Annotated in this window: 48 protein-coding genes and 2 pseudogenes (2 of these 50 cut by a window edge); 27 read left to right on the forward strand and 23 right to left on the reverse strand. The window is 40.6% G+C overall.

Going from position 1 to position 57,671, the window contains the following annotated elements; all coding sequences use genetic code 11:
• Positions 1–114 carry the 5' end (the start) of a YbaN family protein gene (locus O1D97_RS02955; RefSeq protein WP_269122677.1) on the reverse strand. 255 nt of this gene lie to the left of the window's left edge, so 114 of the gene's 369 nt are visible here — the first part of the coding sequence; the start codon lies at positions 112–114; its stop codon lies beyond the left edge, outside the window.
• 121 nt (positions 115–235) lie between these two features.
• Entirely contained in the window at positions 236–886 is a 651-nt protein-coding gene (gene rnt / locus O1D97_RS02960) for a ribonuclease T (RefSeq protein WP_269122977.1), read from the reverse strand.
• 128 nt (positions 887–1,014) lie between these two features.
• Between rnt and O1D97_RS02965 the strand changes: the two genes are divergently transcribed.
• From O1D97_RS02965 to O1D97_RS02990, 6 genes are all read left to right on the forward strand, one after another.
• On the forward strand, positions 1,015–1,887 hold the full coding sequence (locus O1D97_RS02965) for a flagellar protein MotY (protein WP_269122679.1): 873 nt from the start codon (positions 1,015–1,017) through the stop codon (positions 1,885–1,887).
• Positions 1,888–2,053: 166 nt separating this feature from the next.
• The gene (locus O1D97_RS02970) at positions 2,054–3,295 is read left to right on the forward strand and encodes an argininosuccinate synthase (protein WP_269122681.1); all 1,242 of its coding nucleotides are present in this window, start codon (positions 2,054–2,056) and stop codon (positions 3,293–3,295) included.
• Between the two features lie 188 nt (positions 3,296–3,483).
• Entirely contained in the window at positions 3,484–4,374 is an 891-nt protein-coding gene (locus O1D97_RS02975; protein WP_269122683.1) for a ribokinase, read from the forward strand.
• 35 nt (positions 4,375–4,409) lie between these two features.
• A complete protein-coding gene (locus tag O1D97_RS02980; RefSeq protein WP_269122685.1) occupies positions 4,410–5,351 on the forward strand; it encodes a nucleoside hydrolase in 942 nt (313 codons plus the stop codon).
• 150 nt (positions 5,352–5,501) lie between these two features.
• The gene (locus O1D97_RS02985) at positions 5,502–6,410 is read left to right on the forward strand and encodes a dienelactone hydrolase family protein (RefSeq protein ID WP_269122687.1); all 909 of its coding nucleotides are present in this window, start codon (positions 5,502–5,504) and stop codon (positions 6,408–6,410) included.
• 25 nt (positions 6,411–6,435) lie between these two features.
• On the forward strand, positions 6,436–6,978 hold the full coding sequence (locus O1D97_RS02990) for a GNAT family N-acetyltransferase (protein WP_269122688.1): 543 nt from the start codon (positions 6,436–6,438) through the stop codon (positions 6,976–6,978).
• Between the two features lie 19 nt (positions 6,979–6,997).
• On the opposite strand, the gene O1D97_RS02995 is transcribed toward O1D97_RS02990, so the two are convergent.
• The 4 genes from O1D97_RS02995 to O1D97_RS03010 form a co-directional block, all read right to left on the reverse strand.
• Positions 6,998–7,327, reverse strand: a complete 330-nt coding sequence (locus O1D97_RS02995; RefSeq protein ID WP_269122690.1) for a hypothetical protein — start codon at positions 7,325–7,327, stop codon at positions 6,998–7,000.
• 233 nt (positions 7,328–7,560) lie between these two features.
• On the reverse strand, positions 7,561–8,076 hold the full coding sequence (locus O1D97_RS03000) for a hypothetical protein (RefSeq protein ID WP_269122692.1): 516 nt from the start codon (positions 8,074–8,076) through the stop codon (positions 7,561–7,563).
• A gap of 83 nt (positions 8,077–8,159) precedes the next feature.
• Positions 8,160–9,926, reverse strand: coding sequence for a sodium:solute symporter family protein (locus O1D97_RS03005; protein WP_269122694.1), 1,767 nt, complete (start codon positions 9,924–9,926; stop codon positions 8,160–8,162).
• A 6-nt stretch (positions 9,927–9,932) separates the two neighbouring features.
• Positions 9,933–10,193 carry a DUF4212 domain-containing protein gene (locus tag O1D97_RS03010; protein WP_269122696.1) on the reverse strand — a complete coding sequence of 87 codons (261 nt, stop codon included), beginning with the start codon at positions 10,191–10,193 and terminating at the stop codon, positions 9,933–9,935.
• Between the two features lie 108 nt (positions 10,194–10,301).
• Here O1D97_RS03010 and gloA2 point away from each other — a divergent pair.
• Positions 10,302–10,684, forward strand: a pseudogene (gene gloA2 / locus O1D97_RS03015) (SMU1112c/YaeR family gloxylase I-like metalloprotein).
• A 25-nt stretch (positions 10,685–10,709) separates the two neighbouring features.
• On the opposite strand, the gene O1D97_RS03020 reads toward gloA2, so the two are convergent.
• On the reverse strand, positions 10,710–12,023 hold the full coding sequence (locus O1D97_RS03020) for a malonyl-CoA decarboxylase (RefSeq protein WP_269122698.1): 1,314 nt from the start codon (positions 12,021–12,023) through the stop codon (positions 10,710–10,712).
• 328 nt (positions 12,024–12,351) lie between these two features.
• On the opposite strand from O1D97_RS03020, the gene O1D97_RS03025 reads away from it, so the two are divergent.
• Together O1D97_RS03025 and O1D97_RS03030 are read left to right on the forward strand one after the other, a co-directional pair.
• Positions 12,352–13,563: an MFS transporter gene (locus O1D97_RS03025; RefSeq protein WP_269122700.1), complete on the forward strand. Its 1,212-nt coding sequence runs from the start codon at positions 12,352–12,354 to the stop codon at positions 13,561–13,563.
• 66 nt (positions 13,564–13,629) lie between these two features.
• Positions 13,630–14,598 carry a transposase gene (locus O1D97_RS03030; protein ID WP_269122702.1) on the forward strand — a complete coding sequence of 323 codons (969 nt, stop codon included), beginning with the start codon at positions 13,630–13,632 and terminating at the stop codon, positions 14,596–14,598.
• A gap of 421 nt (positions 14,599–15,019) precedes the next feature.
• Here the strand turns inward: O1D97_RS03030 and nth are convergent, their stop codons facing one another.
• The 8 genes from nth to metG all read right to left on the reverse strand — a co-directional run bounded on the left by nth (position 15,020) and on the right by metG (position 24,171).
• Positions 15,020–15,655 carry an endonuclease III gene (nth, locus tag O1D97_RS03035; protein WP_269122704.1) on the reverse strand — a complete coding sequence of 212 codons (636 nt, stop codon included), beginning with the start codon at positions 15,653–15,655 and terminating at the stop codon, positions 15,020–15,022.
• A gap of 101 nt (positions 15,656–15,756) precedes the next feature.
• Positions 15,757–16,512: an electron transport complex subunit E gene (locus O1D97_RS03040; protein ID WP_269122706.1), complete on the reverse strand. Its 756-nt coding sequence runs from the start codon at positions 16,510–16,512 to the stop codon at positions 15,757–15,759.
• A 31-nt stretch (positions 16,513–16,543) separates the two neighbouring features.
• Positions 16,544–17,158, reverse strand: coding sequence for an electron transport complex subunit RsxG (gene rsxG / locus O1D97_RS03045; protein WP_269122708.1), 615 nt, complete (start codon positions 17,156–17,158; stop codon positions 16,544–16,546).
• Positions 17,158–18,216 (reverse strand): electron transport complex subunit RsxD, encoded by a 1,059-nt coding sequence (rsxD, locus tag O1D97_RS03050; RefSeq protein ID WP_269122710.1) that lies wholly within the window; start codon positions 18,214–18,216, stop codon positions 17,158–17,160. The genes rsxG and rsxD overlap by 1 nt, the downstream gene beginning before the upstream one ends.
• Positions 18,217–20,655: an electron transport complex subunit RsxC gene (gene rsxC, locus O1D97_RS03055; RefSeq protein ID WP_269122712.1), complete on the reverse strand. Its 2,439-nt coding sequence runs from the start codon at positions 20,653–20,655 to the stop codon at positions 18,217–18,219.
• A gap of 1 nt (position 20,656) precedes the next feature.
• Positions 20,657–21,259 (reverse strand): electron transport complex subunit RsxB, encoded by a 603-nt coding sequence (rsxB, locus tag O1D97_RS03060; RefSeq protein ID WP_269122714.1) that lies wholly within the window; start codon positions 21,257–21,259, stop codon positions 20,657–20,659.
• Positions 21,260–21,267: 8 nt separating this feature from the next.
• Entirely contained in the window at positions 21,268–21,849 is a 582-nt protein-coding gene (gene rsxA / locus O1D97_RS03065; RefSeq protein WP_269122716.1) for an electron transport complex subunit RsxA, read from the reverse strand.
• A 267-nt stretch (positions 21,850–22,116) separates the two neighbouring features.
• The gene (metG, locus tag O1D97_RS03070; protein WP_269122718.1) at positions 22,117–24,171 is read right to left on the reverse strand and encodes a methionine--tRNA ligase; all 2,055 of its coding nucleotides are present in this window, start codon (positions 24,169–24,171) and stop codon (positions 22,117–22,119) included.
• A 321-nt stretch (positions 24,172–24,492) separates the two neighbouring features.
• Here metG and apbC point away from each other — a divergent pair, with 321 nt between their 5' ends.
• From apbC to O1D97_RS03160, 18 genes and pseudogenes are all read left to right on the forward strand, one after another.
• Positions 24,493–25,569: an iron-sulfur cluster carrier protein ApbC gene (gene apbC, locus O1D97_RS03075; RefSeq protein WP_269122720.1), complete on the forward strand. Its 1,077-nt coding sequence runs from the start codon at positions 24,493–24,495 to the stop codon at positions 25,567–25,569.
• Positions 25,570–25,578: 9 nt separating this feature from the next.
• Positions 25,579–26,172, forward strand: a complete 594-nt coding sequence (dcd, locus tag O1D97_RS03080; RefSeq protein ID WP_269122722.1) for a dCTP deaminase — start codon at positions 25,579–25,581, stop codon at positions 26,170–26,172.
• Between the two features lie 161 nt (positions 26,173–26,333).
• On the forward strand, positions 26,334–26,636 hold the full coding sequence (locus tag O1D97_RS03085) for a hypothetical protein (protein WP_269122724.1): 303 nt from the start codon (positions 26,334–26,336) through the stop codon (positions 26,634–26,636).
• Positions 26,637–27,118: 482 nt separating this feature from the next.
• Positions 27,119–29,641 (forward strand): calcium-binding protein, encoded by a 2,523-nt coding sequence (locus O1D97_RS03090; protein WP_269122726.1) that lies wholly within the window; start codon positions 27,119–27,121, stop codon positions 29,639–29,641.
• Positions 29,642–30,066: 425 nt separating this feature from the next.
• Complete coding sequence (locus tag O1D97_RS03095) at positions 30,067–30,756, forward strand: hypothetical protein (protein WP_269122727.1); 690 nt, start codon at positions 30,067–30,069, stop codon at positions 30,754–30,756.
• Between the two features lie 139 nt (positions 30,757–30,895).
• A complete protein-coding gene (locus O1D97_RS03100; RefSeq protein WP_269122728.1) occupies positions 30,896–32,068 on the forward strand; it encodes a GTP-binding protein in 1,173 nt (390 codons plus the stop codon).
• 222 nt (positions 32,069–32,290) lie between these two features.
• Positions 32,291–34,089: pseudogene (locus O1D97_RS03105) on the forward strand (acyl-CoA dehydrogenase C-terminal domain-containing protein).
• Positions 34,090–34,198: 109 nt separating this feature from the next.
• On the forward strand, positions 34,199–34,513 hold the full coding sequence (locus O1D97_RS03110) for an SCP2 sterol-binding domain-containing protein (RefSeq protein WP_269122730.1): 315 nt from the start codon (positions 34,199–34,201) through the stop codon (positions 34,511–34,513).
• Between the two features lie 123 nt (positions 34,514–34,636).
• A complete protein-coding gene (locus O1D97_RS03115; protein WP_269122731.1) occupies positions 34,637–36,307 on the forward strand; it encodes an AMP-binding protein in 1,671 nt (556 codons plus the stop codon).
• A gap of 135 nt (positions 36,308–36,442) precedes the next feature.
• Positions 36,443–37,201, forward strand: a complete 759-nt coding sequence (locus tag O1D97_RS03120) for an enoyl-CoA hydratase-related protein (protein ID WP_269122732.1) — start codon at positions 36,443–36,445, stop codon at positions 37,199–37,201.
• Positions 37,202–37,480: 279 nt separating this feature from the next.
• Positions 37,481–38,233, forward strand: a complete 753-nt coding sequence (locus tag O1D97_RS03125; RefSeq protein WP_269122979.1) for an electron transfer flavoprotein subunit beta/FixA family protein — start codon at positions 37,481–37,483, stop codon at positions 38,231–38,233.
• Entirely contained in the window at positions 38,230–39,159 is a 930-nt protein-coding gene (locus tag O1D97_RS03130; RefSeq protein ID WP_269122734.1) for an electron transfer flavoprotein subunit alpha/FixB family protein, read from the forward strand. Before O1D97_RS03125 ends, O1D97_RS03130 begins: the two co-directional genes overlap by 4 nt.
• A gap of 90 nt (positions 39,160–39,249) precedes the next feature.
• The gene (gene fadB / locus O1D97_RS03135; RefSeq protein WP_269122736.1) at positions 39,250–41,406 is read left to right on the forward strand and encodes a fatty acid oxidation complex subunit alpha FadB; all 2,157 of its coding nucleotides are present in this window, start codon (positions 39,250–39,252) and stop codon (positions 41,404–41,406) included.
• Between the two features lie 32 nt (positions 41,407–41,438).
• Positions 41,439–42,614: an acetyl-CoA C-acyltransferase FadA gene (fadA, locus tag O1D97_RS03140; protein ID WP_269122737.1), complete on the forward strand. Its 1,176-nt coding sequence runs from the start codon at positions 41,439–41,441 to the stop codon at positions 42,612–42,614.
• Positions 42,615–42,821: 207 nt separating this feature from the next.
• A complete protein-coding gene (locus tag O1D97_RS03145; protein WP_269122738.1) occupies positions 42,822–43,400 on the forward strand; it encodes a GNAT family N-acetyltransferase in 579 nt (192 codons plus the stop codon).
• A gap of 284 nt (positions 43,401–43,684) precedes the next feature.
• Positions 43,685–44,581 (forward strand): HAD-IIB family hydrolase, encoded by an 897-nt coding sequence (locus tag O1D97_RS03150; RefSeq protein WP_269122739.1) that lies wholly within the window; start codon positions 43,685–43,687, stop codon positions 44,579–44,581.
• A gap of 91 nt (positions 44,582–44,672) precedes the next feature.
• The gene (locus O1D97_RS03155; protein ID WP_269122741.1) at positions 44,673–45,914 is read left to right on the forward strand and encodes a glycosyltransferase family protein; all 1,242 of its coding nucleotides are present in this window, start codon (positions 44,673–44,675) and stop codon (positions 45,912–45,914) included.
• 14 nt (positions 45,915–45,928) lie between these two features.
• A complete protein-coding gene (locus O1D97_RS03160; RefSeq protein WP_269122743.1) occupies positions 45,929–47,683 on the forward strand; it encodes an alpha-amylase family glycosyl hydrolase in 1,755 nt (584 codons plus the stop codon).
• Between the two features lie 97 nt (positions 47,684–47,780).
• On the opposite strand, the gene O1D97_RS03165 is transcribed toward O1D97_RS03160, so the two are convergent.
• From O1D97_RS03165 to O1D97_RS03200, 8 genes are all read right to left on the reverse strand, one after another.
• Entirely contained in the window at positions 47,781–48,437 is a 657-nt protein-coding gene (locus tag O1D97_RS03165; protein WP_269122745.1) for a DsbA family oxidoreductase, read from the reverse strand.
• Positions 48,438–48,626: 189 nt separating this feature from the next.
• Positions 48,627–49,865, reverse strand: a complete 1,239-nt coding sequence (locus O1D97_RS03170) for a multidrug effflux MFS transporter (protein WP_269122747.1) — start codon at positions 49,863–49,865, stop codon at positions 48,627–48,629.
• Positions 49,866–49,921: 56 nt separating this feature from the next.
• The gene (locus tag O1D97_RS03175; RefSeq protein WP_269122981.1) at positions 49,922–50,536 is read right to left on the reverse strand and encodes an ATP-binding response regulator; all 615 of its coding nucleotides are present in this window, start codon (positions 50,534–50,536) and stop codon (positions 49,922–49,924) included.
• Positions 50,436–53,369 carry a sensor histidine kinase gene (locus O1D97_RS03180; RefSeq protein WP_269122749.1) on the reverse strand — a complete coding sequence of 978 codons (2,934 nt, stop codon included), beginning with the start codon at positions 53,367–53,369 and terminating at the stop codon, positions 50,436–50,438. Before O1D97_RS03180 ends, O1D97_RS03175 begins: the two co-directional genes overlap by 101 nt.
• Before the next feature lie 183 nt (positions 53,370–53,552).
• Positions 53,553–55,232, reverse strand: a complete 1,680-nt coding sequence (locus tag O1D97_RS03185; protein ID WP_269122751.1) for an aminotransferase class V-fold PLP-dependent enzyme — start codon at positions 55,230–55,232, stop codon at positions 53,553–53,555.
• A 22-nt stretch (positions 55,233–55,254) separates the two neighbouring features.
• A complete protein-coding gene (locus O1D97_RS03190; RefSeq protein WP_269122753.1) occupies positions 55,255–55,725 on the reverse strand; it encodes an Lrp/AsnC family transcriptional regulator in 471 nt (156 codons plus the stop codon).
• Positions 55,726–55,955: 230 nt separating this feature from the next.
• Positions 55,956–56,765, reverse strand: a complete 810-nt coding sequence (locus tag O1D97_RS03195) for a flagellin N-terminal helical domain-containing protein (RefSeq protein ID WP_269122755.1) — start codon at positions 56,763–56,765, stop codon at positions 55,956–55,958.
• Positions 56,766–56,924: 159 nt separating this feature from the next.
• On the reverse strand, positions 56,925–57,671 hold the final stretch of the coding sequence (locus O1D97_RS03200) for an efflux RND transporter permease subunit (RefSeq protein ID WP_269122757.1). The gene runs 2,406 nt beyond the window's last position; the window shows 747 of its 3,153 coding nt (coding positions 2,407–3,153); the start codon falls outside the window, past its right edge; the stop codon is at positions 56,925–56,927.

Genomic DNA, 57,671 nt, shown 5'->3' on the forward strand with positions numbered 1-57,671 from the left:
AGCGGACAGCAAAACAAAAGGCGTCGTTGGGAGTAAAGGTAAGAAAATGCCAATGACCCCAGCAACCAGAGAAACCCAACCTAAGCCTATATACGCTATGCGTTTAATGTGCATGCCTCGTATTCCGTTAAATGTAGACTATACGTTAGGTGATTAGGTAAAAATTGGCAAATAGTAAAGGCGCTAAAAGAAGCTTTTAACGCCTTTGTTGTGTAAAAAAAGCGTAATCTCTGTTTTACATAAAAGAGGCCATGCTCTCTTCCATGTTTGGGTCTGCTAAGGCCCAGCCGCCCATTTGTTTCCATCTGTTTACGATTTCACAGAAGAGTTCTGCCGTTTTCTCGGTATCGTATTTGGCAGAATGCGCTTCCGCATTACTGAATTCAATTCCAGCGACTTCACAGGCTTTCGCTAAAACGGTTTGACCGAAAGCAAGACCCGCTAAACTGGCGGTGTCAAAGCTGGAGAAAGGGTGGAATGGGTTACGTTTGATTTCGCACCTCGTGATCGCTGCATTTAAAAAACCATGGTCAAAAGAGGCATTATGACCCACTAAAATAGCCCGCTTACATTCAACGGATTTTAGTTCTTTGCGAACCTTACTAAACAGCTGACCTAACATTTCTTGTTCGTTCATGTCATTTCTGTCTGGGGCAAATGGATCAATTCCAGTAAACTCTAGTGCTGATTTTTCTAAATTAGCACCTTCAAATGGTTTCACTAAAAACTCAACGGTTTCATGGATATAGAGTTCACCATTTTCATCCATTCGGAGTATGCTGGCGGCAATTTCTAGTAGCGCATCTGTTTTAGAATTAAAGCCTGCGGTTTCTATGTCGATAACGACAGGTAGAAAGCCACGAAAACGATCTTTTATTTCATGCATAGTAAAAGTCTGTTGGTTTGACAAAAGAGAATCCTTATTCTGCCATTTGCTCGATTTATATGGCTAGATAGGATGAGGATGATAACATATTAGTTATAGCTTGAACGAGACTCTAAATGGGAAATGCAATGCAACATAAAATTAACGTCTTAATAACCGCTGTTATTTTCTGTGTAGCAAGCCCTTCACATGCTTTAACGCGCTATCAATCAGGCTTTGAAAATGCAGAGTGGTTATTATCAGGCGATATTTTTTCATGTAGCTTAACGCATCCTGTTCCTAATTATGGTGAAGGCCATTTTATAAAAGAAGCGGGCGAACCCATGAAATTTATATTGGAACCAACGAATGAAAAAATGGGGCCTGGAAATGTTTATATTATTTCCCAAGCTCCAAGTTGGGCTCCAGGCTCTAACCCGGAAACCTTAGATGTTCTACCTTATCCTGGCTATGGGTTAACGGTTGAGGTAGGGGGAAAGGTGGCTGAAAGGATGTTAACGTCATTAGACAATGGTCGTCATCCCATTGTGGCTGGAACCGCTTGGGAAAGTAATCGGGAAACCATCGAGATCAGTTTATCTAATATTAATTTTGCTCCTGCTTATAATGAATTCCGTCGATGCTTGTCCGGCCTTTTACCGGTTAACTACGATCAAATAGCTCGCTCAGCTGTATTGTTTGCTAACAAAGGTGTAGAACTCTCTTCTCGAATAAAAAATCGACTTGACCTAATTGCCTTGTATGTTTCCTCTGATCCATCTGTCGAATACATCTATATTGATGGGCATACGGATTCTTTAGGCTCCCGCCGAGACAATCGTGAGCTATCTAAAGTACGCGCGGAAGTGGTGACGTCTTACTTGCTAGACAAAGGGGTTCCGGCAGAAAAAATCATTTCTCGATACCATGGTGAACGCTATCCAGTAATAGAGAATCGTACGGCTACAGGTCGAGAACGTAATCGCCGAGTGACGATTCGCCTAGAAAAGTTTGAAGAATAATCTCTTTTTGAGTAAATCTTCCTCTATGAAATCATGAATACTGTGTTTGTTGCTTGCTAAGAAAACAGTGAAAACTTAAACTAGGTCACCCCTAAATATTTAAAGTTAGGCTGCTGCTAAAGTTATCCAGCTGCTTATACTCAATCTCATAAGGAGAAATAAAAGAATGTCTGACGTGAAGAAGGTTGTTTTAGCCTATTCTGGCGGCCTAGATACTTCCGTAATCGTGAAGTGGCTTCAAGAAGAATATCAGTGTGAAGTAGTCACTTTTACTGCTGATCTTGGTCAAGGTGAGGAAGTTGAACCTGCTCGTGCCAAAGCTCAGGCGTTGGGCATTAAAGAGATTTACATTGAAGATCTACGTGAAGAGTTTGTTCGAGATTTTGTTTTCCCAATGTTTCGTGCGAATACAATTTATGAAGGCGAGTACCTCTTAGGAACGTCAATTGCACGTCCACTTATTTCTAAGCGTTTAATTGAAATCGCCAATGAGACTGGCGCTGATGCAATTTCTCATGGCGCTACAGGCAAAGGTAACGACCAGGTTCGTTTTGAATTAGGTGCTTATGCGCTTAAACCTGGAGTGAAAGTGATTGCGCCATGGCGTGAATGGGATTTAACTTCTCGTGAAACACTAATGGCCTATTGTGAAAAACATAGTATTCCTGTTGATTTTTCAACAACGAAGAAGAAATCACCTTATTCAATGGATGCTAACTTGCTTCATATCTCTTATGAAGGGGATATGTTGGAAGATCCATGGACAGAAGCAGAGTCTGACATGTGGCGTTGGTCTGTTTCTCCTGAAGACGCTCCAAATGAAGCGACTTATATCGAAATTGGTTATGAAAAAGGCGACCCAGTATCCATTAATGGTGAAGCCATGTCTCCTGCGACTATTTTAGAAACACTGAATAAAGTCGGTGGAGCAAATGGTATTGGTCGTGCTGATATCGTAGAAAACCGCTTTGTTGGTATGAAAGCGCGGGGTTGTTATGAAACTCCTGGTGGCACCATCATGATGAAAGCGCATAGAGCGATTGAGTCCATTACTCTTGACCGTGAAGCGGCCCATCTTAAAGATGAAATGATGCCACGCTATGCGAAAACGATTTATAACGGTTTTTGGTGGTCAGAAGAACGTCGTATGATGCAAGCCTTGATTGATGCGTCTCAAGAGTTCGTTACAGGTACAGTTCGTTTGAAACTGTATAAAGGTAATGTCATTGTTGTTGGCCGTCAGTCTGAATTCAGCTTATTCGATAGCTCGATTGCGACTTTTGAAGATGATGCGGGCGCTTATGATCAAAAAGATGCGGCGGGCTTCATTAAATTGAATGCGTTGCGTATGCGAATTGCCGCACAAAAAGGCCGCTCTTTTTTAGATAAGGTTAAAGAGCCTAAATAGTTCTAAAAACTAAAACAAAAGCGCTCCTTTCGTAAGAGAGGGGCGTTTTTTTATTTTGTATTTTCTGTAATATGTTTGAATTTTTTGTTTCTTTTCTCTTTTCGTTGAAACATAATTTTCAATTTAAAGAAAAGCGAAACACAGATTAACGATACTCTTAAGGCTAAGGGTTCAAAAAGGTATAAAAAATGGCAGTGTATAATTTTGGCTCTATTAATTTAGACCACCTATATAAAGTGGATCATTTTGTGCGTCCAGGTGAAACCATGGCATCTCAATCTTATCAGATGCAGCTAGGTGGTAAGGGAGCTAATCAATCTATCGCTTTAGCTAAGGCCGGTGCCGATGTGTATCATGTTGGGGCTGTACATGCGAATGATCATGCTGTGGTAGAAGAATTAAGTGCTGTCGGTGTAGAGACGTCTTTTATTTCTCGCACCGATACCGCTACAGGGCACGCTATCATTCAGCTAAATAAAGACGCTGAGAATGCGATTATCTTGTTTGCTGGTGCTAACCACACCCTTAGCCATGATCAAGTTAATCAAGTTTTAGATCAGGTCCAGCCAGATGATTGGGTATTGTTACAAAATGAGACCAATCAAATTGACTATATCGTGCAGCAAGCCAATAGCAAAAAGATTTCTGTCGCGTTTAACCCTGCACCAATGGATGTTGATATAACTCAAGAATTAATGCCATTTATTGATTTACTTATCGTTAATGAAGTGGAAGCCATGGATTTAATGCAAGTTTCTTCTATTGATGATGCTAAAAGTGCTTTGCAAGAAAAATACCCTGAATTAGCCATTTTAATGACATTAGGCCGTGACGGTGTTCGTTATTTATGTGGGCAGGATGATATCCATGTAGAGGCTTTTACAGTGGTGCCTGTTGATACTACCGCAGCGGGAGATACCTTTATTGGTTTTTGTTTGACCGCATTGATGGACAAACGTCCTATAAAAGAAGCGTTAACACGGGCTTGTGCCGCATCCGCTATTTGCGTTACTCGTCTTGGCGCTGCCCCAGCGATCCCAACAAAACAAGAAGTAGATAATTTTTTAGTCGAACAATAAGTGGTTGACTCAACAGAATTAGATAGGAGTGTTCTATGTCTCGTAAAGTAATAATTGATACTGATCCTGGAATAGATGATGCAATGGCGATTCTTTTTGCATTTGAAACCGAGCAATTAGATGTTTTGGGTTTAACAACGACCTTTGGTAATGTGCCAGTTGATTTGGCGACCAAAAATGCCTTAATTCTAACGGAACTTGCGGGCGTTGATGTTCCTGTAGCGAAAGGTGTAGCTGTTCCTTTAGAAATTACTCCCCGACCTCATGCTGACTTTGTTCATGGGAGTGATGGATTCGGTAATATCAACTGGCCAGACCCAAAAGGTAAAGCGTTAGAGATTAGTGCAGCCCAATTTATTATTGATACAGTAAAAGCGCATCCCGGAGAAGTGACTTTGATTGCCTTGGGGCCTCTAGGCAATTTAGCAACGGCATTGGAGATGGCTCCAGAAATCGCCGATCTAGTTGACGAAGTTATTTTGATGGGAGGCGCTGCAATAGAATACGGCAATGTTTCCCCTGTAGCGGAAGCGAACATCATCAATGATCCGCATGCGGCCGATAAAGTGTTTACGGCAAGCTGGCAAGTTACCATGATCGGTCTTGATGTAACACATCAAGTCTTGCTGGAAAATAGTTTGTTAGAGCGCATTAAAGAATCTCGTCCAGAGCATGGAGACTTTTTACATCAAGCATCTCAGTATTATATTCAGTTTTATCGTGATCGCCTTAATGTGGAAGGTTGTTTTTTTCATGATGCTTCTACTATTGCTTATGCGATGGAGCCCGATATTTTTGGAATCGAATTAGGGGCCATTCGTGTTGCTTGTGAAGGCATTGCAATTGGTCAAACTATTTTTGCGCCTGAAGGCATGTCATTCCCAGAACCTCATTGGGATGGTGTACCTATGACACAGGTGTGTATGGAAGTGGACAGCCAAAGATTATTGAACTTATTCGAAAAAACACTATCTTAAATAGGTGGTTTGATTTTTGTTATTGCGAAAAGGCCTCAGATGAGGCCTTTTTTATTGTTTAGGAAATCACCCTCATTTTAAATCCAAATGAACTCTATTTACGTATCAAAATGCGTACTAAAAAATTATTTAGCTAAAAAGGAAGATGTCATGAGTGAAAGAACTGAATTATCGTCATCCGCTGTGTCAGCAATCCCACAAGAAGCATTTGATTGGTATGATGAATACGCCCATGGAGATATAGATCGACGCACTTTTCTATCTCGCTTAGGTGCATTGGGAGTGGCTGGGTTAAGTATGAGTATGGTTGCTGGGGCCTTGATTCCTAATTATGCATTGGCTGAGCAGGTTTCTTTTAATGACTCTGACATTAAAGCGAGTTATCAGGAGTTTGATTCACCTCAGGGTCATGGGAAAGGCAAGGGTTACTTAGTAATGCCGAAAGAGCTTCAAGGGACCGCTCCTGTGGTATTGGTGGTACACGAAAACCGTGGCTTAAACCCTTACATTGAAGATGTTGCTCGTAGATTGGCTAAAATGGGATTTATTGCTTTTGCTCCCGATATTTTATTTTCTGTTGGTGGTTACCCAGGCAATGACGATGAAGGTCGTGCTCTGCAAAAATCATTAGATTCCGCAAAAATGGAAGAAGACTTCAAAGCTGCGGCCTTGTTCTTGAAGAACCATGAATTCAGTAATAGTAAATTAGGTGTTGTTGGGTTTTGCTATGGTGGTTATATCAGTAATATGTTGGCTGCAGAAATGCCTGAGACAGTTAATGCGGCCGTGCCTTTTTATGGAACGCCTCCAAAAGCCAATATCGATCATATTAAAGCGCCAATGATGTTACAGTTTGGAGAGCTAGATAAAAGAGTCAACGCGACATGGGAAGCTTATGAAGCCGCTCTTAAAGCAAATAAGGTTGATTATCAGGCTTTTGTTTATAAAGGCGTTAATCATGGTTTCCATAATGATTCTACAGCTCGTTATGATGAAACGAGCGCTAAATTGGCTTGGTCAAGAACGATCGAGTTCTTTAAACAACATTTAGCTTCGTAAATGAGCTAATAAACGGTCAGACCCTTTGTCCAAAGTAGATTTAGGGTCCGATTTTTCAACAGCAAAGCAGAAAGTGACCTTGATGATAACCCTTAGAGAAATGCGAAAAGATGAATTCGCGAATTATTGTAACTATTTTATTGATGACTACAGTCATGAGATCGTGGCCAACTATGGTCATGCGATGGATGTGGCCATAGAAATGGCAAAGCAGGATTTGAATAAGAGCTTTCCAAATGGATTAGAAAAAAATGCTCATGATCTGTTTTGTATCGATGCCAAATTAGAGGGTAACAATTCACTTCCAACTTTAGTTGGCTATTTGTGGTTTTCTATTAATGTAGACGATAATTCGGCGTTTATTTATGACTTTTATGTGTACGAAGCCTTTCGAGGGCAAGGTTTTGGTAAGCTCGCTATGTCTGCATTAGAAACAAGATTACAGTCCATCAAGATAACGCAAATAAAGCTCAGAGTGGCATATCAAAATAAACGCGCGTTAAAACTTTATCAAGATGCCGGATTTAATATCACTGGAATTAATATGTCAAAAATACTGAGCATGTAAACGCTGAGGCGTGGATAAATTACACATGTGCTTCTACAAATTGCTCAATAAAGTGGATATCATCCTCACTAATACGTTCAAAATGTAATTTTATATAATGTTTATCGTGCTCATTAAGGACATCGAGATCGGCAGAACAAATGGCTTTTATCTTTTTGCTTTTACCATTATGAGAACCGTCGAGCTCTAATTTGACTTTTTTTGATCCGAATATACTTTGTGGCGCTTCTACTTCAAGAAACTTGTTTGAAATATGGGTGCAATGAACCGGTAGCCGTGTTCCATTAATCAATTGCATTTGGCCAACCCAGAAACATCTAACGTACGCTTGTGACGCTTTTTTATTCATAATAAGTTCTTAAATCCATGATCTAATGAAGAGTATAGTGAGTTAAAAGACATACCTTTCTTAGCACTAGTACTATATAAGAGTCTATTTTGGGAAGTGTACCTTGAAAGAATAGAGCAAGAAAGTAAACATACTGCTTTTATGATGGAGCGCAAGGAACCCAAGAGCGAGTTCCTATATCTATGTTGCTTATCTCTGGATTAGACTTTATAAAAGAGGAATCAATGGCTTGCTTAAGCTTGGCAAAGCCTCACTAATAAAGGGTCAGACTTTTCTAATGGAGTCCATTGAGACGCATTAATAAGGGTGTTTTTGATATTAAGGTCTTGAGTAAAATCGGCCCGAGAGGACGTTCCACAATGAATGACTTGAGGAACTCTTTTTGCTAAATGCCTGCGTTCAAAGAAATATAAATCCACGAGTATCACATCTGTATTTAATGAGTTCGTCGCGGCATTTTTGATATCCGCTGCAATAAAGCGTGAGGTTTGCGGATAAAAAAAGCGCCAAGGTCGCCACACGGCTTCCTCTTCAACGGTTTTTATTACGACGACACCTTGTGGCAATAAACTTACCTGATGATCATACCAAGTATATTCACTCTGTATTTGAAACCCTAGCATACCAATGCCTGCAAAAGCAGGAATGAGCCAAGAGGGGAGTTTTTTTCGACTTATTGATCGTAGAAATAAGGCAATACCTGCGCAACTGATGCCAGCGAAAACGGTTGCTACTAATTCCCAAAACATAATATCTCTCTTCTTATTAAAAATAGAAAGGCCAGAGTACTGAATCAATACTCTGGCTTGGTGATGCTTATTACTGTTGTTTTTTAATGATCAATCGCATCTCCAGCACCTTTTGGATAGCGCACACTTTCTACCAAGTCTTGAATTGCTTTTGGTGGTGCTTCAGTCATAGAAGACACACTAAAAGCAACCGCAAAGTTTATTATGGCGCCAATGGCTCCAAAGGATAGCGGTGAAATACCAAATAACCAATTGTCCGGCGTATTGGCAAAAGAGGCTGTGCCAGGGATAAAGAACCAACCTAGGAATAGGAAGATATAAATAACCGTTGATAATAGACCCGCTAACATACCCGCAATGGCGCCTTTGCTATTGATGCGTTTCGAGAAGATCCCCATCATTAACGCTGGGAAAATTGAGGCGGCGGCAATACCAAAGGCTAGGGCGACAACTTGAGCAGCGAACCCTGGTGGGTTTAATCCAAGATAAGTGGCTACAATAATCGCCACGGCCATGGATATCCTTGCGGCCAGAAGTTCATGTTTATCTGAAATATTGGGATTAATGGAACCTTTTATTAAATCATGGCTGACGGCTGAAGAAATTGCTAGCAGTAAACCTGCTGCAGTAGATAAAGCGGCCGCCAATCCTCCTGCTGCTATTAAACCGATTACCCAGCTTGGCAAGTTAGCTATTTCTGGGTTAGCCAGTACTAATATGTCATTATTTACTTTCAATTCATTTCCTTTCCAGCCACGCTCAGTAGCGGTTTCTGCAAACGCAGGACTTTCATTGTAGAATTGAATGCGACCATCTTGGTTCTTATCTTCAAACTGTATTAAGCCCGTTGTTTCCCAGGTCTGAATCCAATCAGGACGCTCTTCATAGGCAATGGCCTCTGCCGTTGGACCTTCAGGATAAATAGTTGTTAATAGGTTTAAACGGGCCATAGAAGCAACCGCTGGCGCCGTTAAGTACAAGAGCGCGATAAAAACCAGTGCCCAACCAGCCGACCAACGAGCATCGGCTACTTTAGGAACCGTAAAGAAGCGAATGATAACGTGTGGCAAACCCGCGGTACCAATCATCAAGGATAAAGTAAACAACACCATGTTCAGTTTATTGTCTACATCTGCTGTATAGTCTCTGAACCCAAGTTCTCTCACCACTTCATCCAATTTCTGCAATAAAGGAATACCGGACTCTGAATGCTCAGAAAACAAGCCGATTGCAGGGATAAAGGTATCGGTTAGTTGCAGTGAAATGAACACTGCGGGAATGGTATAGGCAATAATCAAGACCACATATTGAGCGACTTGAGTATAGGTAATGCCTTTCATTCCACCAAGAACGGCGTATAAGAAGACAACAATCGCAGCGATCATTAATCCTGCATCGTTACTGACTTCTAGGAAACGAGAGAAGGCCACACCAGCACCTGTCATTTGTCCAATAACATAGGTTACAGAAGCAATGATCAGGCAGGCTACCGCGACTAAACGTGCGGCAGGGCTATAAAATCGATCACCAATGAAATCCGGTACAGTGAATTTACCAAACTTACGTAAATAAGGTGCCAGTAACATGGCTAAGAGTACGTAGCCCCCCGTCCATCCCATTAAGAACGTTGAGTTGGCGTAACCTCCCGCCGCAATTAAACCAGCCATAGAGATAAAAGAGGCGGCGGACATCCAATCGGCCGCGGTGGCCATACCGTTCATCACTGGGTGAACTCCGCCACCTGCCACATAAAACTCTTTTGTTGATCCTGCTCGTGCCCAAATAGCAATACCTATATATAAAGCGAAGGAAGCGCCAACAAATAATAGATTAATAGAAAATTGACTCATGGCTGTCTACTCCTCAAGCCCATATTCTTTGTCGAGCTTGTTCATTTTCCATGCGTAATGGAAAATGATCCCAATAAACGTGATAATGGAACCTTGCTGAGCAAACCAAAATCCGAGGTCTGTACCGCCAATGGCAATTCCAGAAAGTAGTGGGCGCAGTAGAATACCGCAGCCATAGGAAACGAAAGTCCAAACGACTAAACTGCCTATAATCAGTCTGACGTTTGCCTTCCAATAATTTTCAGCGTTGTTTTTTTGATCTGCCACAGGCGATCTCCTTATAATTATTTTTATTTGCAAGCCTAATTTAGCAGTACTTAACCAAAGTTGAAGTCCGACTTTAGTCGAAGGAGAGAGGAAAAATGAAGGTAAGTTATGTTTAAGCGTATTCATCATGTGGCGATTATTTGCTCTGATTATGCGCTTTCTAAGCGTTTTTATAGCGAAATTTTAAAGTTAGAGATTATTGCTGAGAATTACCGTGAGTCTAGACAGTCATATAAACTCGATCTAGGTTTACCTGATGGTGGGCAAATTGAACTTTTTCTTTCCCTAACCCGCCTAAAAGGCCTTCAACACCTGAGGCACAAGGACTAAGGCATCTGGCTTTTGTTGTTGAGTCGGTAGCAGAAACTAAACAATATTTAGAAGATCAAGGAGTAGCGGTTGAGGAAATTAGAGTGGATGAGTTCACGGGCAAACGCTTTACCTTTTTTCAAGATCCAGACCGTTTGCCCTTAGAGCTCTATGAGGCGTGATAAGAGGCCTCATAGAGCTAAATAATTATGACACTTGCAATAATTTAGCCAAATCTTTTGAATGGGAAATGGTTCCTTTATTCATAAAAGCCTCGTGATTTTTTTCGACTTCATCTATATCGTAAAAGTAATTTACTAACAAACCGGCTGATTGCATTAGCCCTTTTTCTGATTTGTCCCCTAGCCAGTTTAAGCGCTCAATACGGGCACCATTGCCTAAATGGAAACGTGTTACTGGATCATAAGGCTTACCTGATTTCTTCGCGTTGATGAGATATTGAGCGCAAAGCTTCATCAAAATAGGTTGTAATAAATCGCAATGTTCTTGGCTAGCAGGCCAATTTACTTCATTCATTAGGCTTAACGTTGTGCGCGAGCTGCTGTTAATAAATCGGCTTTCTAAATTATCCAATTCATGAGATAGCCAACGTCGGAAGGTTGGTATAGGAGATAATGTTGCAAACTGGGTTAATTGAGGGCATTCTTTTTTTAGCTCCATGACCACCTGTTTGATTAAAAAATTACCAAATGAAATGCCTGCTAATCCAGATTGGCAATTACTAATAGAATAAAAAATGGCCGTATCTAGGACGTCATTATGACTATTATCATAGGGATTAGGATCAATTAAAGGATCAATCGCGCTCGCTAAACCATTTACTAACGCGACCTCTACGAATATTAAGGGTTCGTTTGGTAATGAGGCGTGGAAAAAAGCATAGCACCTACGGTTCGGCCCCAGCCGTTTTTTTAGATCATCCCAACCAGACATGGAATGCACGGCTTCGTATTCAATCAGCTTTTCTAGAATAACGGCCGGAGTATTCCAATCAATTTCTGCTAGGGTTAAAAACCCTCTATTAAACCAAGATTTAAGCAAATGCAGTAAGTCAAAATCAATCGGTTTAAGCTCAGGATGGTCTTTTACGAGGCGCAGAAAGTCTTTACGTAAAGCCACAATGACTTCTGTTCCCTTGGAGGCCATATTCATGCGTTTAAATAATTTTTGACGAGGCGCCTCGATAGCTTCGCTTAAAGCAACATAAGAGTCATAGCTAGGTTCATCACGATAGGCATTAGCGAGAGTAATAACCGCTTCAGGGTCGGGTGAATACTGTTCTAGTAAATGCTGGAAGAAGCTCAACTTTTTTTCATCGTCCGCGGTTTGATACGAAGTGGCGACTTCGTTCGCAATTGCGGTTCCAAGAGCTTCTCCTTTATTTGACATTAAGTCAGCGCAATATTCTTCTAATGTCTTTGATTTTCGGGAATCATTCTTGCGAGACAACATCTCACGGCCAACATCTGCAACCGAACTTAGCCATTTATTCAACAACATACAAACCCTTAACACTTATGATTTTTAGATTGGTTTTAAGGTATAAGATTGTCGCATGGAAGGTAAAAAAGAGCATCTTTCTTATATCGATAAATCACATTATCGAAGTATAAGTTTTTAATTTACATACTGATTAATAAATACTTTGTGGAAGTCGAAGTTTTGTCGTTTGAATGTAAAAAAGAGTCGTGTTTTGCGTTATCTCTAAATAATAAAAGTGAATAATGGCTGCTTATCTATGGGGTGGATAGGGCATCTGTTGCTCTCTCCTAAATAATAAGGGAGCAGAAGCTCTGATTATTTTTCATTAAGGAATATGGTTATGTTCATGGCATTTGTTTTTACACTTAACCAGCTTCTCAGCCATGGATTTGGCCTATTTTTATTTGCCGCTTTGGTGCCTATGATGCGTGCTGAAGTAGGTATAACTCATTGGCAGTTAGCGCTAATTGGAGCGCTAACTCAAATTGCTTACCTCGCAGGTGCTTTATTATTAGGCAGTATTGGGCATAGGATTGGTACGGTTAGATTATCCATTTCGACAGGGGCCCTAACGAGTGTATTGTTGTTTAGCCTGTCGGTTCTTGATGATCCGATATTTATTATTATGGCGCTTACATTATTAGCGGCAAGTGCCTCCATCAGCTGGGGGACCATAGTTGAAATCGTTAGCCGTCATGCCCAGAAGGGTCAATGTTCGACGTATTTAACCACGATTTCAAGTGGTACGGCCTGGGGTTATGTTATTAATGGCTGTGTGATCTTATTCGTAGTGCCTCTTTTCGGTTGGCAAGCCAGTTGGCTAATAGCATCCCTGTATGGGGCTTTTGTTGTGGTTCTGACCTTAGGTATGTTAATGAAGCTCATATCATCGCAAGCCGTAAATGATATGGAAGAGGATATTATATTAAGCCGGAGAGCGTTGTCTTCCAAGCAACTATTGAATACTGTCATTAAGCATCCTGTAGCAAGGTTCTCTTGCTTAGTGTGTTTGTTGGTTGGTTTTTCTACTATGCCGTTCTCTAATTGGCTAAACACCTACCTTGATGGATTAGGACTGGCTTCTAATCTGGGGGGTTATACTTGGACGGTAGCAGGTATTAGCGGTATTTTATCAAGCTTTCTCATTGGTAAGTTGGCAGACACAAAAGGCCATGCATATGCTTTACTGGTCATTTTTGGTGTGTTTTTCGTTTGCCTGCTTACCTTTCTCTATGATGTTGCTTTATTTTCCCCTGTTGCTGGGTTTGGTTATGGATTGATGTATTTCCCTATGTGGGGAGTCGTTGCCGGTTGGGTCGGACAATCATTTGGTTCAACGGCGACCATGCAAATTAATGGTATTTGTATGGTGACTTTTGGCTTAGGTGGTACAGTGGGGAATTTAGTAGCAGGTTATATTTATGACCTGACGCAGTCTTTAGAGCTCGTTTATATTATTATCGCTGCCGATGCTTTTTTACTGGTGCTTTTAGGATGCTGGATCATGTGGCATCAAAAACATAAGCTAACTTTGTATAATAATGCAGGCCACCCATAACTTTATTGATGTTTCTTTAATCACTGTCTAAACTGAAAAACCAAACTCATGGATGAGGAAGAGATTATGCCAAGGGCCAGAAGTCAACAAGTCAGTTTGTCTGACACGCCGTATTACCATTGCATCAGTCGATGCGTTCGCCGTGCTTTTTTGTGTGGTGAAGATTCAGTGACAGGAAAAAGCTTTGAGCACCGTCGCGGTTGGATTGAAGCGCGTATTCTCTTTTTATCGCAGATATTTTCCATTGATATTTGTGCTTATGCGGTAATGAGTAACCACCTTCATTTAGTTCTTCATGTCGATGACAAGCAAGCCAAAAATTGGTCTACACACGAAGTGTTGAGGCGGTGGCATTCTCTTCATAAAGGCACATTGTTCACTCAACAATTCGCTCGTGGTGAGGCTATGCCTGAGTATGCTATTGAATTAGCTGAAAGTTCTGCTGAAAACTATCGTTCAAGGTTGTCAGATATCAGTTGGTTTATGCGGGAGTTAAACGAACCCATCGCACGGCAAGCGAACCGTGAAGATGAGTGTACAGGTCGATTTTGGGAGGGGCGTTTTAAATCTCAAACCTTGTTAGACGAAGCCTCTGTTTTGGCTTGTATGGCCTATGTTGACCTTAATCCAATTCGAGCCAATATCGCACCCACGCCTGAAACATCGGACTTCACCAGTATCAAGATGCGAGTCAAATCAGCGAAAAAAGGTACTCAACCTAAAGCCCTGCACCCTTTTATTGGTAATGAGCGAAATGAGAAAAGCGAGGGAATTCTATTTAAGTTAACGGATTATCTTGAACTGGTTGATATGACAGGTCGTATTGCCCGACAAGACAAAAGAGGCGCGATTGACTTGTCACTTACACCCATTTTACAGCGGCTTGGAATATCGTCTGATAACTGGCTAACCATCGCCATTCAGTTTGAGCAAAATACTCATGGCGTAGTTGGCCAGGAGCACAGTATTACCCGTTACAAAAATGCTCAACCAAGGTCTAGGCCTAATAAACGCTGTTGTCGATTACTGGCCTAGACATCAAAAAGTATCTTATTTCAAGCTAGATGTGACTGACTAAGCTGTTAGTAATTTTGCTTGTCTAAACCTCCTTATTTTATAGGGCTTTACTTTTGTAAGTCTCATTTCTGATTCAAATTTCGTGTTTTTCTTGATCATCGGTGATCTCTCGAGTAGTGAAATTAGTAAACCTTCAGATAAAACTAAAAATGGGTTAACTAAAAATGGGTGTCATAGAACAAAACTAAAAATGGGTGTCATTGATCGATTTCAATTAGATAAAAGATCGTATCGATTTCAAATCGAAGTAACTTGCAGGACTCTCATATACTCCTGATCTAAGGGGAGTCGCTTTAACTTCTAATGCATCTTTACCGAGAGCAACTTTGGTGCTGTTATCGAATTGTAAAATATGGGTGTCTACTGCCATGCTGCCATGTTAAGTTGACGTTTTTTCCTTAAATTCGCACAAATCCTCAATAATACAAGCATCGCATTTAGGTTTGCGGGCGACGCAAATATAGCGTCCGTGTAGAATCATCCAATGATGGGCGTCTAGCAAAAACTCTTTTGGAACAAACTTTAATAGCTTGGCTTCGACTTCTAATACATTTTTACCGGGAGCAACTTTGGTGCGGTTACCAAAGCGAAAAATATGGGTGTCTACTGCCATGGCGATTTGACGAAAGGCAGTGTTTAAGACCACATTTGCTGTTTTACGGCCAACGCCGGGTAGGGCTTCTAAGTCTTCTCGATTATCCGGCACAATGCTATTGTGTTTTTCAATCAGCATGCGGCATGTCTTTATGGTATTTTCAGCCTTAGCGTTAAATAGGCCAATGGTTTTGATGTATTCTTTGAGGCCATCAACGCCTAAAGCAAGTATGGCTTCAGGCGTATTGGCTACAGGGAACAGTTTTCTGGTGGCTTTATTGACACTGACATCTGTTGCTTGTGCAGACAATAAAACAGCGATAAGCAGTTCAAACGGTGAGTTGTATTCTAACTCTGTTTTTGGGTTTGGATTTTCTGCTCGTAAGCGGCTAAAAATCTCATGTCTTTTTTGCTTATTCACTGTATGTTATCCCTATTTATATCTATGTCATCAAAACAGAGCTTATTTTTCGCTATTATGCGATTAATTCTAACGTTAAGAGTGTGTTATTGCCGCCTTTATTAAGCCACATTTCCTGTTACTCGAACGCGTTTCGAGCCAGGAGCGGTTTTTTCTTTCTTGGCTTCTATGCGCGCTTTTTCTTTTTGATCCCAGTAGTTTTTCAACGCAATTAAAAGACCTAAACCAATGAAGGCTCCAGGAGGTAAAATAGCGAACAGGACATCGTTATAATCAGAAAAGACAACCCACTTCCAGTCGCTTGCTATATCGCCAAACAACAGTGACATATCAGAGAAAAGTGTTCCCTGACCTACTAACTCACGCATGCCTCCTAATACCACGAGAATGATCATAAACCCAAGCCCCATCATAAAGCCGTCTAAGGCTGAAGGCAGAATGGGATTACGACTAGCGAAAGCATCCGCACGTCCTAAAATTGCACAGTTGGTCACAATGAGTGGAATGAAAATACCCAGAATTTGATAGAGCTCATAGGTATAAGCTTGCATTAATAATTCAATACAGGTGGTAAATGACGCTATGATCATAACAAAGGCGGGCAAACGTACGGCGTCTGCTACATAGTTACGTATTAAAGAGACCGCCATATTAGATCCGACTAATACCACAAGCGTGGCTAAACCTAGGCCGATGGCATTAACAACAGTGCTCGTTACCGCTAGAAGAGGGCACAGACCCAATAACTGGACTAAGGCTGGGTTGTTCTTCCAAATGCCGTTGTAAACGATTTCGGCGTAGTCTGTTCCTGTTTTCGTTGTTTCTACTGTGTCATCAACTAAGTTGTTATCACTCATTTTATATCCTGTAACGGCTAAAACCTGATGGTTAACGTTTTAATAAGCTGTCTTTGTTTTGTTCAAAGTAGGTTAGTGTATTTTTTATGGATCGAACCACGGCACGAGGGGTAATGGTGGCCCCCGTAAACTGATCAAAAGCACCACCATCTTTTTTTACTTGCCAATGTTTCTCGGCATTTTCATCTAAGAAGGTACCAACAAAGCCATTAACCCAGGGAGACTTCTTAATATCTACTTTATCACCAAGCCCTGGTGTTTCTTTATGGCTGATGATACGTGTACCTGTGACTATGCCATTTTTATCTATGGCGACGAGCAGATCTAAATTCCCGTTATAGCCCCCTGGAGCCGTAGTTTCAAAGATGATAGCGGTTACCTCGCTATTCATTCTCGCAAAATACGCATGGTGAGGTTCTGTTGAGCCTAACAGTGGATCTGACAGCGTTATTACATCTGTATAAAGTTCATTGTTGTAGCGATCCGTTGGCAAAATTTCACTAAATGCCGCTAATTGAGCTTCAATAATATTATTGGCAATGGTTTCTTTTGTTAATTGGTTCGTGATGGCAATAATTCCTGCGGTGACTACAGCAAAGAGGCCTAATCCAAGGCTATTTCGGCGAATAGAGGCAATAAGATCCATTATTTAGAGTCTCCAATTTTCAGGCCTTTTTTGGCTTTTGTATGACCGTATGCTCGTGGCTGGCTGTAGTAGTCGATAAAAGGTGCGGCAAAATTCATCAGTAACACCGCGAAAGCAATCGCGTCAGGGTAACCTCCCCAGGTTCGAATAATGTAAATTAAGACACCAATGCCGCAACCGTAGAACAGTTTGCCCTTATTACTTGTGCATGAGGATACAGGGTCGGTAGCAATAAAGAAGGCACCAAACATGGCGGCCCCAGTGGTTAAATGAAAATAGGGTGTAGCGGCATTACTGGAATCCACCATATAGAATAGTGAGGCCATCACAGCCAAAGCGCCGAGAAATGCCACGGGGGTGTGCCAAGTGATAATACGCAAATAAAGTAAAGCTAACCCTCCAAGAAGGTAAGCCATATTGACATAAAACCAGTTAGATAGATTGGCAGTACTTAGCCCTTCGATACTGGCAAAAGCTTCCGAGCTCATTAAGCTTTCTTTATGTTTAAATGCATCTAAAGGCGTAGCCATTGTATAGCTGTCGATAACAGGCGCACTGGATAAAATGGCCGCTAGTGAATCCGTCAAAGGTAAGGTCGCCTGAGCGATGACAAGATCGGCTGAACCTAGCCACTGTGTCATAGGCACAGGGAAAGAAACTAAAACAATAGCATAACCGACCATGGCAGGATTGAAAGGGTTATTACCCAAGCCGCCATATACTTGTTTGGCAAAAATAATCGCAAACGAAGCGGCGGTAACCGTCAACCACCAAGGAACGCTTGGAGGTAAGGCTAGGCCAAGTAATACGGCTGTCAGTACCGCGCTGTAATCTTTTAAAAAGAATGCAATGGAGCGTTGACGTAATTTTAAAATAAGCGCTTCACTGGCTAACGCGGCCACAATGGCAATCATGATATTAACTAGCGTACCCCAGCCGAATAGTGCTGTCTGCACCACCAGTCCAGGTACCGTCGCTGCGATAACCATTAACATAACCCACGAGGTTTTGCGGCCTGCTCTTTGAGTATGAGGAGAAGTAATCCTTAAAAGTGCCATTTAATTTTTCTCTTGCGTGTTGAGGAGTTGAGACAGCTCGGTTTCAGCGACCATTTGAGCGGCTTGCTTTTCGCTGATGGCGATTTGTATCTCAGCGGCATTCTCCGGCTCTTTCTCCAATTTTTTATTGAGTTTACTTAATTGTGCTTTTGCTAAAGCGACGGCAATTTTTTGTTTTTTAATTTGATCGGCCAATGGGTTTGGTGCTTCTGCTTTAGTATCAGAAGATGTGTTTGTCGATGATGGCGTTAGTTGGGCTAATTGCGCTTGTAGTGCGGTAACTTTAGCTTCATTCTCGTTTAACTTCTTCGTCAACCCTGATGCTTCGATAGCACTCTCGTCTAAACCGTCACTTTTCATCGCGTCTATGTTTTTCTTGGCTTTTTTAACAGCCGCATTGGCAATAGCTATATCAATTTTTAACTTTTTGCTGGCCACTTGATCCGTGTCTGACGGCCCTTTTCTTTCGACAGTGATCGAGTTTTTCTCCGTAGAAGACTTTTCAAACGCGTCTTTCGCCGCCGTCAGAGACTTATCCAATTCAGCGGCACGTGATGTGGCTGTCTCAAGTTGTTGATTAAGTTCACCCAGTTCTGGCGCATTAATGTCTTCTGCCCGTTTAATGGCTTTTTCAATTTTCTTAACCGCTGCTTTTGCGATGGCGGTATCGATTTTTAATTGTTTAATGGCCGCCTCTTCTGAGTTGGTGACCTTGGCAGTTTTAACGGGTGCCGGTGCCACTGTACTTAATTCAGTTTCTAACTGGCTGAGAGTGTTTTTTTGTTCATCTACTTCAATCTGGAGTTGAGAAATCGATTCGCTTCTCTCTTCTTCTTGGGCTGTAGTGAGGGCTTTTTCTAATTTTTTCAACTTGGCTTTAGCAATAGCAATGTCTATTTTTAACTTTTTGCTTGCATCATTTGCCGTCGATGGTTTTGCGGCTTCAGGTGTACCTGCGGCTACTTTTTTATCATGGTCTTTCTTTGGGGCCGGTTTGGTTCGAGCTAAACGTTTCGCTTCTTTCTCAGCGGCTTCTGCTTCTTGTCGTGCTTTACGAGCCTCGAAACGAATTTTTGCATGATCCGATTTAATATTCGCTTCGCGAGCTTCTCTAATTTCGCTTTTTCCATGACGGTAATATTGCACTAATGGAATGTTGCTAGGGCACACATAGGAACAAGCGCCGCACTCAATACAATCAAAGAGGTTGTAATGTTCTGCTTTTTCAAATTCTTGACTCTTGGTAAACCATAATAATTGCTGCGGTAGCAAGCTCGCAGGACAGACTTGTTCACACATTCCGCAACGAATACACGCTTGTTCTGGTGCTGGCTGAGGTAACTCTTTTGCCGTACCCGCTAGAATACAGTTCGTTGTTTTTACGACAGGAACCGCATGGTTTTCTAAGGTAAAGCCCATCATAGGGCCACCCATGATTAACCTTTGTAATTGAGACGCATCACAGCCCGCGTAATTAAGGAGGTGCTCAATAGGTGTGCCCAGAAGGACTTCTACGTTTTGTGGCTGAGAAAGTGCGTCACCAGTAAGAGTCGTAATGCGTGAAATTAACGGTTTTCCAAGCACGATTGCATCGTAAATAGCCACGCAGGTTCCAACGTTTTGGCAAATAATACCAATATCTATAGGGTGTTTTCCGCTTGGTACTTCTTGATCTGTGAGCAATTGAATCAGTTGTTTTTCACCACCGGATGGGTATTTCGTTGGAACAACAACCAATTTTATTTGCTTTTCAAGATGACGAATTCTTAGTTCATTTTGTAACCGTTCGATTGCTTTTGGCTTGTTGTCTTCAATACCTATTAATACTTCATTGGCTTCTGCAAGGAATTGCAAAATTTGTATACCTTGCACCAATTGTGCTGTTTTCTCGCGGATCAGCATGTCGTCCGCCGTAATATAAGGTTCGCATTCGGCGGCATTGATAATCAAATATTCAAGGTTGTTTTTTTGTGCACCTTGCAGCTTCACCTGAGTTGGAAACCCCGCGCCTCCCATGCCGACAATGCCCATTTCAGCAAGATAGGTTAATACGTCTGTTTTAGTGGATTCTTGCCATAAGGGTAACGGGTGAAGCTCACACCATGTTTCTTGATTGTCAGGTTCAAGGACAATACATGCATCCTGTAAACCTGATGGATGAGCAATGGCTTTTTCTTCAATGGCTTTGATGTGACCAGAAGTTGGAGCATGTAAAAAACTACTTAAAAAACCATTGTTAATAGCAATCGTTTGCCCCTTCAAAACATAATCACCAACATGGACTAACGGGCGAGATGCCTGACCAATGTGCTGTCCTAGCGGCAGAATCAGTTCTTGAGGAAGCTTAGGTTTACCCAATGGGAGTTGTAAAGATTGGGTCTTGTTCTGTTCAGGGTGAATACCACCGTGAAAATCAAAAATCGTTGCGGCAGATGACATTTTAGTGACTGGCCTCCGTTGAAGGTTGACGGTCAGTAGCAATTAAATTTCCAGGGCGTGACATAGGACCAACGGGTTTATCCCATGACCATGTTTTTGCCGTCACACCTATTTCAACCATATCAATACAATCTACTGGACAGGGTTCTATACATAAATCACAGCCAGTACATTCATCGGCAATCACCGTGTGCATTTGTTTAGCGGCACCTAAGATGGCATCAACAGGACAGGCTTGAATACATTTAGTACAGCCAATACATTCATCTTCACGAATCACAGCAACGCGTTTTGCGGTTTCTTCTCCGTGATCCCCATCTAGAGGAATGGCTTCCACATCTAATAAGTCTGCTAGTGCTTGAATTGTAGCTTGGCCTCCAGGAGGGCAGTGGTTGATAGCTTCTCCATTCGCAATGGCTTCAGCGTAAGGACGACATCCAGGGTGTCCACATTGCCCACATTGTGTTTGTGGCAAAATCGCGTCAATTTGCTCTACAATAGGATCACCTTCGACATGAAAACGGACATTGGCAAATCCTAGAATTGCTCCGAAAATAAGAGAAAGCAGTAACAGTATGCCTACAGCGATAAGTATGGTTGTCATAGGGGCACCTATATTTGAACTAAGCCAGTGAAGCCCATAAAGGCAAGAGCCATCAGGCCTGCGGTTAACATACCAATGGCTGAGCCACGAAATACACTGGGTACATCAGCAACATTAATACGTTCGCGCATGGCAGAAAATAAAATTAATACGAAAGCGAAACCCACTGCGGCGCCAAACCCATAAAGAATGGAGTCAACAAAACCGTGCTGTTTACTGGTATTTTGTAAGGCCACACCCAATACCGCACAGTTAGTAGTAATAAGTGGTAGGAATATCCCCAGAACACGATAAAGAAGAGGACTGGTCTTACGAACAACCATTTCCGTGAACTGTACGACTACGGCGATGACAAGAATAAAGGAAATGGTTTTCAAATACTCAAGTCCAAAAGGTCGTAGAATGTATTCGAAGGTCAAATAACTACATAAGCTCGACAAGGTTAAAACGAATGTTGTCGCCATTGCCATACCGATCGATGTTTCTAATTTACTCGAAACACCCATAAAAGGGCAAAGACCTAAAAATTGTACCAGCACGAAATTGTTTACCAATATAGTACTGACCAAAATTAAGAGATATTCAGTCATCTCACGTCCAAATAAAAATTATGGTGGGTTTATAAAGTAATGCGCGCAAAAGGAACCTATTTGCAGCGTAACTATACCAAGCGGCTTATAACTAACAAAACTAAAAATGCGTATTCTTTAGTCTTATTTAGAATATAATTAATAAGGTATTCTTATAAGAGTGGCTTTTATTATTCTATTCTAGACACTTACTTTTGTTAAGATCAGCCATAAATAGGAGTCGGTAAACACAGTAATTACCGACTCCTATTGTTTTTGATCTCTATTTTACATGATACGTTGGCCTGGTTTAGCTCCGTCATGCAGTTCCATTAAGTAAATTTCTTCACCACCAGGGCCCGCGGCCAAGACCATGCCTTCGGATAGACCAAACTTCATTTTACGTGGTGCTAAGTTAGCGACCATTACCGTCAGTTTGCCTTCTAAATCTTCTGGCTTGTAAGCCGATTTGATACCAGAAAAAACAGTACGAGTTTCACCGCCGATATCTAAAGTAAGCTTTAGTAGCTTATTTGCTTTTGGTACATGCTCAGCTTTGACGATAAGTGCAACACGTAAATCGACTTTAGCAAAGGCGTCGAAATCGATTTCAGCCGCAATTGGCTCCTTCGATAGTTCACTTATTTCCTCTACTGCTTCAGCGGTAGTTGTTGTTTCTTTCGCTGCTTCGGCAACCGCCTCTTTGGACTCTTCAATCATGGCTTCAATTTGCTTCGCGTCAATACGACCCATTAAAGGCGAAAATTTATTTACATTCTTACCGAAAAGTAATTCGCTACGATTGTCCCATGTCAGTTCTTTGTTTAAAAAGACCTCTGTATCCGTGACTAGGTTTGGCATAACGGGTTTCAAATAGGTCATCAAAATACTGAATAAATTAAGTGCAACGGTACAAACTTCTTGTGCCTTACTAAGCGTTTCTTCGTTTTTCGCTAATACCCAAGGCGCTTGATCCGCTATATACGTATTGGCTATGTCAGCAAGGCGCATGATTTCGCGGATGGCTTTGCCATATTCTCTTTGTTCAAAGAAATTCGCAATCACGTCTCCTGCATCAATAAAGCTTTGTATCATTTCCATTTCAACAATATCAGTAGAGAGGGTGTTGTCGAATTTTTTGTTGATAAAGCTAGCGGTACGGCTGGCGATATTGACAATTTTGCCTACCACATCCGAGTTTACTCTTTGTACAAAATCTTCAAGATTTAAATCGATATCATCGATGCTGTTGTTTAACTTAGCCGCAAAATAATAACGAATGTATTGAGGGTCTAAATGATTGAGGTAGGTTCTTGCCATGATAAAAGTACCGCGAGATTTGGACATCTTAGTACCATTAACCGTAACGTAGCCATGGGCGTTGACGCCAGTTGGAGTACGGTAACCAGCAGAGTGCAACATGGCTGGCCAGAACAACGCATGGAAGTTAATAATATCTTTACCGATAAAGTGATACAGTTCGGCGTCAGAATCTTTTCCCCAATAGTCATCAAACTCTAAACCTTCCGTACGATCACAAAGGTTTTTGAAGCTGGCCATGTAGCCGATAGGGGCATCTAGCCAAACGTAAAAATATTTACCTGGTGCATCTGGGATTTCAAACCCAAAGTAAGGTGCATCACGGCTGATGTCCCATTCCTGTAAACCAGAGTCTAACCATTCTGAGAGTTTATTTGCGACCTGATCTTGTAAGGTGCCACTGCGAGTCCACTTTGCTAGAAACTCTTGGAAATCGGGCAGTTTAAAAAAGTAATGTTCGGATTCTTTTTCAACTGGAGTGGCGCCTGAATAAACAGAACGAGGGTCAATCATCTCCATTGGTGTATAAGTAGCTGAACAGACTTCGCAATTATCGCCGTATTGATCTTCTGCTTTACATTTAGGGCACGTCCCTTTAATAAAGCGATCCGCAAGGAACATTTCTTTTTCCGGGTCATAAGCTTGAACGATAGAGCGAACAGAAATTTTGCCGTTTTCACGTAACGCTTTATAAATAGAAGACGATAGCGCTTTGTTTTCTTCAGAATGGGTCGTATGGTAGTTGTCGTAACCGATTAAAAAATCGTTAAAATCGGCCATGTGTTCTTTACGCACGCCATCGATCAGTTCTTCAGAGGTAATTCCATTATTATTGGCTTTAATCATAATGGCGGTACCATGTGCGTCATCTGCACAAACCGCTGTACATAAATGACCTCTTAGTTTCTGGAAGCGTACCCAAATATCAGTTTGAATATGTTCAAGCATATGACCTAAATGAATGGGTCCATTTGCATAAGGAAGGGCGCTAGTAACTAAAATTTTGCGTTGCGAGTGTGCCATTTTATGTGAGCCTATTAAATATGATGACATTCCAGTAGTTTTTTATGATGGGTAAATAGACACATCAACAAAATAACCTGTGGATTTAAGTGTGGCGCTCGAATCTTTATCGGATCAAATCCGCTATATTCGTTAATAATCTAGGAATAGAAGAAAAGATTGATTCGGGTCGCTATTAAAATTCTAACCGCGTAATTATAAGAACCACTGAAATAGGTGCAAGTGCTGGGCTTGCTTTTATGGCAAATGCCCCCATTTTTTCACAATTATGAGCGTAATTTTACCTGTGCTCGCGGTATTTCATTTTAGGAGAAGCGTTTCATGCTAACCGACGTACAAATATTGTCTGAATTAAAGGCTTTAGAAGATGTGAATTCAGGGGCGGACTACGGCGATGTGTGGCAATTATCGACTCAACCTGAGTCTATAATGCTTACATTACGCTTACCTTATGTCGCTCAAACAGAGAAACAAAGCCTGATCAATCGTATTCAAGGTACCTTGAGCCGATTAGGTGAAATACGCCCCGTTCGTTTAAGTATTGAAAGTACAATCGAAGCTTATGGTACTCAGGGTAACTTACCTGGTATGGCAGGGGTTAAAAACGTGATTGCCGTTGCATCTGGGAAAGGAGGTGTAGGTAAATCTACCACAACCGTCAATCTGGCGTTAGCCATGGCTCAAGAAGGCGCAAAGGTTGGTATATTGGATGCCGATATTTATGGTCCTAGCCAAGGGATGATGTTGGGTTTTGATGCGGAGACTCGGCCTAAAGTACGCGATGAAAAGTTTTTTATTCCACCAGTTGCCTATGGCGTACAAGTGATGTCTATGGCTTTTTTAATGACCAAAGATACTCCTGTTGCATGGCGTGGACCTATGGTTACGGGTGCACTGATGCAACTATTAACCCAAACGGATTGGGATGATTTGGATTTCTTATTTGTTGATATGCCGCCGGGTACGGGGGATATTCAGCTGACTCTGTCACAAAAAGTTCCAGTAGCGGGATCTGTTATTGTCACCACGCCTCAAGATATTGCCTTATTGGACGCTCGTCGTGGTATTGAGATGTTTCGTAAAGTAAATATCCCTGTGCTGGGAGTCGTAGAAAATATGTCAACTCATATTTGCTCCAACTGTGGTCATCATGAGGCTATTTTTGGTGACGAGGGTGGGGACGCATTAGCGCAAGAATTTGATGTTAACGTATTGGGAAAATTGCCTTTAAGTTTAGCGATTCGTAAACAAAGTGATGCCGGTGCACCTCCTGTAGTAAGTGACGAAAAAGGTGATGTGGCGGCAATTTATCATTCGATTGCGCGCAAGCTTGGTGCTACTCTTGCCAATTCAAATACTTCTTTTGAAATGCCAACTATAGGCATGAGTGACGACTAAGGAAAAATAATGCGTTTGTGTGACCGAGATATCATAGCCGCCCTTGATGAGGGCGTTATCACCATTGATCCAAGGCCCGATAACAATTCTATCAGTGGGGTATCTGTAGATTTAACTTTGGGTAATTCCTTTCGAGTTTTTCAAGGGCACCCTGCACCTTATTTGGATCTAAGTGGGCCAAAAGAAGCGCTTAATAAAACCATTGAATCGGTAATGGGTGATGAGATTATTTTACCTGATGGAGAACCTTTTTTTATTCACCCCGGAGAACTGGTATTGGGTGTCACTAAAGAATCTATCTCCATTCCTGAACATTTAGTTGGTTGGCTAGATGGCCGTTCTTCTTTGGCCCGTTTAGGGTTGATGGTACACGTTACCGCACATCGAATTGATCCTGGTTGGAGTGGTGGTATTGTTTTAGAATTTCTGAACGGGGGGAAGCTGCCTTTAGCCGTTTGTCCAGGTATGACCATTGGTGCGATTAACTTCGAAACCATGTCTGGTCCGGCCGATCGCCCGTATAACAAACGCGATAACGCCAAGTATCGTGATCAAAGCTCCGCAGTTGGGAGTCGTATTAGTAATGATGAGAAGTTTAGCTAGTATGTTATTGAGTTGCCTATACTAAAGAACTACATCTAGTCTTGCCTTTTTCATTAGAGCCTATAGGGTACTAGTGTGAAAAAGGTAGGGCTTTTTAACGCTGTGAGCTAACTGAAATACAGTAAACTTAACGCATAAATTTCAGCCCACTTGGAAAGTATATGAACCTTACGGTAGCTCTAGGCGAAACAGAAAAAACTAACCTTATCATTCAACGTAACTGGATTACCGGTAGCCTCTTTTACGTAGAAAATGGTGAAATGAGGTCCTTGAATAAACCAACTCATTCTGAGCGAAGTTTCCTTATAAGTCGTAAACAAACGTTTGAATTCACTGTTGGCTTAGATGAAAAGCATAATATACGTCTAGAGCGTATTCGGCCTTTAGTATTTGGAGGGGTTCGGCCACACAGTTATGAAATTTTTGTTAATGATGAACTTATTAAAAGCTATAAAGGATTTTAGCTCATCTGAGACCTCACGAAGTCTATTTTACGAATGTAGAGATAACTCCACCTTGATCAAAGTTTGCAGGAAGCGTTCGAAAAAAGGCTACATTTTATTTTTTTTGTAATTTTAATGAAGGTTGTAAGTTTTTGTAATTAGATCTTCTTATATTTTCTAACTGATTGTAATTTTTGATTTTTTTTTTGAATGTTGATTTATGCAGTAGTTTTTTCTTTTTTTACGATATTTTTTAAGTCCTTGAAATCTCTAGTTAATATTTTTTGGGGGGAATTAATGTGGTAACTCTTGTTTCTATTATGTTCTGAATATTTGTGTTGAAAAGAAAAAATGGTGGTAGTGTAGTGAACTTATTTAATTTTATATTCTAATATTTACGTTGGGATTGTGTATTCCTCCCATTAGATAGATTTTTGAATTTTCTTTTTTAGAAAACTATCATTTATTTTAATTAGAATAGATAATAATTTGGAGAAATCAGCATGGCGATTACTGATCAGCAAGAAAATCAGATATTCAAAACGATTATAGGTTTGTTTAATGGCGGTATTGATGCTAACAATTTGTCGGCGTTTGCTAGCTTTATTGATTCAGGGAATAGCTTATTAGATTTATCCAACTTCCTTGCAAGTACATCCATTTTTAAAGAAACCATTATGGGAGGAAAGGTCACTGTAAAAAGTCAAGTCGATGTGATGATGCACAACTTTGGCTTAACTTCTAGTACAGACCCTTCAAGCGCGGGTTTTGAGGCTGAAGCTTTTTTCACTGCACAAATTAATGCTGGGGTAGGGTTCGGAGCTATCGTTTTTGAGGCTATTAATTATCTTTCTCAAGAGAACCTACCTACACCTTTTGTACCATACGCCACGTTATTAAATAATAAGGCTCAAGTATCTAAAATATTTGTAGGAACCAACCCTCCTGCGGATGTCGCTGTATTAATCGGGCTGATGAATGACGTCACGTCCTCTAATACGGTTACACCTGAAGATGCGGCTGCCTACGTTGATGCCTATTCAGCGAATAAGGTGCTACTGACGAGTGCTGCTGATAACCTAACGGGTACAGCTAGTAGCGATGTTTATTCCGCTGTTAATGATCCTACAGGCAATGCCACGACACTATCTAATGCTGATGTTATTGATGGTGCTGGCGGTACTGACCAACTTGACTTGCGGATTGCCAGTGTAATGAACTCGGGTAATGGGGGCGATACTATTTCGCCATTACTATCGAACATTGAGAATTTTTACCTAAAAAATCAAACAACAGACTCCTTTAAGTTCAATTTTGAAAATGTCATAGGAGAAGCTCATATTTGGGATAAGGGCTCCATATCTGGTGCACATACTAAAGTAATCAATATTGATCCTATGACGAAAGTTGGTATGTTGGGAACGCAAGGGCTGTTTTTTGCCCATTTTAGTGGTGATCGTTCAGGAACTACCGATGCGTTTACGCTTGATTTAAATGGAGCAGGAACAAAAGAACATTTTAGCGTTTTTAGTACGATTCATGCAGATGAATTGGATGATGATAGTTTTGAAATTGCTCATATTATAAGCTCGACAAATGCATCCTATATCACAATAGGGTTGAATAAGATGACCCTTTCGACCTTGGATATTTCAGGTGATGCGACTTTAGTGATGGATGACCACAATGATTTTACGGGCTTAAGTACCATTTATGCATCCTCGATGACTGCTGGTGGTATAGATATTGATGCTCGTGATAGTGAAGAGAGCAATTTTATATTTATCGGAAGCTCGGTTGATGATCGTATTGTATTGAAGAACAGTACGGTCAATTTGTCTGCATCACTTAATGGAGGCGATGGTCAAGATACCCTAGCAACCTTTAGTTTTAATAACTTAGATGCCGATGCGTTAAATAGAGTTATTGGGATTGAGCTATTGGAAGGAGCTAACGGAGCAGAGAGCTTAAGTGCATCCGATTTTACCAGTATCAATGATTTTCTTTTTACCGGTACAACATCAACAAATAATGGTTTTACTTTATCGAATCTTGAGACAAATGACAGAAGTATTTTTTCTACCGATATAGTTTCTGGTGGGAGCTATGCTCTTCGTCTAGAAGGTAAAAATGCAGGTAATACCGCCACTATTGAAATGCGTAGTAGTGATGCTACAAATGGTGAAACCATATTAACGGCGACATCAAATAATAATGAAAGATACGGTATTGAAATACGCTCTAATATCTCCTCATTAACACTGGATTCTACTGGAACGGGCTCCAATGCCCATGTGATAGAAACGAGTCAAAGCAATAGTTATTTTGGTTCTGCTATTGGAAACTCAAGTACGTCCGTATTTAATATTACTGGGTCTCATGACCTTAGTCTTATGGCTAAAGTTGGAACAAACCTTTCTAATGGTAATAAATTAAATGGTTTTTCTGATGCAGCAAATGTTGATGCCAGTACGTTTACTGGTGTTTTACGTATTGCTGGCTCGTCTTCTGATGATGTAATTAAGGGCGGGAGTAATGACGATATCATTTATGGGCAAGGCGGTTCTGATTCATTAATTGGTAATGGCGGGGCGGATCAATTCAGGTTATCTGGATACAATAATCAAACGGATGTTATTACTGATTTTAATCAAGGAACAGATAAAGTTGGTTTAAATGAATTTGATTTTACCAATACAAATGCTACTGCGAATGGTGTAGCTTTATCCCTGACTGATTATATTGAAAACAGGCTTGCCATTACTAATATCGGTAGTTCAGATGCAGATAAAGTCATTGAATTGCAGTCCTCTTTAAATAATGGACAGATTTCTACAGATACAGGTGCGGATATTGAGGCTTTTGTCCTTGTTCATAATACAACCTCTGGTAATGCTGAGTTGTGGTATGACAATGATTGGAGCACGTCTAGTAATCGAGATCATGTAATTACTTTTGACAACATCACTGATTTAGTAGGCGTTCAATCTTTTACTCATTCAGATTTTGTTGAATATACTTATTAAAGATTTGTATCAATATTTTGTTAAAATAATAGTAAATTAAGGTGATTATAGGTGGGTGGTTGAAAGTGTACGAGCCCCCACCTAATTATTTAATCAATAGATGTATGTCCGCATTATTTTTTAAAACATTCTATTGTAAGCCTATATGACAATCTCCATCGGATGCTGCTTCTATTTGTGTTTAAGTAAATAAATGCAAACGTCTAGAATATATGATTAGTAAAGGACTGTTAATATTCTAGGGTATAGGGCGCTTTGTGGTTTATGAAGCTCACAAGTACGTATTTGAGATGTTGATAGTATGTTGCCGTATATCAATGTACATTTGTTACTTAATCTTTTTCTTAATTCAATTCTATAAAGGTCTGTTACCAAGACGGCCACCGTAATTCCCTGCAATATTGGCGTTCAAATAGGAGTGCTAGATGCAAACTAAATTTACTGTTCAAATTGATTCCTTCCACAAAGTTAACAAAATCCAAAATGCATGGTCAAATGAGGATTATCGTGCCCTTATGATGATTATGAATTTTGATGATGATCTCGATACCATGGATGCCGCAGAACTTAAAGAAATGTGTATGATGTCGTTAAATGATCAATCACCTGCGGAAGCCGCTAAGGTGGTGCTAACGCATTTATTCCCTGATTTATCCCCGGGTAAGGTGGATCAAATAAGTCATGATATGCTGGATGATCGTTCCTGGGAAGAGTATTCAGACTGCCTATATCATGAGCGTTTTTTTAATGCTTATGCCTTATTACGAGAAGCGTTTAATGGCGTTTTTGCGAAGCCAACAGGCGTTGAGTTTACGATGACGGTGACGGCATTTCATATTGAAGATATGGAGATATTTGATAACTCACTCAACTCTTCTATTGTGAGATTATTAGCAAGTGGGCAAGATGATAACGCCTTAATAAATCGTTTATATGAAGATCAGATACAAGGGGAGCAATTTCCTCAGGCCCCTGGTATTGTATGGCAGCTTAAGCAGGTAGTAGATAGTGGATTATCTCGTCAGTTTAGCTTAATCAGCTCCTATTTTTGGCTGGAAAATTTTGATCAACTAGAGGCGTTTAATGCTGCTTCTCATGCAGATACAGAGGATTAAAGAAAAACCGTAGTCCAGATTAATAGTGTATTAAGCTAAAGCGCTGCCATTGGTGGCGTTTTTTATTGTCTTAATGTCTTTTTTGTCAAGATCAGTATATTGGGTGCTTTCATCATGGTAAAACTAAGAAGGTATGAGCATGCGTTACCAAGGTATAAAAGTGACAATGATAACGGGATTTCTTGGTGCGGGGAAAACGACTTTGATTCAGCATATGTTGGCACAAGCGCCAGCGTATGAGCGTTGGGCTGTGTTGGTAAATGAGTTTGGCGATATAGGCTTAGATGCCGCGCTATTAGAGAAAGAGGTCGTGAAGGGGAAGCGCTTAATTGATGGTGGCAAGCATCCGGTTGTTATTAAGGAAGTACCTGGTGGTTGTGTCTGTTGTGCGACATCAGCTGCCTTTGCGCTGGGGTTAAATCAACTGATTCGGCAGCAAAATCCTGATCGCATTTTTATCGAACCGTCGGGCTTAGGTCATCCAAAGCAAATTTTACAAAAATTGAAGGCGCTAGAGTATCGAGAAGTCTTGATTGTGACGGGCGTATTTTGTGTTCTGGATGCCCGTAACCTTGCTGATCGTCGTTATACTCAACATGCAATCTTTAATGACCAAATTGATGTGGCGGATGCGATTGTTTTTAGTCATAGGGATTGCTATAGCGATAAGGATGTTGTGCAGCTTTCGTCCTTTTGTCAACAAAAAGCAAAAAAAAACTATTTTGCCACTGATCCGATGACGTTATCTCTAGAAAATCTAGATATTGGTTTAATGGGGGCATCTGACTTAATAAAGGAAGCGTTTATAGGCAGTGAAGGGGATTATTTGCATCCTCACGACAATCACGACAATCACGACAATCACGACAATCACGACAATCACGACAATCACGACAATCACGACAATCACGACAATCACGACAATCACGACAATCACGACAATCACGACAATCACGACAATCATCATGATTCCCATTATCTAAAAAAACACTCACCCCTAACAAATCAAGTTTATTATGTAAAAGAGCAAGATGGGATGAAAGTGGCGGGCTGGTGTTGGCCAGACTCGAGGGTGTTTTCTGAAGAGAGATTGAGGTTGAGCTTGCTAGAAATGGTGTCTATAGAAGACGTTTATCGTGTTAAGGGCGTATTTCGTTTAATTGAAGGGCAAGGGTTATTTATTAATGCATCGAGAGGTGAGCTAATGATGGAATTGTCACCTTGGGTGGAAAGTAGTCGTTTTGAAGTGATTGGTTTGGCCGATTCAGTTTGGGATGATTTGATTAAAGAAATGTGTTCGAAGTTAATATAACTTATTGTTTTTATTTAACTAATTGTTAAGGTATCTCTAAGTTAAGTTTGTCAAATATTATGCTTTTATGTTTGTTGCTTGATTTTGTGATTATTTTTGTCAGGTATTATGGAGGCTTTTGTTATTGAGAGATTTATGTTTATCCTCCACTCTTAATGCATAAGCGCACCATTGAACTAATGAGTGTAACGACAAGATAAAACAATAAATGAGGTAGAGAACATGCCTGAATATAAAGCACCGTTACGTGATATTAAATTTGTCACTGAAGAGTTACTTAATTTTTCAACTCATTATGCCAACATACCTGGCGGCGAAGAAGCCACTCCAGATATGGTTGATGCCATTCTAGAAGAAGGGGCTAAGTTTTCTGAGCGTGTATTGTCACCATTAAATCGTATAGGTGACCAACAAGGTTGTACTTTTACGGATGGTGTTGTTACAACGCCTGATGGCTTTAAAGAAGCATACCAACAATATGTTGAAGGTGGATGGCCAGCATTAGCTCATTCTGAAGAAGTGGGGGGCAAGGTCTACCTGAATCGCTTGGTATGATGGTGACTGAAATGGTAGCTTCTGCAAATTGGTCTTGGAGCATGTATCCAGGATTAAGTCATGGAGCGATGAATACCATTGAAAGTCATGGTACGGATGAACAAAAGCAGACGTATTTGACTAAGCTTGTTTCTGGTGAATGGACAGGCACTATGTGTTTAACTGAGTCACATTGCGGTACGGATTTAGGTTTATTAAAAACCAAAGCCGAGCCTAACGATGACGGTTCTTACTCTATTTCGGGTACTAAGATCTTTATTTCTGCGGGCGAACACGATATGGCTGGCAACATAGTGCATATTGTATTAGCTCGTATTGCGGGAGCGCCCGAGGGAACGAAAGGCATCTCGTTATTTATTGTACCTAAGTTTAATGTTAACGAAGATGGCTCTATCGCCGATAGAAATGGTGTTTCTTGTGGATCCATTGAACATAAAATGGGCATTCATGGTAACGCGACGTGTGTTATGAACTTTGATAGTGCAAAGGGCTTCTTGATCGGGCCTGCTAATAAAGGTTTGAATTGCATGTTTACCTTTATGAATACCGCTCGTTTAGGAACGGCATTACAAGGTTTGGTTCACAGTGAGTGGGCATTACAAAACTCTGTTACCTATGCGAAAGATCGTTTACAAATGCGTTCTCTGTCTGGTGCTAAATCACCGGATAAACCGGCCGATTCAATTATTGTACATCCAGATGTGCGTCGTATGTTGCTAACGCAAAAAGCATTTGCAGAAGGCGGGCGTGCACTTGTGCATTATTGTTCTAAACTGGTTGATATTACTAAGAAAGGCTCATCGGATGAAAAAGCAGAAGCTGATGAGCTTATGTCTTTATTAACACCCATTGCGAAAGCTTTCTTGACGGAAACGGGTTTTGAATCAGCTAACCAAGGCCTACAGGTGTTTGGTGGCCATGGTTTTATTGCTGAATGGGGGATGGAGCAAAATGTACGTGATGCGCGTATTTCTATGTTGTATGAAGGTACAACAGGCATTCAAGCATTGGATTTATTAGGTCGTAAAGTCCTTATGACTCAGGGCGCAACGTTAAAACGGTTCACAAAAATTGTGCATAAGTTCTGTAAAGAACATAAAGGCAATAAACAAGTTAAGCCATTGATCAGTGAGTTAAATAAATTAAATGGCGAATGGGGGGATTTAACCCTAAAAATTGGTATGAAAGCGATGCGTAACAAAGATGAAGTTGGTGCCGCGTCATTTGATTATTTAATGTTCTCTGGTTATGTCGTATTGGCGTATTTCTGGGCCAATATGGCGGTTGTTGCACAGACTAAGTTAGATGAAGGTACGGATGAGGTGGCTTTCTATACCGCTAAGCTACAAACAGCGACTTTCTATTACGAACGTTTGTTACCTCGAACTCGTGGGCACGTTGCCGCGATGTTATCCGGGGCGGATAACCTTTTATCAATGGAAGAAGAAAATTTCGTGATTGCCTAAAAATAGTGAATGCATTTCATAGGCAATAGGCAAGTTGATGAATTTTATAATGAGTATTAGGCCATTAAAAAATAGCTTAATAAGCAAGAATTGAATAGGAATATATCTAATGAGTGATACAAAAAAAGTGTTTGAAGCTATGGTAGAACGTTTTGATACTGAAGAAGCGGATGGAATGGAAGCGGTTTTTCAGTTTGAAATTGATGATAGTGACCACTTTCACCTTGTTATCGAAGATGAGAAATGTGCCCTTCAAGAAGGTGAACATGATGATGCAACGGTGACGTTAAGCATGGACCTAGAAACGTTACAAAATGTTATGAGCGGTGAATTAGACGGTATGGAAGCGTTTATGCAAGGTAAAATCCGTGCCGATGGTGATATTATGTTAGCGACTAAACTGACGCAACTTTTCCCAAACTAGTTCGTCCGGGAAATCTGTAACATATCGACTAACATAAGCTAAACCCAACTTTTGCATCAGTTCGAAAGTTGGGTTTGTTCGTGACAGGTTTCTCCTATAAAAAAAACAAACAGGAGCGTTACTATGACTACAGACACCTCTGCTAAAAGAAAGCCGGGAAGCTGGATTCCAGAGCACCTGAATCCTAATAATTTCCAGTCAATTATTGATGTGTTCCTGCACGCCTGTAAAGAATTTAAAGACCTTCCTGCCTTTACAAGTGTGGGTAAAACGATTACCTATGGCGAACTTGATACGTTATCAAGCGGATTCGCTGCGTACTTGCAAAATAATACAGATTTAAAAGAAGGGGATCGTATTGCGATTCAACTTCCTAATGTTATCCAATCTCCTATTGCTGTTTTTGGTGCCATAAAAGCGGGTTTGATAGTAGTTAATACCAACCCTCTTTATACTCCTAAAGAATTACTGCATCAATTTAACGATTCTGGGGCTAAGGCGTTGGTTGTGTTTGCTAATATGGCTCACAATGTTGAAAGTATCATCGACAAAACGGACATAAAACATGTCTTTATTACTGAAATAGCAGACTTTCATCCAATGCCTAAAAAGCTGCTTATCAATTCCGTTGTTAAGTATGTTAAAAAAATGGTGCCGGCTTACTCCCTGCCAAAAGCCATGAGTTTTTTCACAGCGATCAAACAAGGTCAGTCGCTTAAGGTTAACCTTGTCCATAAGCAGCCTGAAGATATTGCTGTCTTACAGTATACCGGCGGTACAACAGGTGTTGCGAAAGGGGCTATGTTAACGCATGCTAATTTAATTTCTAACTTACATCAGTTAGGAGACCGACTTAGTAATCATTGTATACCTGGTGAGGAGCTCTATATTGCCCCTTTGCCAATGTATCATATTTATTCCTTCCTGATTCATGGGCTAACTTTATTAAATCGTGGTGCTCACAGCATTTTGATTCCAAATCCAAGAGATATTCCTGGCTTTGTTAAAGAGCTGAAAAAATGGCGTTTCTCTGGCTTTGTTGGTTTAAATACGTTGTTTGTTGCGCTATGTAACAATGAGGATTTTAAAAAATTAGATTTTTCTCGTTTAAAAGTCACAGCATCCGGTGGTATGGCGTTAACTCATGCCGCGGCTAATGAATGGAAAAAAGTCACTGGTCGTACTGTTATTGAGGGTTATGGGTTAACAGAAACGTCTCCGGTTGTGTCTTTTAATCCAGTAGGAAAAGAACAAATTGGTACGATTGGAGTGCCTGTTGATGATACTTTGTTGAAATTTATTGATGATGAAAACAATGAAGTACCTGAAGGTGAAGCAGGTGTTTTATGCGTATATGGGCCCCAAGTTACGAAAGGTTACTGGCAACGAGAAGACGCAACGCGTGAGTCAATGACAGCGGATGGCTATTTTATTACCGGTGATATTGCTAAAAGACACCCTGATGGGTATGTACAGATAGTTGATCGTGCAAAAGATATGATCATAGTCTCTGGATTTAATGTCTATCCATCTGAAGTCGAAGACTGTCTAAGTTCTCATGAGGAGATTTTAGAAGCGGCTGCCATTGGCGTATACGATGAAAAAACTGGGGAAGCCGTAAAAGCCTTTGTTGTATTGAAAGACCCGAAAAAAGAAATAGATGTAGCCGCTTTACGTATGTTCTGTCGTAAAGAGCTAGCGGCTTATAAAGTGCCAAAATGCATTGAAATTCGTGATGATTTGCCAAAGACAAATGTCGGTAAAGTATTGCGTCGTGCATTGAGGGATGAATAATTGCTCAGTCAATGAGATAAAAGGTTGTTGGGCCGTGAGGAAGTTCTTTCTTCTAAACGTGTATTTTTTGAAATACAAGTCACGGTGCAGTGGCTTATAAAGATGTTTAATCTAGCCATGATTAAGAAGGTAAAAATGAGTGATTTTATACAATCGAATGTTGTGAACGGCGTTCAAACTATTCGTTTAAATCGTGCCTCTAAAAAAAATGCTATCACACTAGATATGTATCAAGGTCTGACTCAATCTCTGGAAGAGGGTGAGTCGAATAAAGATATTTTAGTTACTGTCATTCATGGCGAAGGGGCCGATTTTTCGTCTGGTAATGATATTGCTGAATTTGTTCAAATAGCGCAACAACCCGATAAAATGTCTACCATAATGGCGTTTTTACGAACACTCTCTCAATACCCTAAACCTTTGTTTGCGGCTGTTGAAGGTAGAGCGGTAGGTATTGGGGCCACCATGTTACTGCATTGTGATATGGTGTTTGCAGCCCGTAATAGTTCTCTTTGTTTTCCATTTGTTAAATTAGGTGTTGTTCCTGAGGCGGCGGTAAGTTATTTATTGCCTAGCCTTGCGGGCCATCAATTGTCCTTTGAAAAACTGATTTTAGGTGAACCATTTGATGCGGAAGAAGCTCACAGCATAGGCATGATAAACCATTTATGTGAGGACGATGAAGCGTTTGCTTTGGCGATGAAATATGCGGAAAAAACCGCCAAATTACCTCCAGAAGCGGTGCTGTTAAGTAAAAGTTTATTGAAGCAGCGTTTCCAAGATGAAGTGCAAATGACACTAATGAGAGAAGGTCGTATTTTCAAAGACCGACTTCAATCTAAAGAAGCGCACAATGCCTTTAAACGATTTTTATCGAGGCCTAAAGTCGGTTAATTTATCGGTGTAGTCCTTACTTTAGAGGCTAAAAAGAGTTATTTAATCACCCTAGTTTTCTTTGTATCACGTTCAAAGAAAACTAGGGTGATTTTTTTGTCAGTGAACTGAGGCTTTTTTGTTATTGATGAAAATCTCAATGAAACTAGTATTAGTTAGATGATTTTATGATTCTCGTTTTGTTCTTGTTATCTATAGAACACCTTAATAAATTAAGGAATGAATAACTTAAATAAAGCATCTAGAGTCAACCTAATGAATATTGTAGATCGAGGTTTTATGAAGATTTTAGTCACAGTCAAACGTGTTGTAGATTACAACGTAAAAGTTAGGGTCAAAGCGGATCATTCTGCTGTTGAATTAGCGAATGTTAAAATGTCGATTAATCCATTTTGTGAAATTGCTGTAGAAGAAGCGATTCGACTAAAAGAAAAAGGAATTGCTTCAGAGATTGTCGTCGTTTCTGTGGGGCCGAAAAGCTGCCAAGAAACATTAAGAACCGCATTAGCTTTGGGGGCAGATCGTGGCATTCAGATAGAAGCGGCAGATGGATTGGATTCATTAGCCGTCGCCAAGTTGATTGCGAAAGTGGCGAAAGACGAATCGGCTGATTTGATTATTATGGGCAAGCAGGCAATTGACTCAGACAATAACCAAACAGGTCAGATGGTTGCCGCATTACTCGATTATCCTCAAGCGACATTTGCTTCTGAGATTGTTGTTGAAAACAATGTTGCAAAAGTGACCCGTGAAATTGATGGTGGACTCCAGATTCTTTCAGTGACACTACCTGCTGTCGTAACGACGGATTTACGGTTGAATGAGCCAAGGTTTGCTTCTTTACCTAATATTATGAAGGCGAAGAAAAAACCACTTGATGTGAAAACGGCCGAAGAACTTGGGGTAAATACTGACTCTAATATTGAAATAATAACGGTTATGCCGCCATCTGATCGTAAAGCCGGTATTAAAGTGAGTTCTGTTGCAGAGCTTGTTGAAAAACTTAAAAACGAAGCGAAGGTGTTGTCATGAGCCTATTAATTATTGCAGAACACGATAATAAAGAATTAAAACCGAGTACGTTAAATACCATCGCTGCAGCGCAAAAAATCACGAATGACATTCATGTATTAGTGGCGGGTATGAACTGTCAAACAGTTGCTGAACAGGCGGCTAATGCGATCTCCGTTACGCAGGTTTTGCTTGCAGATAATGGTGCTTATGAGCATCAGCTCGCTGAAAATATTAGTAAGTTAGTTGTCGATATTGCTAGGGGCTATGGCCATATTCTAGCACCGGCAACAACCGCTGGAAAAAACCTATTACCACGTGTTGCTGCGTTGTTAGATGTGGCTCAGTTATCAGACGTGATTGAGGTGATTAGTAACGATACTTTTATTCGTCCTATTTACGCTGGCAACGCCTTAGCGACAGTGAAGTCAAGTGATGCGGTTAAAGTGATGACGATACGTGCGACAGGGTTTGATCCAGTAGCGAGTCAAGGTGGTTCGGCCACTATTACCACTTTAGAGCAAGTGATTATTTCAGAAAATAGCCAATTCGTAAGTGAACAGTTAGCCGTGTCAGACCGTCCAGAGTTAACCGCGGCCAGTATTATTGTTTCTGGTGGTCGTGGAATGGGGAATGGAGAGAACTTTCAGATGCTTGAAGCGGTTGCCGATAAATTGGGTGCGGCCGTTGGTGCATCCCGTGCGGCCGTTGATGCTGGCTTTGTACCAAACGATTGGCAGGTTGGGCAAACCGGTAAAACTGTTGCACCAGATTTATATATTGCAGTAGGGATTTCTGGTGCTATACAGCACTTGGCAGGCATGAAAGACTCGAAAGTCATTGTGGCAATCAATAAAGACGAAGAAGCCCCTATCTTTCAAGTAGCGGATTACGGTTTAGTAGCCGATCTATTTGATGCCGTTCCTGAATTGGAAAAATCACTTTAATTAATTTGAGGCACGAGTGGTGATGTATCACTCGTTTGTTTAGTTTCATTCTAAGTAGATAGAACTCAATAATAAAAATCGGAGACAAACATGATATTTGAAGGAAAAGCCGTCAAAGTATCTCAATTAGAGACAGGTGTTGTTCTTGTTACTTTAGACTTACAAGGCGAGTCGGTAAACAAGTTTAATCTGCTTACTTTACAAGAATTAGGGGAGGCTGTTAAAGCTGTTAAGACCCTACCAAATGTGGCTGGTGTTGTATTTAACAGCGCCAAAGATGTATTTGTTGTAGGTGCGGATATAACCGAGTTCACAACTTGGTTTACTCTTGATGATAATGAACTTGCCGATAAGCTGAGAGAAGTTCATAAAACCTTTAATGAAATAGCCGATCTTCCTTATCCGACCGTAGCCGCTATTAACGGTATCGCATTAGGTGGTGGCTTTGAATTATGTTTAGCTTGTGATTACCGTGTTATGGCGGATTCTGCCAAGGTTGGTTTGCCAGAAACACAATTGGGTATTTATCCTGGCTGGGGTGGAACCATTCGCCTACCGCGTTTAATTGGTGTTGATAATGCGTGTGAGTGGATTTGTGGTGCGGGGCAAAAGCGCTCTGCTGATGCACTAAAAGACGGTGCGGTCGATGCCGTTGTAGCTCAAGATAACGTCTTAGAGTCCTCTCTACATTTAATCCAACAAGTCGTAGATGGTAAGTTGAAATATCAACAACGTCGTCAAGAAAATAATGCCAACATGGTGTTTTCACCCATTGAAAAAATGATGATTTTTGAATCCGTTCGTGGTGTTGTTGGGGCAAAAGCAGGGAAACATTACCCTGCGCCTATGGTTGCTATTAAAACCATTGAAAAAGTGATTGGTCAAACTCGTGAAAAAGCCATTGAAACCGAAATAGCAGGTTTTGTGAAACTGGCTAAAGGACCTGTTGCTAAAGCACTGGTTGGCTTATTCCTAAAAGACCAACAAATCAAGAAAACCGCGGGCCAATTTTCTAAAGGTGCTGAACGAGTAAAACAAGCCGCTGTTTTGGGGGCTGGCATCATGGGCGGTGGCGTGGCGTATCAGTCATCCTCAAAAGGAACGCCAATTATTATGAAAGATATTCGTAATGAAGCTCTAGAGTTAGGTTTGAGTGAAGCGAATAAGCTGTTAGGCGGTCAAGTCTCACGTGGCCGTATGACGGCTGAGAAAGCCATGAAAGCACTTAATGGTATTACGCCAGCTCTTAGTTATGGTGAGTTCGACCATGTTGATTTAGTGGTTGAGGCCGTGGTAGAAAACGTTAATGTTAAAAAAGCGGTATTAGCTGAAACAGAAAATCACATTAGCGCGGATACTATCTTAACGTCTAATACCTCAACTATTTCCATTACGGAATTGGCTAAAAATTTACAACGTCCTGAAAATTTCTGTGGTATGCACTTCTTTAATCCTGTGCATCGTATGCCATTGGTTGAAGTTATACGGGGTGAGAAAACCAGTGATGCAGCCATTGCTCGTACTGTGTCCTATGCACAAGCAATGGGCAAAACCCCTATCGTAGTGAATGATTGCCCTGGCTTCTTAGTGAACCGCGTCTTGTTTCCTTACTTCGGTGGCTTCTCCGCGATGATGAAAGAAGGCGCTGATTTCCAAATAATTGATAAAGTTATGGAAAAATTTGGTTGGCCAATGGGACCCGCTTATTTACTGGATGTGGTTGGATTAGATACGGCGTTCCATGCAGACGAAGTAATGGCAAAAGGCTTTCCTGACAGAATGCAGCATGAAGGCATTAACGTTATAGACAAATTATTTGAAGTAGAGCGCTTTGGTCAGAAAAACCAGAAAGGCTTCTACCGTTATGAAAACGATCGTAAAGGTAAACCGAAGAAAATTTTCGATGCCGAAATTCACTCTATTTTAGCACCAACAGTAGTGTCAAAAACGGAGCTTACAGAAGAAGATATCATTGCGCGTATGATGATTCCTCTATGTATTGAAACAGTACGCTGTGTTGAGGAGGGAATTGTTGGTTCTCCTGCAGAAGCGGATATGGGATTGATTTACGGTATTGGTTTCCCTCCTTATTTAGGCGGAGCATTGCATTATCTTGATCAAATGGGGTTGCAAGCATTTTGTGATTTGGCGGACCGTTTTAGCCATCTTGGTAAGCTATATGAGCCGACAACAAAAATGCGTGCCATGGCACAAAACAATGACACTTATTATGGCTCAGCCGTTTAACCTTTGGTCAGAATAGGATTAGGAGAATATCAATGAATTTCAATGAAAATGATGTAGTTGTTATCGATGCTGCCCGTTCCCCAATGGGAAAATCTAAAAACGGTGCGTTTCGTCATGTTAGAGCTGAAAATTTATCGGCCGAAGTGATTAAAGGATTGCTTGCACGTAATCCGAAAGTAAACCCGAAAGAGGTTGAAGATTTAATTTGGGGCTGTGTTAACCAAACACTTGAGCAAGGTTTTAATGTGGCCCGTGCAGTAAGTTTGTTAAGTGGCCTACCAATGACATGTGCCGCACAGACAGTAAACCGTTTATGTGGTTCATCCATGTCTGCTATTCATACCGCTGCGCAAGCGATTATGACAGGCCAAGGTGAGGTCTTCATCGTTGGTGGAGTAGAGCATATGGGTCATGTCTCTATGATGCATGGGGTTGATGTTAACCCTGCTTTATCTAAACACATGGCCAAAGCATCTATGATGATGGGTGTGACGGCTGAAATGCTAGGCAAAATGCATGGTGTGACCCGTGAACAGCAAGATGAGTTTGGTGTTCGATCTCATCGATTAGCTCAAGAAGCCACCTTAGCTGGACGTTTTGCCAATGAAATCATTCCTGTTGAAGGGCATGATAGTGACGGTAATAAAGTACTGGTAGAGACGGATGAAGTGATTCGCCCTGAAACGTCAATGGCGTCTCTAGGCAATCTTAAACCGGTGTTTGTCCCAAAAGTGGGTACAGTAACCGCAGGTACGTCCTCTGCTTTATCTGATGGTGCATCTGCAATGATTCTGATGTCAGGTAAAAAAGCAATGGAGTTAGGAATAACTCCTATAGCCCGCATTCGCAGTATGGCCGTGGCTGGCTGTGATCCAGCGATTATGGGTTACGGACCTGTTCCTGCAACCAAAAAAGCCTTAAAGCGTGCGGAATTAACGATAGCTGATATCGATATTGTCGAGTTAAACGAGGCGTTTGCGGCACAATCAATTCCAGTACTGAAAGATTTGAAGCTGCTGCAACACCTTGATAAAAAAGTAAACTTAAATGGTGGTGCGATTGCCCTGGGTCATCCACTGGGCTGTTCAGGTACACGTATTGCGACTACTTTGTTAAATGTTATGCAGCAACAAGACGCTAAGCTTGGTTTGGCTACCATGTGTATAGGCATGGGGCAGGGGATTGCTACTGTGTTTGAACGTCTATAGATAGTGAACTACACAAAGGCGCAACATGCCTTTTAGTAGATAAAGAGCGTTAAAAAGTTGTTTTGTTAGTCATACGACTTTTGTCATTTTGGCCCCATTTATTGGGGCTTTTTTTGTTTAAAATAGATTAACGGAAAATACTTTTTAGAAAGTACATAATAGATTTTTAATGTATGTACCCTGGATTTGATAGAGAGGTTTATCCCTATGCATTTAAATAAAATTGAAGAAACAGATCATCTACCGCTAGAAACAGAACGTTTACTATTGCGCCAATGGCAAGGGAAGGATCTTGAACCTTTTGCTGAGATGACCGCGGATTCTTTAGTTATGGAACACTTTCCATCAACATTAACTCGATCTGAAAGTGATGAATTAGTGTGCAAGTTACGTCATCATATAGACCAGCGGGGTTGGGGGTTTTGGGCTGTTGAACGTAAGGATACCCACGCTTTTATCGGCTTTGTTGGTATTATTTATCAAGCAGCGGCAATGCCGAACGCTCCTTTTGTGGAAATAGGTTGGCGTATTTCGTCAAACCATTGGCGTAAAGGCTATGCGTTAGAAGCTGCTCAAGCCTCTCTTAAATTTGCTTTTGAAACATTAGCCGCAGATTCTGTTTATGCCATTACTAATTTAAATAATTTGCCTTCTATTGGCGTTATGAAAAAACTTGGTATGAAAAATCAAGATCAAGACTTCGATCATCCTGCATTGCCAAAGGAACACCCATTGGCACGACATTGTTTATATGGAATAACAAGAGACACAGCGTTATTCAAGTAACGTTTATTTTATACTGATCATTCTTTTCGTTCATTCATTTATAGAAATTGCTCACACTGGCACAGTAATTGTTAGTTATTATCTATTCGTAACAATTAAGGTCGAGTGCGTAAGATGAAAGCCCTATTTTTAATGGTGTTGACGGTAGAAAAGCGTAAATTGTGTCAATTTAGTATTGCTGCACTAAATTGGCTACAGCACCGAGTTGGGAGATTTCTACCGAACCAATTTGGTGCAAATAAGGTTTTTCTAGGGATTGGCTTCCGCTCAGTAAGGAGTAAGCCATGAACTGCTCATTTATTGTCTTTACTGATTTAGATGGCACCTTACTTGATCATCATACTTATAGCTTCAATGCGGCTATTCCTGCCTTAGCAAAATTAAAAAACAAGAAAATTCCTATTATTCCAAATACCAGTAAGACCTTTGATGAGCTATTGCCTATTCTGCAACAGTTACAATTGAATAGTCCGTTTATTGTAGAAAATGGTGCGGCCGTTTATATACCCGAATCTTTTTTATTAGATTTATGTTCATCCAAAGTGGATTTGCTTGAGCGTTATACCGCTGAGAATAAAATTACCAAGGTGATTTTAGGATCAAGTGCTAAAGGTTGCTATTACAGAAAGGCTTTTATTGAATCTCGTCAATATTGGTTGTCTCTTTTAGAGGATCAAGGCGCTGAATTTTCTCATTTGCATACGGGGTTTTCGAAAATGTCTGTGGCTGAGATTCAATCCATAACAGGGCTTAATCTTGAACAAGCTCAAGCGGCATCTAAGCGTGAGTTTGGTGAGCCCCTGCAATGGCATGGGTCTGAGGCGGAACTGAATCAATTTACTCAACAGATGAAACGTGTTGGCGCTAGCGTGGTTAAAGGTGGGCGTTTTGTTCATGTTGGTGGTAATTCAGATAAGGGGCGGGCGATGAAATGGTTGACGTCTTTTCTTAAATCAAACACGTCCGTTGCATTAGGGGATGGAGAGAATGATAGCTCTATGCTGGAAGTCGCCGATATTGCAGTACAAATTCGTTCTGAATCCCATTCCTTTCCGGTACTAAATCGTACTAGCGGGGTCATTCAAACAACGGCTGTTGGACCTATGGGTTGGAATGAGGCCATTGATCAAATCTTATTCAGTGAAGGTAAAGCCACGGGGTCTAAACGTGATGCGTTTTAAGCGGCTGGTTTTCACAGTATTTATTTTCAGTATACGAGAGCCCAATTCTCTCGTTTTACTACATTAGTTTTACTACATAGAGGCAATCCTTATGGCAGATTTTTATCAAAATGGAATCGTAACCACCCTGCATAATCTTACGAAACGCAGCACCAGTGAATTAGAAGCAGAGCTAACCGACTTTTCGAAAAAACGTCCGTTAGGGTTGATATTACCGTCATTGTTTTCAGAGTTAGAAGGGGAAGCATTACCCGATATTATTCATAAAATTGCTCAAGTACCTTATTTATCTGAGATTGTAATTGGCTTAGATAGAGCCTCTTTAGAGCAATATAAGCATGCTATTGCCTTCTTTGGCGAGTTGCCACAGCATCATAGAATTTTGTGGAATGATGGACCAAGGTTACAGGCATTAGATGCAAAGTTGCAATCAATGGGCCTTGCGCCTACAGAGTTAGGTAAAGGCCGCAATGTCTGGTATTGCATGGGGTATGTATTGGCATCGGCTAAGTCTGAGTCAATTGCATTGCATGATTGCGATATTTTAACGTATGACCGAGATTTATTAGCTAGATTGATATACCCCGTGGCTAATCCTCAATTTAACTATGAATTTAGTAAAGGGTTTTATTCTCGGTTCGCCAATGGAAAACTAAACGGTCGAGTTGCGCGTTTGCTCGTAACACCGTTAATCAAATCCTTAAAGCGGGTATTAGGACACAATGAATATTTAGACTTTATGGACAGCTTTCGATATTCATTGTCTGGTGAGTTCTCCTTTAGACGTGATGTGTTAACGGATTTACGGATCCCGAGTGATTGGGGATTAGAAATTGGTGTGTTGTCTGAAATGCATCGTAATTATGCATCCAATCGTATTTGTCAGGTGGACATAGCTGATTCTTACGATCACAAGCACCAAGATTTATCATTGGAAGATGATAATGCAGGCTTGTCTAAAATGTCGATTGATATCACGAAAGCTTTTTTCAGAAAATTAGCTACTCAAGGCTATACCATTAACCCTGAAACCATGCGAACAATAAAAGCAACTTACTATCGGATTGCCCTAGACTATATAGAGACCTATAAGAATGACGCCATTATCAATGGTTTGACGCTGGACATTCATACGGAAGAAAAGTCAGTGGAAATGTTTGCTAAAAATATTATGCAGGCCGGAACACAATTTTTAGATAATCCCATGGAAACGCCTTTTATACCGGCTTGGAATCGTGTCATTAGTGCCATGCCTAATGTATTGGATGAACTGAAAAATGCAGTAGAAGAGGATTACCAAGAGTTTAAAGAGACCGCATCACTCATTAAATAAGGGCAGGTAAACCTATGAACATATTGACGCAACTGGCAGAAAAGTTACAACTACAGCTCTCTGTTATTTACGATGGAGTCGAAATAGAGACTAGTTATAAGGAATTGAGTTTAGATCTAATTGATATGATGGGATTAAATACTCACTGTGTTGAGCCTGTTCCTTATGCAAACCACTGGTCGCAGAAGGATATGATACTCATTACCTATGGCGACAGTTTCCTAGAAGAGGGCGTCAAGCCGCTGAAGACCTTAGATAGCTTCTTAGAAGAACACATAGGAGAAAGCGTTAACGGTGTGCATATATTGCCGTTTTTTCCTTATAGTTCCGACGATGGTTTTTCTGTTATTGATTATTCCAGTGTTAATGAGTCATTGGGCGATTGGTCTGATATTAGTGCTATAGCAAAAAAACGGAAATTAATGTCGGATTTGGTGATTAATCATTGTTCTAGCCGAGGGATTTGGTTCGAAAACTTCATTAAAGGGGAGGGTAAAGGCAGTGATTATTTCTTTACGGCCAGTCCTGATGATGACTTGTCCCAAGTGGTTAGACCTCGAACGAGTTCACTATTGCGACCCGTCGAAACAGAGAAAGGATTACAACATGTATGGTGTACCTTTAGCCATGACCAAGTCGACCTAGATTTTAGAAATCCTGAAGTGTTACTGACTTTTGTGTCTATAATTCGCCAATACTTGGATGCGGGGGTGCGCATATTTAGACTTGATGCGGTGGCTTTCTTGTGGAAGGAATTGACTAGTGCTTCAATTAATTTACCGCAGACTCATGAAGTGGTTCGATTATTGAGAACTCTAATTGAGCATTCGGAGCCTGAAGCCATCATGATTACGGAAACCAATATTCCGAATACACAAAACTTAACCTATTTTGGCAATGCCAATGAGGCTCATTGTATTTATAACTTTTCATTGCCACCGCTATTAGTGAATACCTTAATTACTGGCGATTGTTTGTATTTAAAACGTTGGTTAATGAGCATGCCTCCTGCCCAAAATGGCACCTGTTATTTTAACTTTATTGCTTCCCATGATGGTATTGGTTTAAGGCCTGCTGAAGGCTTATTGAGTGATATAGAAATCAATACATTAGTCAATACGATGCAAAGTTTTGGAGGGCGAATCTCATGGCGCACATCAGAAACCGGTGAGCAAAAGCCCTATGAAATGAATATTTCTTTGTTCGATGCCCTACAAGGAACGGTGGAAGGAGAAGATAAATGGGGGTTAGAGCGCTTTATTTGTGCCCATGCCATTATGTTTGCTCTAGAAGGCATTCCAGGAATTTATATTCACAGTATGCTGGGTACTCGTAATGATTATGAAAAGTTGAAAAATACGCATCATAATCGCTCTATTAACCGTCATCGGTGGGATTATTCACAACTGGAGCGGCAGCTGGCTAATACCTCAAGCTCCCATCATACAGTGCTTGCAAGAATGCTTGAGTTAATCGATATACGGAAAAAACAATTGGCTTTTCATCCTAATGCCATTCAGTTTGTTTTGCATTTAGGGTTGCAGTTGTTTGGCTTTTGGCGTCAAAGTTCGGATCGAAAACAAAGTATTTTTTGTGTTAGCAACATTTCTAAAGAAGACGTAGAGCTGAGATTAGGGGAATTAAATCTTATATCTACTGATACTTGGTTCGATCTTATTGCAGGAACCCCGGTTACAAATTTAAACGAAGTGGTGACGCTTTCCCCTTATCAAACGGTTTGGTTGACTAATATTATGTTGGAATCTTAGCGTCTGACAATACCGAAATTCGCTAATAGAGGGTTGAGGTATTCCTTTTCGCGCGGCGATAAGTGCATCCGTTGTGAATACCTCAATCTACTAATCATTAAGCGCTTGCGGCTATTTCTTGGCTAATTTGAGTCAGAGCTTGTTTAAACGTGTCACTCGTCTGGCCGCCACTAATGGCATATTTGTTGTTGATAATAAAGGTTGGAACAGAAGATATGCCCATTTGTTGCATTTGAGACTCTTCTTCTCTTACTTCTTGTGCATAATCGTCACTGTCTAGAATTGCTTTTGCTGCCGCTGTGTCTAAGCCAATGGACCCAACAACGTCTAATAGTTGTTGTTCTTGATTTAAGAGCGCTTGATCAGAAAAGTGTGCTTGAAACATGGCTAATTTAAGCTCTGTTTGTTTACCTTGTGTTTTAGCCCACGCTAATAAGCGATGACAATCAAAACTGTTGATCATGATACGTTCGCCGTCAAAGTCAAAGTGAAAACCAGATTGCTTACCCATATCAATAATGCGTTGACGGTTTTCCTGGCCTTGGGCTTCAGATAAACCGTACTTTTCTTGCAAATGTTCGTTGATATCTTGCCCTTCAATTGGCATGTCTGGGTTTAATTCAAATGGATGCCAGCTGATATCAGCTGTGATGTCGCTTTTTATGTCATTAAGAGCGCGCTCTAAATTTTTATAGCCAATGATGCACCATGGGCACATTACATCAGATACGATATCGATTTTTAAATTTGTCATGTTTTTGTCCTAGTTTCTGTCGCTCAATAGTGGCTAATCATGGGGTTAAAACGCCGTTCATAGGGTTTCATTATCTAAAAATACAGTGGTGCTCTAAATACGAAAATGCAAGCAATCGAATCAATAATCCATCTTGCTTGCTTATTTTATAAATGAGATAAAATATCGATATCGGCAGAGTATTGTTCGTTATTCTGCTTCTTGTGGGGTTTTGTGTTTTTCTGCATAAGTTAATAGGAATAGCGCTAAACTGCTCATAATTAGAAAGCCTACCGTCATAGGCAGTGTGCTGCCGTCATAAAGCTGTCCTATAATCGTGCCTATAATCAGTGACATAATTGAGGAGGTTGAACCTATAATAGCGGAAGCAATACCTGCAACGTGTCCCATTGGCTCCATAGCCATGGCGTTTAAATTGCCAAAAATCAAGCCAAAGCTAAAGAAGAGACTGCCAGCATATAACATAAACATCCATAATTGGACTGTTATAAAAAGCTGTACAATGAAGAAAATCAAAGAGCTTAAAATGATGGCTTTAAAGGCTCGAGAGGCAATTAAATGCATTCCAAGACGTTGTACAAATTTAGAATTCATTAAAGAAGAAAAGCCCAATAATAGGGCTAATACACCGAAATACACACTGAATAATTTGCCCGTTCCAAATTGTTCTTGAAATATTTGAGGGGACGAGTTTAAGTAACCGATTAAACAACCAAATATCATTCCCATGGCAACGGTTAAACTAGTAGTGGGTTTGTTGGTCATCACTTCTTTAAAACCGTCAAAAAAACCCTTTTTTGTAAAAGGTATACGCTTCGCCTTTGGTAAGGTTTCATCCAAACGGGTGAATATCCAGACAAAAATGATAGACGCGTACACTAGATACATGACAAAGATTCCTTGCCAGTTAGTGAAAAGCAAGATGACTTGACCTATAGATGGCGCTAACGCTGGTACTAAAATAAAGATCATCATTACTAACGACATGATTTTTGCCATATCTCTGCCTTTATACTGGTCTCTCACCAGAGAAATAGCCGAAATATAGGGTCCTGCAACGCCAAGGCCTTGAATGAATCGGCCGATAAGTAGTGTGTCTAAATCGGTCGACATAAAACAAAAAATCGTACCGAAAACATAAACGACCAAGCCTACATAAAGGATGGGTTTACGACCTGTAGAGTCGGAGAGTGGGCCACAGATTAATTGTCCTAATGATAAGCCTAAGAATAATGCACTGATAACCAATTGAACACGGTTCGTATCTTCTATCATAAAGTCTTTAGCAATAATGCCTAAAGCAGGTAGTAGAGCATCGATAGATATCGCAACAATGGACATCAGTGTCGCGGTAAGAATAGTAAACTCCATAGCCGAGAGACGGCTTTTATTAGGAGTAGAAACGTCGGGTGTCGAATAGGCAGTCATGTCACAATCCAAGTGATTTATATAGACTTGGATTATATGATGTTATTGTGCATATATTATGATTTTTTCTCTAAAGATCGAATTAATGCTCGTAGTCGTGCAGGCTTGGCCGGTTTTTGCATATAGACAATATCGAGCTCTTTACAGAGTAAGATTAATTCCTCATCTTGAACCGCAGTAAGCAATACTGCAGGTATGCTTAGAGAGGTTCTCTTTCTTAAGGTTGATATCAAATCAAGACCATTTTTATGTTCCCCAAGTTGATAATCAACTAGTAATAAGTCAGGAACGCCTTGGGAACTTAAACAACTAAAAGTATCAGAATAACAGCGGACATCACAATGCCATTGGTTCATGAGAGTTTGCATGGCATCCAGATTATTTTTGTCGTCATCTATACACCAGATAGAGCAAGTAGGTTGATTGGATTTCTCTTCATAAGTTTGTATTTCTGACTCAGTTGGCAGCACGGTTTGCTGTTTTGCTAAAGGTACGGTAATACTGAAGCAGCTTCCCTTATGAGGAGTGGAATTGAGTTGCATTGTCAGACTCAGTGCTTTTTGCATCCTTCTAACTAACCCTAATCCCAACCCAAGGCCGGGTTCTTGGGTATTTTTCCAACGATAAAAATCTTCGAATACTTTTTCTTGTTCTATTGTAGGAATTCCTATACCGGTGTCCCATACTTGAATGCTGATATGATCTTTTTCTTTTTCTACAGGCAATCAATACTTTACCCGTTTGAGTATATTTAACGGCATTAGAAACAAAGTTTTGGACGATACGTCTTAAATAAACTGGGTCTGTATGAACATAGCCGTGTTGCATTCGAGTACGAATCTGTAAGCCTTTTTCATTAGCAATAACACTAAACTCATTGATAACGGGTGTCAGTAATTCTTCAAGAGAACAGTCTTTGAGTCTTGGTTTAACCGCTCCTTGGTCTAATCGAGCAATCTCTAGCAGTGTCGATATTAATGTTTCAGTGGACTGTACGGATGCGGTTAATTTATCAAGCGTAGATCGTGTTTCATTGTCTAATGGAGATGAATGTAATGCGCCCAAATAGAGGCGAGCCGCGTTTAATGGTTGTAAGATATCATGACTGGCTAACGCTAAAAATTCTGTTTTATCTATATTCGCCTTTTCGGCTTCGGCTTTTGCTTTCATTAACTCTTTTTCAGCCGTGGCTCGCCTTTCAATTTCTTGATGTAATTCTCTATTAATACTTTGTACTTCTTGAGTGCGGGCAACGACGCGTTTTTCCAAATCGATATTGGCTTCTTGTAACGCTTGTTGGCTTTCAATATGTTCGGTGACATCGGTAAAACTGGTGACAAAACCACCATTTGGTAAGGGGTTCCCCACCATTTCAATGACACGACCACTGGAACGTCGGCGTAAAAACCTATGAGCGGTTCCTTTTCGTAAATGCTCAAGTCGTTTGTTTACCAAGGCGTTGACTTCACCAACACCACATTCTCCTCGGGACGCATTAAAGCGAATAAGCTCTTCAACCTCTAGGCCTACTTTTAACATGCCTTCTGGATAAGGATAGAGAGTGGTGTAGGTTTTATTCCAAGCGACCAGTTTTAAATCTTTATCAACAACGCTGATGCCCTGATCTAAATTATCCATAGAGATAAAGAGTAAGTTTTGATTGAATTGAATGGCTTGGGTTGTCTCATCAAGATAAGTGACGATTTCTTCAATATTGATTTGTTTGTCAATCAAGAGAGAATTGATAATGGTCCGAGCAGAGGAGCCGCCAAGAACACCACCTAGAATACGTTCACAATAATCAATAAATAGCCTATTTGGGGTGGCTCTTGGATCGAGTATTTGTACCTGATCTTTTTCAAACTCGGAGAGTACCTGTTTAGAGCGATTACCGCCTAAAAAGGTTTCTAGTAAAACGATTAGGTCACTATTCACCGCCTTACTTTTAGGTTTGAAAAAACGGTTTTCTAATTCCGCATTTGGGTTAACAAAGGCGGTCGCTTGGATTCGGTCAACCAATCTTTCATTGCCTAAAAGTGAACCAACTATATAGCCGAATACATTGGCCACTAAACTAATAAAAGCGCCATAAATAATGATATCCGTACGTGATTCAATGTCAGTTATCGCCCATGACACATTATTGGTAAGGGGGATAAACATCCATAATAACCAGCATAAAAAACCGAGTATTAACCCTGAATAGACACCTGTAACATGGCCTTTTTTCCAGTAGAGACCGCCGACTACTGCCGGTATCAATTGTAATACTAGAGAAAATGCAATGAGCCCAGTGCCAGCCAAAGGCTCATTGTTGGCCATTTCCTGATAATATAGATAAGAGAGTACTAATACTCCTGTTATGACTAAGCGACGGATCATAAGTATTTGTTTACGATAAAGTGGGATCGCTTGTTGTTGTGACGTTGCTCGTGCTAATAACAGAGGCAAAATGACGTCGTTACTGATCATGATACTTAATGCAAATGTAGCAATAATGATCATGGCGGTTGTCGCTGATATCCCTCCTAAAAATATTAACATTTCAATAATGATGTTGTTGCTATTAAGGGCGAATTGGATCACATAGGTGTCCGCATTGACCGAGTTTCCAAAGAGGCTTTGGCCAGCAATGGCAATTGGGGGAATAATCAAGGCAAAAATAAGTAAGTAAAGAGGGAAGACCCAACGGGCCATTTTTAATTGTTTTTCATCCTGATGATCGACAACGGTGACATGGAACTGTCTAGGTAAACAAATGACAGCCGCTGCCGCCATTAATGTTTGCATAATGAAAGAAAAAGAGAACAGATTACTAATCTCCCAAACGCTAAAGTCGATCGTATCAAAAGACTGGCTCTGCTGTTCGCCTGTTAAGGTGACCACGGCAAGGAAGCCAACAACCAAAATGGCGAATAGCTTAAAAAGAGATTCAGATGCAATCGCAAGCATCATACCTGATCGGTAATCCGTTACTTCCACTTTTCTCGTTCCAAATAAGATAGCGAAGACACCGACTAAGACTGTAGCCACTAGGACGATGATATTTGGTGAAGTATCGTGCTGATTAACAAACAAGGAAAAATTGGAGCCGATGGCTTTTAGTTGTAAAGAAATGTAGGGGATAATAGCTAGCAAAGCGATTAATATTACAAGCGGAGCGGTAAGAGGGCGTTTGCCATAACGAGATGAAATAAAATCCGCAATGGAGGTGATATTTTGTTTGCGGCTAACTAAGGTCAGCTTTTTTAAAAAAGGGAAAGCAAATAAATACAGTAAAATAGGACCGATAAAAATTGGTAAGTAGTTCCAACCAGATCTCGCCGCTTCACCAACAGTGCCGTAAAAGGTCCATGCGGTGCAGTAAATAGCTAAGGAGAAGCTATAGACTATTGGGCTGCGAGTCAGTTTTTTGATTTTCGGCTGTTCTTTGTCTCCCCAAATAGCGATCCAGAAAAGGCCAAGAATATAGAGGACCGCTAAGAATATCCAAAGAAAAGTCATAGTACTTTATCCGTATAAAGCATGTCTTTCACACTGAGAAACAAGAATGAGAAAGCGACATGAGAACGCGAATACTGCGTCATTAAAATAAGTTATTCTGCCGAAAATGAAAAAAGCGACAATAAGACTTTAGTCTCTTGCCGCTTTAATAAGCAAGGTGTTTTAATGCTATGATGACGAATATCAAGTGCCTTGGGTGTCCTTTGCTAACGTGAATTCTCTCAGGCTTTCAAAATCGTCATTAAAAGGTTGATGGCATCGCTTGAATTTCTGCAAATTAACGTCAGTAATAAGCTGTTTAGAGAAGCTTAGGTAAGACTTCCATAATCCTATTTTTTCTTGTTCCGTTAACGCTTCAGTGAATTTGATCTCTGACTGTAAGGCATCGAAAAGTGATTGAGTAGATAAGCTACTCCCTTGGAAAAGCCATAAATCACTTTTGTCGTTATATTGATAATAAGGCAGTAACTTTATGCCATTCTCGGCAACAAACTCAACGGCTTCGAAGAGAAAGTTTACTTCTTCTTGGGAAAGAAAGTAGTTTAAATTAAAGCGTGCCCACCCAGGTTTAAGAATTAGATTACCGCCACTAAGAGCGAATGTAATCGCCGCTGATTTTTGATCGTCTATCCCGAGTAATTCATGTCCATAAGGACCTGCACAAGAACATCCACCACGCATCTGAATGCCAAACAAGTCATTTAATAGCGCTACAATATAACCGTGATGCAAGTAACCTGTTGCCGTTTTAATTCTAAAGGAAGTAATCGTCAGTCGGTTTTTTGTACTGGCACCGAGTATTTCGATATTAGGATGATTTCTCCAACGGTCTTCAAGTTGGTTGACATACTCTTGTTCTAGGCTTTCAATGTATTCGGCCCCTATATCTGACTTCACTTTAAACACCATGCCAGCACGAATAGACTCAATAATATTGGGAGTGCCTCCTTCCTCTCTTCGAACGCCAACCGGTAGATAGCTGTGCTTATCATGGCTGACAAAAGAGACTGTGCCACCACCGACTGTTGAAGGAATGGTGTTTTTTATCAAATGCTTCTTAATGATTAAAATACCGGGTGTCCCAGGACCTCCAATAAATTTGTGGCAAGAAAAGAAAATCGCATCTTTATACGCTAAGGCCTGATTATCAGCAGATAAATCGGATACATTGGGGTTCATATCTATTTCAACATAGGGTGCGGCGGCGGCAAAATCCCAAAAAGAAAGAGCTTGGTGTTTATGCAATAAATTTGTGATTGCAGTTTGGTCTTCTTTTATTCCTGTGACATTGGATGCAGCAGAAAAGCAGCCTATTTTTACCGGCACGGCTTGGTAATGGATGAGTGCGTCTTCAAGGGCTTTTAAATCAACGCCTCCTGCTTTGGCTTCGGGAATTCTGATCAGTTTCACTTCGGCCTCTCTCCAAGGTAGATCATTTGAATGATGTTCATAGGGGCCAATAAATACAATGGGTTTGATGCCATGTTGCGTAGTCAAGAGAGGGATATTCAGCATGGATATGAGTTTGTTAATCGCGGCCGTAGCGCCCGAACCACAAAAAAGTATCAGATCCTCATCTGTGGCATTAACCGACTTTTCTATAATGTGGCGGGCATCCTCACGAAACTGAGTGGTTTGCTTGCCTGTAATAGTTGATTCCGTATGCGTATTAGCATAGTAAGGAAGTACGGAATGAAGAATGGCCTGCTCAATAAAGTGTAGGCTTCTTCCCGATGCGGTGTAATCCGCATAGGTCAATTTACGTTTTCCAAAAGGGGTTTGGATAAACGTATTATCACCAATAACGTTTTTTCTAAGGTTCGCGATTAAGGCGTGTTTTTGTTCTTGCTGCGTATCGTTCATAGACCGTTTCTCTTATAGAGAGCTACGGCTTACTCAATACGGTGGAAAGCGGTAGCTCAGTGGTATATTTTATTTGTTCCATTGCAAAATTTGAGGTCACATCTGTTAGGGATGTTTTTTCTATTAGTTTTTTATAAAAGCGATCATAGGATTGAATATCGCTTACTAACACTCGTAATAGATAGTCGTATTCTCCAGCCATTCGGTAGAACTCAATCACTTCTGGAAACTGAGATACTACGTCTGAAAAGGTTTCTAACCAGTCTTTTTCGTGGTGATTCGTTTTTACTTGAACAAAAACAGAAACATTAAGATTCAGCTTATTACTGTCCAATAGCGCGACTCGTTTCTTTATATAGCCTTGTTGTTCTAGCTTTTGAATACGTCTCCAGCAAGGCGTTTTTGAAAGGCCTACTTGCTGAGCTATTTCGTCGATAGAAATACTATCATCATGTTGAATTAAAGTAAGTAGTGCTATGTCAGTGGAATCCATAACGATTAATTTCCAAATTTATTGATTATTATAGGATTATGTTTCAAAACTCTAAGTCTTTGTTAAGATTGATGCAACTTTATTTTAAGGAAGGCTTTTTTTAGAAATTTAATTTTTTTTTGCTGTAAAAATTTTTTGTTAAAAAGATCGAAAAATTTTTCATAGAACAAAAAAAGCACCTCAACTGAGATGCTTTTAGGGAAATTATAATGTTTTTCTAGAAATATGTTCTACGGCGTTAACAAGCTGAGAGCTCTGGTATTGGATATGTTTGCTTGAGCTTGAACACTAACAGAGGATTTCTCCAAGATACTTTGAATGATCTGATCTGATACTGTTGCTGCATAATCCGTATCTTTAATACGAGATCGAGCGGCTGTTTCATTTTCTTGAGCATTCAGTAATGAGTCCACCCGGCTACTAAACGCATTTTGCTGAGCGCCGTATTCCGATTGGATTACACCTATGTTTTCTAGACTGGTGTCAATCGACGTTAAAGAGGTGGTTAAAGAGGCTAGGTTGGTAAAATCCACATTATATAAACCTGCTGTGTTTAACTGTGAGTCGACATTGTAAGTGTCTACATCAATGTTATTCCCCGATTCAGCGCCAGCTTGGAAAGAAAGACTGGAGTCTTTGGTTAATAGCTCTTCTCCACCAAAGGTTGTACTGCTTATGGTGTCTTGAATACTTTGTAGAATACCATTTGCTTGTTGTTGAATGGCCGCTCTATCATTGTCATTCAGAGTGCCATTTCCTGCTTGAATCCCTAATTCGCGTAATTGTTGTAAATTATCATTGATTTGATTCAAGCCTCCACTTGCTGTTTGCAATAAAGAGCTGCCATTAATAATGTTTGAAACCGCTTGATGGTTGCCATTTATTCCAGAGGTTAAACGATCTGATATTTGCAGACCTGCCGCATCATCAGCAGCACTGTTAATACGGCTTCCGTTTGAAAGTTGCTCATTTTTCTGAGAAATTCCAGTAGATACACTGCTGTTTACAAAGCTCGATACAGAGTTGATTTGGATGCTCATGCTGATAACCTCCTGAATAAATATTAACCTAGTATAGTACTAGGTTAATAAAATAACAAAATAGAGCTAAAGGTTTTTGAATATTGTCCGAGGGCATGATGAAATGACTCGGCTATCTTATGTGATAACACAGTTTTTCTTAAGGAACGAATCCTGAAACTATACTGCAGTTTGTTGAGTGTCTAGTTCAGATGCCTTTTTTGAGGCTAATAACCGTCTTATGTCTTCTTGAATCATAAGAAGGATAGGGATCAAAATTAAGGTGATAACGGTCGCAAATAAAATACCATAAGCTAAGGATACCGCGGCTGGAACTAAAAACTGTGCCTGTCGAGATTCTTCTCCCAATATAGGTATCAGGCCTGCAAAGGTAGTGAAAGAGGTTAGTAATACCGCTCGTAAACGACTGGTACACGCTTCTGAGACGGCCTGGGTTATGTGACTTGTTGATTTTTTGATGTCATTAAAGCGTGAAACTAATAACAAACTGTCATTTACCACCACACCACTTAACGCAATGATGCCATTGAGTGACAAAATGCCTAATGAAAGATCGTTAAACCAATGGCCAAGTAAAGCGCCAATGATTCCAAATGGAATAACCGTCATAATAATAATCGGTTGGCTGTATGACTTTAGCGGTATGGCTAGTAATCCATAGATAATCAGAAGGGCGATGATAAACATCTCTATCATAGACGATTGTGTTTCTTCTCTTTCTTCCGCCTCCCCTGAAAAGTAGATGTCTACCCCTGAAAACTGTTTTTGCATTTTCGGTACTACGGCGCTTTTTAAATACTCAACTACTTCTGTTGACGTCATTTCATCTTTATTAACTTCGGCAGAAAGGTATTCTGAGCGCTTGCCATTAATTCGGGTAATACTTGTGTCTGCAGATTGCATTTC

The sequence above is a fragment of the Marinomonas phaeophyticola genome (assembly GCF_026966905.1).
In the GTDB taxonomy this organism is placed as follows: domain Bacteria; phylum Pseudomonadota; class Gammaproteobacteria; order Pseudomonadales; family Marinomonadaceae; genus Marinomonas; species Marinomonas phaeophyticola.

Excerpts from the sequence above, each read along its gene's own strand:
- rnt (WP_269122977.1), bottom strand. The coding sequence starts at position 886 with ATGCATGAAATAAAAGATCGTTTTCGTGGCTTTCTACCTGTCGTTATC.
- O1D97_RS02965 (WP_269122679.1), top strand. The coding sequence starts at position 1,015 with ATGCAACATAAAATTAACGTCTTAATAACCGCTGTTATTTTCTGTGTA.
- O1D97_RS02970 (WP_269122681.1), top strand. The coding sequence starts at position 2,054 with ATGTCTGACGTGAAGAAGGTTGTTTTAGCCTATTCTGGCGGCCTAGAT.
- O1D97_RS02975 (WP_269122683.1), top strand. The coding sequence starts at position 3,484 with ATGGCAGTGTATAATTTTGGCTCTATTAATTTAGACCACCTATATAAA.
- O1D97_RS02980 (WP_269122685.1), top strand. The coding sequence starts at position 4,410 with ATGTCTCGTAAAGTAATAATTGATACTGATCCTGGAATAGATGATGCA.
- O1D97_RS02985 (WP_269122687.1), top strand. The coding sequence starts at position 5,502 with ATGAGTGAAAGAACTGAATTATCGTCATCCGCTGTGTCAGCAATCCCA.
- O1D97_RS02995 (WP_269122690.1), bottom strand. The coding sequence starts at position 7,327 with ATGAATAAAAAAGCGTCACAAGCGTACGTTAGATGTTTCTGGGTTGGC.
- O1D97_RS03000 (WP_269122692.1), bottom strand. The coding sequence starts at position 8,076 with ATGTTTTGGGAATTAGTAGCAACCGTTTTCGCTGGCATCAGTTGCGCA.
- O1D97_RS03005 (WP_269122694.1), bottom strand. The coding sequence starts at position 9,926 with ATGAGTCAATTTTCTATTAATCTATTATTTGTTGGCGCTTCCTTCGCT.
- O1D97_RS03020 (WP_269122698.1), bottom strand. The coding sequence starts at position 12,023 with ATGTTGTTGAATAAATGGCTAAGTTCGGTTGCAGATGTTGGCCGTGAG.
- O1D97_RS03025 (WP_269122700.1), top strand. The coding sequence starts at position 12,352 with ATGGCATTTGTTTTTACACTTAACCAGCTTCTCAGCCATGGATTTGGC.
- O1D97_RS03030 (WP_269122702.1), top strand. The coding sequence starts at position 13,630 with ATGCCAAGGGCCAGAAGTCAACAAGTCAGTTTGTCTGACACGCCGTAT.
- O1D97_RS03040 (WP_269122706.1), bottom strand. The coding sequence starts at position 16,512 with ATGAGTGATAACAACTTAGTTGATGACACAGTAGAAACAACGAAAACA.
- rsxG (WP_269122708.1), bottom strand. The coding sequence starts at position 17,158 with ATGGATCTTATTGCCTCTATTCGCCGAAATAGCCTTGGATTAGGCCTC.
- rsxD (WP_269122710.1), bottom strand. The coding sequence starts at position 18,216 with ATGGCACTTTTAAGGATTACTTCTCCTCATACTCAAAGAGCAGGCCGC.
- rsxC (WP_269122712.1), bottom strand. The coding sequence starts at position 20,655 with ATGTCATCTGCCGCAACGATTTTTGATTTTCACGGTGGTATTCACCCT.
- rsxB (WP_269122714.1), bottom strand. The coding sequence starts at position 21,259 with ATGACAACCATACTTATCGCTGTAGGCATACTGTTACTGCTTTCTCTT.
- rsxA (WP_269122716.1), bottom strand. The coding sequence starts at position 21,849 with ATGACTGAATATCTCTTAATTTTGGTCAGTACTATATTGGTAAACAAT.
- metG (WP_269122718.1), bottom strand. The coding sequence starts at position 24,171 with ATGGCACACTCGCAACGCAAAATTTTAGTTACTAGCGCCCTTCCTTAT.
- apbC (WP_269122720.1), top strand. The coding sequence starts at position 24,493 with ATGCTAACCGACGTACAAATATTGTCTGAATTAAAGGCTTTAGAAGAT.
- dcd (WP_269122722.1), top strand. The coding sequence starts at position 25,579 with ATGCGTTTGTGTGACCGAGATATCATAGCCGCCCTTGATGAGGGCGTT.
- O1D97_RS03085 (WP_269122724.1), top strand. The coding sequence starts at position 26,334 with ATGAACCTTACGGTAGCTCTAGGCGAAACAGAAAAAACTAACCTTATC.
- O1D97_RS03090 (WP_269122726.1), top strand. The coding sequence starts at position 27,119 with ATGGCGATTACTGATCAGCAAGAAAATCAGATATTCAAAACGATTATA.
- O1D97_RS03095 (WP_269122727.1), top strand. The coding sequence starts at position 30,067 with ATGCAAACTAAATTTACTGTTCAAATTGATTCCTTCCACAAAGTTAAC.
- O1D97_RS03100 (WP_269122728.1), top strand. The coding sequence starts at position 30,896 with ATGCGTTACCAAGGTATAAAAGTGACAATGATAACGGGATTTCTTGGT.
- O1D97_RS03110 (WP_269122730.1), top strand. The coding sequence starts at position 34,199 with ATGAGTGATACAAAAAAAGTGTTTGAAGCTATGGTAGAACGTTTTGAT.
- O1D97_RS03115 (WP_269122731.1), top strand. The coding sequence starts at position 34,637 with ATGACTACAGACACCTCTGCTAAAAGAAAGCCGGGAAGCTGGATTCCA.
- O1D97_RS03120 (WP_269122732.1), top strand. The coding sequence starts at position 36,443 with ATGAGTGATTTTATACAATCGAATGTTGTGAACGGCGTTCAAACTATT.
- O1D97_RS03125 (WP_269122979.1), top strand. The coding sequence starts at position 37,481 with ATGAAGATTTTAGTCACAGTCAAACGTGTTGTAGATTACAACGTAAAA.
- O1D97_RS03130 (WP_269122734.1), top strand. The coding sequence starts at position 38,230 with ATGAGCCTATTAATTATTGCAGAACACGATAATAAAGAATTAAAACCG.
- fadB (WP_269122736.1), top strand. The coding sequence starts at position 39,250 with ATGATATTTGAAGGAAAAGCCGTCAAAGTATCTCAATTAGAGACAGGT.
- fadA (WP_269122737.1), top strand. The coding sequence starts at position 41,439 with ATGAATTTCAATGAAAATGATGTAGTTGTTATCGATGCTGCCCGTTCC.
- O1D97_RS03145 (WP_269122738.1), top strand. The coding sequence starts at position 42,822 with ATGCATTTAAATAAAATTGAAGAAACAGATCATCTACCGCTAGAAACA.
- O1D97_RS03150 (WP_269122739.1), top strand. The coding sequence starts at position 43,685 with ATGAACTGCTCATTTATTGTCTTTACTGATTTAGATGGCACCTTACTT.
- O1D97_RS03155 (WP_269122741.1), top strand. The coding sequence starts at position 44,673 with ATGGCAGATTTTTATCAAAATGGAATCGTAACCACCCTGCATAATCTT.
- O1D97_RS03160 (WP_269122743.1), top strand. The coding sequence starts at position 45,929 with ATGAACATATTGACGCAACTGGCAGAAAAGTTACAACTACAGCTCTCT.
- O1D97_RS03165 (WP_269122745.1), bottom strand. The coding sequence starts at position 48,437 with ATGACAAATTTAAAAATCGATATCGTATCTGATGTAATGTGCCCATGG.
- O1D97_RS03170 (WP_269122747.1), bottom strand. The coding sequence starts at position 49,865 with ATGACTGCCTATTCGACACCCGACGTTTCTACTCCTAATAAAAGCCGT.
- O1D97_RS03180 (WP_269122749.1), bottom strand. The coding sequence starts at position 53,369 with ATGACTTTTCTTTGGATATTCTTAGCGGTCCTCTATATTCTTGGCCTT.
- O1D97_RS03185 (WP_269122751.1), bottom strand. The coding sequence starts at position 55,232 with ATGAACGATACGCAGCAAGAACAAAAACACGCCTTAATCGCGAACCTT.
- O1D97_RS03190 (WP_269122753.1), bottom strand. The coding sequence starts at position 55,725 with ATGGATTCCACTGACATAGCACTACTTACTTTAATTCAACATGATGAT.
- O1D97_RS03195 (WP_269122755.1), bottom strand. The coding sequence starts at position 56,765 with ATGAGCATCCAAATCAACTCTGTATCGAGCTTTGTAAACAGCAGTGTA.